The sequence below is a fragment of the uncultured Sphingomonas sp. genome (assembly GCF_964250165.1).
GTDB lineage: Bacteria > Pseudomonadota > Alphaproteobacteria > Sphingomonadales > Sphingomonadaceae > Sphingomonas.
In genome coordinates this window covers 43,267-99,852 of record NZ_CAXUEK010000001.1, presented here as the reverse complement: position 1 = coordinate 99,852, position 56,586 = coordinate 43,267, and the positions used below count along the sequence as shown (strand labels likewise).

Genomic DNA, 56,586 nt, shown 5'->3' with positions numbered 1-56,586 from the left:
AGGACGCGCTGTGGGTGGTCGGCACCGATCATGCCGGCATCGCCACGCAGATGGTCGTCGAGCGCGATCTGGCGCTGGAGCAGAAGAAGCGCACCGACTTCACCCGGGACGCGTTCGTCGAGCGGGTATGGGAATGGAAGGCGAAGTCGGGCGGCGAGATCACGCGCCAGCTGCGCCGGCTGGGCTGTTCGATGGACTGGTCCAACGAGCGGTTCACGATGGACGAGGGCTTTTCGGCCGCGGTGCGCCACGTCTTCGTGCGGCTGCATCGCGAGGGGTTGCTCTACCGCGACAAGCGGCTGGTGAACTGGGACCCGGCGCTCCGCACCGCCGTCTCCGACCTGGAGGTCGAGGCGCGCGAGGTGAGCGGGCATATGTGGCACTTCAAATATCCACTCGCGGGAGGCGAGACCTACACCTATGTCGAGCGCGACGGCGACGGGGCGGTCGTGCTGGAGGAAGAACGCGACTATATCGCGATCGCGACGACGCGGCCCGAGACAATGCTCGGTGACGGCGCGGTCGCGGTCCATCCCGACGACGAACGCTATCGACCGATCGTGGGCAGGCTCTGCGAGATTCCGGTGGGGCCCAAGGAGCACCGCCGTCTGATCCCGATCATCACCGACGACTATCCCGATCCCGCCTTCGGATCGGGCGCGGTGAAGATCACCGGCGCGCATGACGAGAACGACTATGGCGTCGCCCAGCGTCACGGCATCCCGATGTATCGCCTGATGGACGAGGTGGCGGCGCTGCGGACGGATGGGCCGCCCTATGCGGTCGCGGCAGCGCGTGCGCGGCAGATCGCCGCCGGCGCGGAGACGAGCGCGGCGGAGGTCGATGCGCTCAATCTCGTGCCGGACGGCTATCGCGGGCTCGACCGCTATGAGGCACGGGCGCGCGTCGTCGCCGACATCGACGCCGAGGGCCTGATGATCGGGATCGAGGACAAGATCATCATGCAGCCGTTCGGCGATCGCGGCGGCGTCGTGATCGAGCCGATGCTGACCGACCAATGGTATGTCGACGCGAAGACGCTGGCGCAGCCGGCGATCGCGGCGGTGCGCGACGAGCGTATCAGGCTGGTGCCGAAGACGTGGGAGAAGACCTTCTTCAACTGGATGGAGAACATCCAGCCCTGGTGCGTCAGCCGTCAGCTATGGTGGGGGCACCGCATCCCGGCCTGGTATGCCGAGGACGGCCGGGTGATCGTCGCCGAGAGCGAGGCGGCGGCGCAGGCCGAGGCGGGCGAGGGGGTGGCGCTGGTCCGCGACCCGGACGTGCTCGATACGTGGTTCTCCTCAGCGCTGTGGCCGTTTGCGACGCTGGGCTGGCCGGACCAATCCCCCTCGCGCTTGCGGGAGGGGCTAGGGGAGGGCCTGTCCGCCGCCGTGGCGCCAGCCGATCCGACACGCCCTCCCCCGACCCCTCCCGCAAGCGGGAGGGGGGGACAGTTGAACGGCCGCTACCCCAATGACGTGCTCGTCTCGGGCTTCGACATCCTGTTCTTCTGGGATGCCCGCATGATGATGCAGGGACTGCACTTCATGGGGGACGTGCCGTTCCGCACGCTCTACCTCCACGGGCTGGTGCGCGCCGCCGACGGACAGAAGATGTCCAAGTCGAAGGGCAACACCGTCGACCCGCTCGGGCTGATCGACCGCTACGGCGCGGACGCGCTGCGCTTCTTCATGGCGGCGATGGAGAGCCAGGGCCGCGACATCAAGATGGATGAGCGCCGTGTCGAAGGCTATCGCAACTTCGCGACCAAGCTGTGGAACGCGGCGCGTTTCGCGCAGGCGAACGGGATCGGCGGGTCGGACCATCCGGAGCCGCCGCCCGCGACGCTCGCGGTCAACAAATGGATCGTCGCGGAGACGGTGCGGACCGTGCAGGCCGTCGACCTGGCGCTCGCGGACTACCGGTTCGACGCGGCGGCGAACGCGATCTACCATTTCGTCTGGGACCGGTTCTGCGACTGGTATCTGGAGCTCATCAAGGGCGCGATCGACGCCGAGACGAAGGCGGTCGCCGGCTGGGTGCTCGATCAGGTGCTGGTCGTGCTGCACCCCTTCATGCCCTTCATCACCGAGGAGCTTTGGCACGCATTGGCGGAGCGCAATCACGACCTGATCGTGGCGAGCTGGCCGATGGCCGACGCGCGCGCGCTCGATCCGGCGGCGGAGGCGGAAGTCGAGTGGCTGATCCGGCTGGTGGGCGAGGTGCGCACTGCGAGGATGGAGCTGAACGTGCCGCCGGGTGCGCGCCTGCCGTTCGCGGTGCGCGACGCAACTTTGGACACCGAGGCGCGGCTCGCTGCCAATGCCGCCACCATCGCAAGGCTGGCGCGCATCGAGCAGGGGACTGGCGTCGGCGGCGAGGCGCAGCTGGTCGTGGATGAGGCGACCTATACGCTGGCGCTGGGCGACGTGATCGACCTCGCCGCCGAACGCGCACGCCTCACCAAGGCGATCGCGGCGGCGGAGAAAGAGCGCGATAGCCTCGCCGCGCGGCTCGGCAATCCGAGCTTCGCCGAGCGCGCCAAGCCGGAGGCGGTGGATAAGGCGCGCGCCGATCATGCCGAGCGTGCGGCGGAAGCGGAGCGGCTGCGCGCGGCGCTCGGGCGGTTGGGATGAAAGCCTATCCCGTCATCCCTGCGAAAACGGGGACCCATCTCCTCACCGCCGGGTTGGACCAACCGTCGGGAGCTGGATTCCCGCTTTCGCGGGAATGACAGGATAATGGCCCAACCACCGCACCGGCCCGGCCAGCGCGACCTCACCACCGGGCCGATCGCCTCCGCGCTGCTCGCCTTCGCGCTGCCAACGCTCGGGTCCAACGTCCTCCAGTCGATGAACGGCTCGATCAACGCGATCTGGGTCGGCCGCTTCCTCGGCGAGGGCGCGATCGCGGCGACCTCCAACACCAACATCATCATGTTCCTGATGTTCGGCGCGGTGTTCGGCTTCGGCATGGCGGCCACCATCCTGGTCGGGCAGAGCTGGGGCCGGCGCGACGTGGACAGCGCGCGCCGCGCTTTCGGCTCGGCGATCGGCCTCGTCATCGGCACGGCGATCGTCGTCGCCGCGCTCGGCTGGGCGTTCGCGCCCGACATCCTGCGCGCGCTGGCGACGCCGGGGGACGCCCTGCCGCTCGCCCAGACCTATCTGCGCGTCATCTTCCTCGGCCTGCCCGCGTCGATGGTGCTGGTGCTCGTCTTCATGGGCCTGCGCGGCACCGGCGATTCGCTGACGCCGCTCTGGTTCATGGGGCTGTCGGTGGTGCTGGACGCGGGGCTTAACCCGCTGCTGATCGCCGGGCTCGGCCCGTTTCCGCGGATGGGCATCGCCGGATCGGCGACCGCGACGCTGATCGCCAACGTCGTCGCCGTCGCCGCGGTCGCCGCCTACATCCACCTGCGGGACCTGCCGCTGCGGCTCAAAGGGTCGGAGCTTCGCTACCTGCTGCCGGAGCGCGCGCTGGTCCGCACTATCCTGGCCAAGGGCCTGCCGATCGGCGCGCAGATGATCGTCATCTCCGTGGCGGGGCTGACGATGGTCGGTCTGGTGAACCGCCACGGCATCGAGACGGTCGCCGCCTATGGCATCACGCTCCAGCTCTGGGCCTATATCCAGATGCCGGCGCTGGCGATCGGCGCGGCGGTGAGCGCGATGGCGGCGCAGAACATCGGCGCGGCGCGCTGGGATCGCGTCGCGCGGATCACCCGCGCGGGGCTGTTCTACAATGTCGTCATGACGGGCGCGCTGGTCGCCGCCGTGCTGCTGTTCGAGCGGCCGGTGTTCGCGCTGTTCGTCGGCGGCCATAGCCCGGCGCTGCCGATCGCACGGCACATCAGCCTGATCGCGACCTGGAGCTTCATCCTGTTCGGGGCGACCATGGTGCTGTTCGGCGTGGTGCGCGCCAACGGCGCGGTGCTGGGGCCGCTGGTGATCCTGTTCGTGGCGATGTTCCCGGTACGGCTGGGCGTCGCGCTGGCGCTCAAGCCGCTGCTCGGCGTCGACGCATTGTGGTGGAGCTTCCCGGCCGGCTCGGCGGCGAACCTGCTGCTGGCGTCGCTGTTCTATCGCTATGGCGGCTGGCGCAAGGGCGCACTCTATGTGCCCGCGTCGCCCGAGCCCGAACAGGAGGCCGGGACGGTGTTGGAGCCGGTCGGAACGCTGCGGCCGGTGCGGTGATCGGGGACCTTGCGCGCGTCGCCACGGCCGCGCAAACGGGCCCGATGTCGTCCTATCCCGCCGTCCGTCTCCGCCGCACCCGCGTGGCCGCCTGGAGCCGCCGGCTGCATGCCGAGACGGTGCTGACGCCGGCCGACCTGATCTGGCCGTTGTTCATCACCGCGGGCGACGTGGAGGAGCCGATCGCCAGCCTGCCCGGCGTCTCGCGCTGGCCGATCGCGCAGATCGTCGCGCGCGCGCGCGAGGCGCATGCGCTCGGCATCGCCTGCATCGCGCTGTTCCCGAACACCCCGCCCGAACGCAAATCGGCGCGCGGCGAGGAGGCGCTCAACCCCGACAATCTGATGTGCGGGGCGATCCGCGCGCTGAAAGATGCCGTGCCGGACATCGGCGTGCTGACCGACGTCGCGCTGGACCCCTACACCACGCACGGCCATGACGGGCTGGTCGACGACGCCGGCTATGTCGTCAACGACGCGACCGCAGCAATGCTGGTCGACCAGGCGCTGAACCAGGCGGCGGCCGGCGCGGACATCATCGCGCCGTCCGACATGATGGACGGCCGCATCGGCCTGATCCGCGCGGCCCTGGAGGCGGGCGGGTACCCCAACGTCCAGATCATGGCCTATGCCGCCAAATACGCCAGCGCCTTCTACGGTCCATTCCGCGACGCGGTCGGTTCGCGCGGGTTGCTGAAGGGTGACAAGAAGACCTATCAGATGGACGCCGCCAACTCCGAGGAGGCGCTGCGCGAGGTGGCGCTCGACCTGGCCGAGGGTGCCGACAGCGTCATGGTCAAGCCGGGCCTGCCCTATCTCGATATCGTCCGCCGCGTGAAGGAGCGGTTCGCGGTCCCCGTTTTCGCCTATCAGGTTTCCGGCGAGTACGCGATGATCGAGGCGGCCGTCGCCGCCGGCGCGGGCGAGCGCGACGCGCTGGTGCTGGAGACGCTGCTCGCCTTCAAGCGCGCCGGCTGCGCGGGCGTCCTCACCTATCATGCCGCGCACGCCGCGCGGCTGCTGGGCAAGTGATCGAGACGCCGCGCCTGCGGCTGCGCTCCTGGCGCGAGGAGGACAAGCCGGCCTTCGCGGAGATCATCAACACGCCGGCGATGATGGCGCATTTCGGCGGGGTCGCCTCGCGCGAACAGATCGATGCGTTGATGGACGCGCAGATGGCGAACCAAGCTGAATACGGCTTCTCGATGTGGGCAGTCGACGTGCGCGCGACGGGCGAGCTCGCCGGCATCTGCGGGCTGCGCAAGATGCCGTATGCGGAGACGCCGATCACCGGCGAGCTGGAGGCCGGCTGGCGCATCGCCGAGCGGCATTGGGGAACGGGGGTGGCGCGCGAGGCGGCGCAGGCGGCGTTCGACTGGGGCTGGGAGAACACGGATTTCCCGCGCGTCACAGCCTATACCGTCGCGGCCAACGTCAAGAGCTGGGGCCTCATGCTGAAGCTGGGGATGGGGCGCCGCGCCGACCTCGACTTCCGTCATCCGCGCTTCGCGGCCGACGATCCGCTGGGGGCGATGGCGGTGTATGCGCTCGACCGGCCGCGCCTGTGATTTCGGCGTGATCGAGACCGAACGCCTGCTGCTGCGCGTCTGGCGCCCGGACGACGCGAAGGCGCTTGACGCGATTCGGAGCGATCCGCGCGTCGTGGCGACGCTCGGGACGCCGGCCGATCCGCCAGCGACGGTGATCGAACGCCAGACCGCCCGCTTACAGGCGCACGGCTACTGCTTCTGGGCGGCAGAGTTGCGGGTCGATGCCCAGTTGACGGGCTGGTGCGGCATCCAGCCCGGCTTCGCGCCGCTGGCGGGCAAGACGGAGATCGGCTGGATGGTTGCCCCCGATCTATGGGGCCGCGGACTGGCCCGCGAGGCGGCCGCCGCGGTGCTCGCCTGGACGTGGGCGAACACGGCGCTCGACCATGTCGTCGCGATCACCACGCCGGGCAACACCCGCAGCTGGGGGCTGATGGAGCGGCTGGGGATGAGGCGCGTGCCGGGCGGCGAGTTCGATCATCCGGCGCTCGCCGAAGGGCACCCACTGCGGCGGCACTTCACCTATCGGATCGAGCGGCCCCGCTGAACAGCCGGATCAATCGCGCTCAGGGCTGCGGCAGTTTCGCGGTGAGCGCCGTGATGCGCGCCGTCTCGCGATCGCCCTCCGCCTGCGCGCGCGCCACCAGGGCGTCGAGAGCGGGGTAGGGCGCGCCTGCGGTTTCCGTCCGTTCCCGGATCAGCCCGTCCACCTCGGTCGCCAGCGCCGTCACCTGCTCGCGTCGGCCGTCCAGCGCCGCCACCGCCTGCTGCGCCCCGACCCAGCCATCGCTGCCGAGCGTGCGGGCGCCGGGCGCTGCGGCCGCCTTGTCCGCAGTTGCTGCGTCAGCATCGAACGCCTTGGCGGCTACATCCAGGCGGGCGCCCAACGCCGCGAGGCGCGCGTCCAGCGCCGGGTCGGCCGTCGATGCTGCCGGGACGACGGCAGGCTCCTCGAACCCCTGCCGTTCCGCCGCGCGCGGGGCGAGGGAAGGGCCGCCGCCGCCGGAATGCGCGCAGCCCGCGAGCAGCAGGAAGGGAAGGATGACAGCCGGCTTCACCGCCGCGGCCCTATGCGCCCCGGCCGCCGCAAGCAACGCACTTGCGCGCCCCAACCACCCCCGCTATGCGACCACCTCCCACGCGCCCGTAGCTCAGCTGGATAGAGCATCAGACTACGAATCTGAGGGTCGGACGTTCGAATCGTTCCGGGCGCGCCAACTTCCAATGGCTTGGGGGACGACCCCGCCGGGATCGGCCGCCAGGCAACATCCCAGGTAACACGCTGCCTTTACCAGACCTGCTTGGGAGCGGGATGTTGCGCTGCTTGGTCAAGAACCCTCCCGGTCGCGTCCTGACGCGCGGCCTTTTGTCCGGGTGATCTACATCACGGCAGAGTGGCTCGGGTTACGGTGCGAGCAGACGTTCGGGTCAAGTTGGCAAGGCCGGAGGCTGCTCGTTTCATGTGGCCCTCTGGTGGGCGCTTCACTAGGAGCGTGCACCACCCGTTTGAGGCGGCAGCATGAAGCCTGAAGTATTCATCGGAAACAGCGAGATGGCCTCGCTCATGCGCCGCACCGATTGGGCGCAAACAGGTCTCGGGCCGGTCGACCGCTGGCCGGAGGCGCTCAAGGTTGCGGTCCGGATCCTGCTCACGAGCCGCTTCGATATGTGGCTCGGCTGGGGTTCTGACGTCTCGTTCCTGTATAACGACGCCTACACTCCCACCCTCGGCGCCAAGCATCCCGCCTCGCTGGCGACGCCGACCCGCGAGCTGTGGGCGGAGATCTGGCCGGAGATCGAGCCGCTGATCCGCCAGGTGTATGAGGAAGGCGAGGCGACGTGGAGCGAGGCCTTGCTGCTGATGCTCGAACGTCACGGCTATGCCGAGGAGACCTACCACACCTTCTCGTACAGCCCCGTCTTCGATGACGACGGCAAGGTGGGGGGCCTCCTCTGCGCCGTCGTCGAGGAGACCGACAGGGTGATCACCGGACGGCGACTGGAGTCGCTGCGTCTGCTTGCGACGGAGTTGACCTCGGCCGACGCGCCGCACGCCGTGTTTGCCGCCGCCCATGCTGCGTTGGCCGGTAATGCCAAAGACGTGCCATTCAGCGTCACCTATCTGTTCGAGGGCAGCCACGCTCATGTAATCGACCGGACGGGCCTGGACGGGCCTCATTCAGGCATTCCGGAGACGATCGGGCTGAACGATGAGGCGCAATGGCCCCTCGGAACCGCCGGCGCCATCATCGACCTCTCCCAGGTACGCGGGCTTCCCCCAGGGCCATGGAAGCAGCCTCCGAGCCGCGCGATCGTCATGCCGCTCGAAGGGCAGGGCGGCGAGGAGGCGCGCGGCGCGATCGTCGTCGGGCTCAATCCGCATCTGCTCCTGGACGACGATTATCGCGGATATCTCAACCTCCTCGCCGGGCAGATCAGCTCCGGTCTTCAAGCTGCAGAGGCCAGCGATGCTGCGCGGCAACGGGCGGCCGATCTCGCCGAGGCTGCGCGTATGCGTGCCGAGGCGGCGGAAGCGCTGAGCAGGGTCAACGAACGGCTTTCCTCGGAGGTCGAAGCCCGGACCGGCGAGCGCGACCGGCTGCGTACCCTGTTCCAGAGAGCACCCGGCTTCATGTGCGTTCTGCGGGGGACGAACCACGTCTTCGAGTTCATGAACGAGGCCTATCTCCAGCTTGTCGGGCACCGGGATCTGGTCGGACTGCCCGCGCGCGCAGCGCTCCCGGAGATCGAGGGCCAGGGCTTCTTCGAGCTGCTCGACGAGGTCTACCGGACAGGACAGCCATTTGTCGGGCGGAAAATGCCGGTCGACCTACAGCGCGCGCCCGGAAGTCCGCTGGAAAAGCGTTTTCTGAATCTCGTGTATCAGCCCATCCTCGAGGCCGATGGCACGGTCACGGGCATCTTTGCCGAAGGGCACGACGTCACCGATCATGTTCAAAGCGAAGAGGCGTTGCGGGCCCTGAACGCAGACCTCGAGCGGCAGGTCATCGAGCGGACCCAGGCGCGCGGCCTTACCTGGCAGGTCAGCCCCGACCTCCTTGGTGCTCTGAACCCGCAGGGCTATTTCGAGACCTCCAATCCTGCCTGGAAGACGATGCTCGGCTGGAGCGAGGCCGAGGTCGCCGGCATGTCGATCTTCGACCTGCTTCACCCGGATGACGTCGAGCGCACCCGGGCGGGCTTCGCGCTTGCCCGGATCGGCCGGCCCGCCATCCGCTTCCCGAACCGCTACCGCTGCAAGGACGGCACCTACAAGTGGATATCCTGGACGGGAGTGGCCGAGGAAGGGATGGTCTATTGCAACGGGCGCGACATCACCGAGGAGGTCGCGGCGAGGGAACAGCGCGACCGGCTCTGGGCGCTGTCGGAGGATCTGCTCGCGCGTGCCGATTATGAAGGCAACCTGCTCGCGATAAATCCCGCGTGGACCAAGCTGCTCGGCTGGTCGGAGGAGAAGCTGCTCACCGAGCCTTACGCCGACATCATCCATCCGGAGAACGTCCCGACCGTCGTCGCCGCGCTGAACGCGATGGCCCAGACGGGCGAACCGACCCGCTTCGAGAACCGTATCCGCTCCGCCGAGGGCGAGTGGATGCCCATCGGATGGACGGTCTCGCCCGAGCCGGGTGGTGTTCACTTCATTGCGGTCGGCCGCGATCTCACCGAGGATAAGGCTCGTCAGCAGGAACTCGCCAGCGCGCAGGAAGCGCTTCGGCAGTCGCAGAAGATGGAGGCTGTCGGGCAGCTCACCGGCGGTATCGCCCACGACTTCAACAATCTGCTCGCCGGCATCACGGGAAATCTCGAGTTGCTCGAGCTTCGCCTCGGACAGGGGCGCACGGTTGGTCTGGACCGCTACATCGGGAGCGCGCAGGAGGCAGCGAAGCGGGCCGCGGCGCTGACGCAGCGGCTCCTCGCCTTCGCCCGGCGCCAGACCCTCGACCCCAAGCCCACGGACGTGAATGCGCTGGTCGCGGGCATGGAGGACCTCATCCGCCGAACCGTCGGTCCCAGCATCGAAGTGGAAGTCGTGGGCGCCGGCGGCCTGTGGCTGACCAGGGTCGATCCGTCGCAGCTCGAGAACGCGCTCCTCAACCTCTCGATCAACGCACGCGATGCCATGTCCGGTGCGGGCCGGATCACGATCGAGACGGCGAACCGCTGGCTGGACGACCGCGCGGCTAAAGAGCGCGACCTGTCACCCGGGCAATATGTCTCGCTGTGTGTCACCGACACGGGGACGGGCATGACTCCTGACGTCATCGCCCAGGCATTCGATCCGTTCTTCACGACGAAGCCGCTGGGCCAGGGAACCGGCCTCGGCCTGTCGATGATCCACGGCTTCGTCCGGCAGTCCGGTGGTCAGGTCCGGATCTATTCGGAGGTGGGGAAGGGGACGACGATGTGCCTCTACCTACCACGCTTCGCAGGCAAGCTCGACGGCGCCAACCACGAGGACGAGGCAGCTGCGGTGCCGGAAGGCCATGGCGAAACGATCCTGGTGATCGATGACGAGGCCGCCATACGGTCGCTCGTCGTCGAGGTGCTGGAGGAGGCGGGCTATCTCGTCCTGCAGGCGGAGGACGGTCCGAGCGGACTGGGCGTTCTGCGCTCGTCGCGGTCGATCGACCTGCTCATCACCGACGTGGGCCTGCCGGGAGGCGTGAACGGCCGGCAAGTGGCAGATGCGGCGCGAGTGACCCGGCCCGATCTGCGGGTGCTCTTCATCACCGGCTATGCCGAGAACGCTGCAGTCGGCAACGGTCTGTTGGCGACGGGGATGGAAGTCATCACCAAGCCGTTCTCCGTTGCGGCCATGACCAACAAGGTCCGGGACATGCTCGACCGATGATACAAGCAGCGTCCAAGCGGCTGGGCTTCCAGCTGGCGAATACATTTCTGTTCGCAGCCACTTCCCGCTGATACCGCCTGACAAATGGAATCTGCGCGCCCTGAAGGGCGAGCTTCAGTGCTGTCCCGTGCACGACGCCACGCTACCGCGATGCGCCGCCGTCGGAACCAAGTCCGGCGAACCGCGGCTCCGCCCTAAGCCGCAGTCGCCCGCTGGCGGTGGTTTCGGCTCAGGACGTCGTGGATTGCGGTTACCACCTGCTCCGGCACGGCATAATGGAGAAGGTGGCCCTGGCCGGGGATCACCCGGAGATCCGCAGCCGCCACCTCCTGCGCCAGCCGGTCAGCGTGCCTGGCCTTGTGGACGATGAGGTCTCCGTCGCCTGCCATGATAACCACCGGCACGGACAGCTCCGCGTATCGGCGGCTTAGCATAACCGCGGCTGGCACCATCATGGCCGTGTCCGCCGCGGTCGCACGGATCTGCGAGGGCCGGAGCGTCATCGCGACCGGAAACGCCGAGAACTTGTCCGGGATGGGTGCCGGTGCGAAGCTGGCCTTGATGCCGAGCGGGCCAGTGATCCGCGCCAGTAGCGGCGAGACCGTCGCGGCGAGCAGGTCGCCGAGAAGGGGAATGGCTGGAGTGGACGCGGGAACCACGTCCGGCCGCGCGGTACCGTAATAGTAGCCGGAGATCAGGACGAGGCCGCCGATGAGGTCCGGGTGGTCGAGCGCCATCGCGAGCGCAACCATCGTTCCCCAGCTATGGCCGACGAACACCGCGCGTTCGACCCCGAGTTGCTGGAGCGCGCGCGCAAGCAGGGCAGCCTGCGCCGAGGGCGTCCAGACAGTGGAGCGCGGCCGGTCGCTGTGGCCGAAGCCGGGGCGATCGAACGCCAGCACGCGGTGCCTCGCGGCGGCCAGGTCCAGCACGCCGCTGACCTCGAAATCCTGTAGCATGACGCCGTTGCCGTGCAGCAGCACGACCACCGGCCCTTCGCCGCGTTCGACATAGTGAAGCCTCACGCCGTCCACTTCGACGAACGCACCGGCCGGCGGCGTTTCAGCCTCGGCGCGTCGGGTGCTCGCGCGATTGAACACGGCCGCTGCCGTCGCGAACAGGCCGCCGACGCCGGCTGCGGCACCCCAGCGCCAGGGGCGAACGGGCGGGCGCGGCCCTGCGGCAGGAGCGAGGTTCGCCGCCGAATGGGCGTGCGCAGACTTTTCGGGCTTCTGTATCATGGGCCGTGAACCATTGTGCAGTGCACAAAGTTCATTGTCGGGAAGACGCGCGGGCGACTGATTGGCGCGACGGTTGCGCTAGCAAGCCGGACGGTGCCTGCCGGTTACCCCGCCAGCCGTTTGCGATCGATGTGCAACGTGACGATCAGGCCACCACTGGACCAGTCGTGTTCGATCGTGCCGCCCAGCTGCCCCGACACGCTGCGCTGGATCAGCTTGCTTCCGAAGCCTCCCGGCCCCTCCGGCTTCTCCACCATGGGGCCGCCGCGCTCCAGCCAGGTGAGGCGGATCGTGTCGCCACCACTGGTGCTGGAGACGTCCAGCGTGCCCGCGGGCTCGGACAGCGCGCCATATTTCATCGAGTTGGTGGCTAGCTCATGGATCACCAGCGCGAGCGCTGTCGCCGCCTGCTCTCCGACCCCGGTCCGCTCGACAGCAACCCGGACACGCCCGCGGAAAGCGCCGAGATCATCGTAGGGTGCGAGCAGCACGGTCAGGAGGTCCCCCAGCAGTGCGGCCTCACCCTGGCCGCCCGGCAACGGCCTGACCAGGTCATGTGCTCTTCCGAGCGCGGACAGCCGTCCGGTGAGCTCGTGCGCCATGTCCTGGGTGGTTTCGGTAGCGCGCGAAGCGATCATCGTCAGGCTGGTCGCGATGGCGAGCAGATTCTTGACGCGATGGCTCATCTCGCCCGCGAGCAGCTCGTGACCCTCCTCCGCCTGCTTGCGACCGGTGACATCGAGGAAGATGCCGAACATCGTGCGTCCGACGATGCCGACGTCCTGCCCCTGACCGCGAGCCGACACCCACCGGACCTCGTCGTCGACCATGATGCGGAAGTCGGTCTCGTAGGGGCCCAGCACCGCACGGGTCGCCGCGAAGCCGGCGCGGACCCGATCGCGGTCGGCCGGGTGGATGTGCACCGACAGCTCCTCGAAGGTAACGGCCGCGCTCCACGCTATGCCCCACAGCTCGAACCCGCGCTCGTCCATCGTGAACCGGTCGTCGTCGACGTTCCAGGCCCAGAGCGACACGCCTGCGGCTTCGACGGCGAGCCGGAGGTTCTCGGGCCGCCAGGCATGTGGTTCGGGAGCTGCAGATGTCACGCGCGCTGACGCCCTCCGGCTGCTGGCGGCGCCACGATGTGAACGGCCGGCCACGTCTGTGCCCCATCGCCGCCGCGCGCTCAACCACTTGACGAGACCGGCTTCCCGCTCGACCGGAGCCTGCCGCAACCAAGTGAGGAAAGAGCTCAGCTGTTGATGCACACTTGGCCCTGGCTTAGTGGTCGGCTCACAACGCCCTCTGACCTCCGGAACATGGCAAGGATTTGCGGGACGTTTCTCGAATACGCTATGATACCTTTACAATCCGAGGGTCGGACGTCCGGATCGTTCCCGGCGCGTCGGATCTTCGACTGACGTGCGCGGACAGCAATGGCCGATCATGCCGGCCAGCCGATCGCGTGACCCGAGCAAAGGAGAGCAGGATGAAGGCGTTGCTGTCGACTGCGGTGGGCGGGCCGGACACGCTGGCGCTGACCGAGCTACCCGATCCCGCCCCCGCGCCGGGCCAGGTGGTGATCGCGGTCAAGGCATGCGCGATCAACTATCCCGACGTGCTCATCATCGAGGACAAGTATCAGACCCGGCCACCGCGCCCGTTCGCGCCCGGCGGCGAGATCGCCGGCATCGTCGAGAGCGTCGGCGAGGGCGTGAGCGACTGGCAGCCCGGCGACCGCATCATGGGCACGATCGGCCATGGCGGGCTCGCGGAGAAGATCGCCGTCGATCCCTCGCGCCTGTATCGCCTCCCTCCCGAGCGCAGCTTCGTCGAGGGTGCGGCGCTGATCCTGACCTATGGCACCACCATCCACGCGCTGCTCGACCGCGGACACCTGAAGGCCGGCGAGACCTTGCTCGTGCTGGGCGCGGCGGGCGGCGTCGGGCTCGCGGCGGTCGAGCTCGGCAAGGCGTTCGGCGCGCGCGTGGTCGCGGCGGTGTCGTCGGAGGAGAAGGCGCAGGCGTGCCGCGAGGCGGGTGCCGACGCGGTGCTGATCTATCCGCGCGCGCCGTTCGACAAGGATCAGTCCAAGGCGCTGGCCGATCAGTTCAAGGCAGCCGGGGGCAAGAGCGGCTATGACGTCATCTACGATCCGGTCGGCGGCGATTATGCCGAGCCGGCGCTCCGCTCGATCGGCTGGGAAGGGCGCTATCTCGTGGTCGGCTTTCCGGCCGGCATCCCGCGGCTGCCGCTCAACCTGACGCTGCTCAAGAGCTGCGACGTGTGCGGCGTGTTCTGGGGCGCGTTCGCGGCGCGCGACCCGTCGGCGAACGACGCGCATGTCGCGCACCTCTTCCGGCTGTGGGACGAGGGCAAGATCGCGCCGCGCGTCACCGAGACGTTCCCGTTCGCCCGCGGTGGCGACGCGATCGCCAAGATGGCGGCGCGCGGCGCGATCGGAAAGCTGGTGGTCACCGTCAGCGACTGAACGGCGATGCTCGGGCGGCAATGACGTGCCGGCTCGGTATCGCTAGGGACCGCTGATGCGCCCCGACCAGCATCTCGTGATCGTCGGTGCCGGCTTTTCCGGCACGCTGCTCGCGATCAACCTGCTCCGCTTCGGCGGGTCGCCCGCGACGCTGGTGGAGCGTCGCGGCGGGCAGATGGGCCGCGGCGTCGCGTACAGCGCTACCGATCCCGGGCAGCTGCTCAACGTCCGCGCGAGCGGAATGAGCGCCTTCCCCGACGATCCGGGCCATTTCGCGCGCTGGGTGGAGGCGCGCGGCTGCGGCGGCGCGACCGACTTCGTGCCGCGCGAGCTTTACGGCGCGTATCTGGCCGAGACGCTGGCGGCGGAGCGGCAGGGCCGGGAGGGTCGGCTGCGGCTGATCGAGGCGGAGGCGACCGACATCTTCGATGAAGGCGATCAGCTGCGCGTGACGCTGGCGGCGGCGGACGCTCTGAGGGCCGACGTTGTGGTGCTGGCCACCGGCAACATGCCGCCTCATCCGCCGCCCGGCATCGATCCAGCCCGCCTGCCGGCGGAGCGCTACATCGCCGATCCCTGGCGGGCCGATCTCGCCCGCGATCTGGGCGAGGGGCACACCGTCGTGCTGCTCGGCACCGGCCTGACCGCGATCGACGCGGCGCTGCAGCTCGACGCGGCCGGGTTCGATGGCGAGGTGCTCGCGCTCTCGCGCCGGGGCCTGCGGCCGCGCGCGCACATCGTCGGCCAGACGGCCGGGCCGGGGCTCGCCGATCCGCCCGCCGCGCCGCTCTCGTCGCTGGTGCAGGAGTTTCGGCAGCGGTCGGAGGAACTGGGCTGGCGCGCTGCGGTCGACGCCTATCGTCCCGTCACGCAGCGGTTGTGGGGCATCAGCGACGCGACCAAGCGCGCGCGCTTCCTGCGGCATCTGCGGCCATTCTGGGACGTGCACCGGCACCGGCTCGCCCCCGCCGTCGCGGCGCGGATCGACGGCATGGTCACGGCCGGCCGGCTGCGCTTCGCGGCGGGCAAGATTGCAGCCAGCGGGCCGGCGCCCGGCGGCATCCGTCTCTCCTGGCGGCCGCGAGGGCAGGATCGAGCGGTCGAGACGCTTGCCGCGCGCGTCGTCAATTGCACGGGGCCGCAGGGCGACCTGACGCGCACGGACGAGCCGTTGCTGTGCGCGCTCATCGCGCGCGGCGCGATCCGGCCCGACCCGTTGCGCCTCGGGCTGGAGGTCGACGCGCAGAGCCAGGCCGTCCGCGCCGACGGCGCCATCGACGCGCGGCTCTGCTGCATCGGCCCGATGACGCGCGGCGGGTTGTGGGAGGTGGTCGCGGTGCCCGACATCCGCCGCCAGACCTGGGACGTCGCGCGCCGGCTCAGCAATGCGCAATGGGTGGGCGGCGAAGGCTTGTAGGTGGCGCCCGGAGTTGCGCGGCCAGCCACGCTTGCCTATCTTCGGCACGACGTTCCGCCGGGAGACCCGTGTTGACCACCTTCGACGACCGCGAGCACGCCTTCGAAGCCAAGTTCGCGCACGACGAGGAGATGGCGTTCCGGATCACCGCGCGGCGCAACCGCCTGCTCGGGCAGTGGGCGGCGGCCAAGATGGGGCTGACCCCGGCGGAGACCGATGCCTATTGCAAGGCGGTGGTGCAGGCCGAATTCGAGGAGGCGGGCGACGAGGACGTCGTCCGCAAGCTCGTGGGCGATCTGATCGCGGCCGGCGGGGACACCGACGAGGCGGCGGTGCGCAAGGCGCTCGACGAGCAGATGATCGAGGCCCGCCGCCAGCTGCTGGAGCTCAAGTAGCGCCGATGCCGATGGCCGCCGCCGAGATCGCGGACATGATCCGCGCCGCCGTGCCGGGTGCCGAGGTCGAGATCACCGACCTGGCCGGCGACGGCGACCATTACGCCGCGCGCGTCGTCAGCCCGACCTTCGCCGGCCTGTCGCGCGTCAAGCAGCACCAGGCCGTCTATGCCGCGCTCGGCGGCCGCATGGGCGGCGTGCTGCACGCCCTCCAGCTTACGACCGCCGTTCCGAAAGAGTGACACAGCCATGACCGACCTAAGCACCGACGACGCCCAGGCCCGCATCGATGCGCTGGTGAAGCAGAACCCCGTGCTCCTGTTCATGAAGGGCACGCCGCTGTTCCCGCAATGCGGCTTCTCCAGCCGCGCCGTTGCGATCCTCAACCATCTCGGCGTCGCGTTCGAGAGCGTGGACGTGCTGCAGGACCAGGCCGTCCGCCAGGGCATCAAGGCCTATTCGGACTGGCCCACCATCCCCCAGCTCTACGCCCATGGCGAGTTCGTCGGCGGCTCCGACATCATGATGGAGATGTACGAGTCGGGCGAGCTGGCGACCGTGCTGCACCCCGTGAAGGCGGACTGACAGCCGGTCCGTTCGCGTCGAGCCCGTGGCGGGGACGTTTTCTGTAAAGATCGCGGCGGATGCTTCGACACGGTGAGCGAGCCGCAGCGCAGCGTCGGGATCGGCCGCTCACCCTCTGCGACCTGACGCAGAGCTATTCACCGACGGCCGGCGGCGGCATCAGCACCTATCTGCGCGAGAAACGCGACTACATCCTGGCCCGCACCCCGCATCACCTGGTGCAGATCGTGCCGGGGCCGGCCGATCGCGTGACGGGGAGCGGTCGCCATACCCTGATCGAGGTCGCCGCCGACATGGTGCGCGGCAGCCCCGATTACCGCTTCATCCTGCGCGTCGGCGCCGTGCGCGCCATCCTCGCCGAGCATCGGCCGGACCTGATCGAGTCGCTCTGCCCATGGGTGCTGCCCTGGGCGGCGATTCATCACCGCCGGCGCTTTCCGGGCACGGCGCTGGTTGCCGGCTATCGCACCGATTTCCCCAACGCGCATGTGAAGCGGGTCGCGTTCGGCTTGTTCGGCCCCGTGATCGGGCGCGGCTTCCACTGGCTCAGCCTCGGCTACGCGCGGGCCACCTACCAGGCGTTCGACTGGGTCTATACCCTGGGCGAGGACGCGCGAACGGCGCTGGCGCGGCTGGGCATCGCCCGCACCAGCGTCCTGCCGCTCGGCGTCGATACCGAGCTCTTTTCGCCGGCCAGACGCGATCCGGCGTGGCGCGCCGAGCTGGGGCTGCCGGGGAACGGCCCGCTGCTGGTCTATGCCGGTCGCATCGACAACGAGAAGAGCGCGGACCGGCTGGTCAGCATGTTCCGCCGCCTGCCGCCCGGGCTCGGCGCGGCGATGGTAATGGTCGGGGACGGCAAGCTGCGCGCGCCGCTGATCGTGGCGGCGCGTGACCTGCCGATCGCCTTCCCCGGCTTCGAGCCGGAGCGGACGCGCCTGGCGCGGGCGCTGGCATCGGGCGACATCTATGTCTCGGCGATGGCCAACGAGACGTTCGGCATTTCGGTGCTGGAGGCGCAGGCGGCGGGGCTGCCGGTGGTCGGCGTCGCCTCGGGCGCGATGCCCGCGCGCGTGCCGGCGGGATTGGGCCTGCTGAGCCCGGTCGATGACGTGGACGCGATGGCGGGGAACGTCGCGGCGGTCTGGCGCGGCGATCCGCGGGCGATGGGGGGCGCCGCCCGCGCGCATGTCGAGCACGGCTTCAGCTGGCGGCGAACCTTCGAGCGCCTGTTCGTCGAGGTGTATCCGCCGGCGCTGGCCCGCGCGGCAGCGCGCGCGCCGGGAGGCCGGGTGCGGGTGGACCGGCGCGAGATCGCCGAAGCGGCCGGTCCACCCGTCTGAAGCGCGGCTCGTCCGCGTTCGGTTCTCACGACGATGCAGGCGCCGTGCCAGCATGTGCCGAGGGCTGATGTCCTGCACTTCGATAGTTAACGAATGGTAGCGGCTGCGGCCGGATGTAAGCCGGTCCGACATTTTACCGCCGCGCCCAGCCGCAGGAGCTAAGAGTTGACTACGACCGTAGTCAAGGTGATTACGTGCGTAGTCAGCAGGAGCGAGTCGTGGCCGATCGGATCAGCGATGCCGAGCATGCGGTGATGGAAGTGCTGTGGGAGGAGAGCCCGCTCACCGCGCAGGGCGTGGCGGAGCGCGTCGATCCCGCGCGCGGCTGGAGCGCCAACACGGTCAAGACGCTGCTCGGCCGCCTGCTCGCCAAGGGTGCGATTGCGCACGAGGAAGACGGGCGGCGCTACCTCTATCGCCCCCTCGTCGCGCGCGGCGATTACGTGGAGGGCGAGTCGCGCAGGTTGATCGACCGGCTGTTCGGCGGCCGGCTGACCCCGCTCGTCGCCCATCTCGCCGCGCGCGACGCGCTGACCGCCGAGGACGTCGCCGAGATCGAGGCTCTGCTGAAGGAGCTGAAGGATGACCGCCGCTAGCGTCATGTCCTGGGCGATCGATGCCCTGATCGCGTCCGCGCTGCTGATCGCAGTCGTGCTGCTCGTGCGCGGGCGCGTCCGTCGCGCCTTCGGGCCGCAGGTCGCCTATGCGCTGTGGGCGCTGCCGCTGTTCCGTTTCTTTCTGCCCGCGCTGCCCGCCGGCTGGTGGCGACATGCCGCCGCCACGCCGATCACCCGCGCGGGCGAGACCGTCACGGTGCTGATCGTCGCACCCGCCCGCGCCGTGGCGGCCGCGCCCGCGGCCTTTCCCGGGGGCCAAGCCCTGGTCCTTTTCTGGGCGGCGGGCGCGGCGGCGTTCCTCGGCTGGCACGCGCTGCGGCACCGACATTTCTGCCGGCGCGTATTGACGGACGCCCAGCGGATCGGGGATTTTGATGGAGTCTCTGTCCTAACCAGCGCCGCTGCGCCGGGGCCGCTCGCCTTCGGGATCTGGCGGCGCTACATCGCCTTCCCGCCCGATTTCGCCGAGCGCTACGACGCCGACGAGCGTTCGCTGGCGCTGGCGCACGAACTGGGCCATCACGCCCGGCACGACCTTCACGCCAATTGGGCGGCGCTGGTGGTGCTGGCCCTGCACTGGTTCAATCCGCTCGCCTGGCGCGCCTTCCATGCGTTCCGCGCCGATCAGGAGCTGGCCAACGACGCCCGCGTGCTCGCCGGCCGCGGACCGGAAACGCGCCATGCGTACGGCCGCGCGATCGTCAAGGCGGCGCACGGCGGCGCGGTGTCCGCCGCCTGCCACCTCCACACCATATCCGACCTGAAAGGGAGATTGCGTATGTTGACCACCTCGCGCGCCTCGCGTCGCCGCCTCGCGGCCGGTTCCGCCGCCGTGACGCTGCTGATCGCGGGCGGCCTTGGCCTCACCGCGTCGAGCAGCGCCGCCGCCGAGGCGATCAAGGACAGCGTCGGCGACGTGCTCCAGACCACGCCCGTCGAGCCGGTCCCGCCCGTCCCGCCGGTCCCGCCCGTGCCGGTCGTGCCGGTCGTGCGATCGACCCCAACGATGTCGAGCGACGCGCCGACGCGGGTCGACAAGAAGCGCGTCGTCATCGTCAGGGACGGCAAGACCACGACCTATGAGGGCACGGACGCCGACAAATATATTGCTGAGCACGACCTGCCGCTCCCCCCAACGCCTCCGGCGGTCGCGGGGAAGCCGGGCGATGTGCGGGTGATGATCCGCAGCGTCCGTACCGAAAACGGCAAGGACGGCCTGACCCGGGCGTGGGTGGTGAACATGCCCGAGATCAGCAGCATCAGCAGCATCAATTGCCCGGGCGACGCCACGGGCCCGGTGGTCGAGAACTCGGTCAAGGGCGGCAAGCAGCGCATTGTGGTCTGCACCAACCGCATCGAGCCGATGACCAAGGATGCCGAGCGTATCGCCGCAGACGGCGGCGACATTGAGCGCAGCGCGCGCATGACCGCCCGCTCCAGCCTCGGCGTCGCGCGCGCCGCGATCGAGCGCGACCGGAACCTCAGCGACAACCAGCGCCGCGAGGCCCTCACCAGCATCGCCGACGCGGAAGCCGAGCTGAAGGACGACGCGAAGGACTAAGATCCTCCCCGGGACGGGGAGGGGGACCGCCGGCCCACTAGGGCTGGTGGTGGAGAGGGCCCAAAGCCAGGTTCGCCGCCCAGATTGGAGCCCCCCTCCGTCACGCGCTACGCGCGCCACCTCCCCGTCCCGGGGAGGATTTAGGAAGTTGCCATCGCCCGCGGCAACCGCCATCTCCCGCCCCATGCCACAGGCCGCCCCCGGGACGCTCGTCCAGCTCGAGCCGCTGGTCGCGCGCGTCCTCGCGCCCAACCCGTCGCCCTTCACCTATACCGGCACCCAGACGCATATCGTCGGGACGACCGACCTCGCAGTGGTCGACCCCGGCCCCGACGAGCCCGCGCACATCGAGGCGCTGCGCGCCGCCGTCGCCGGGCGACCCGTGACCGCGATCGTCATCACCCACCACCATCGCGATCACAGCCCCGGGTCACGCCCGCTCGCCGCGGCGACGGGCGCGCCCATCGTCGGCGCCGCACCCGTCTTCGTCGGCGATGACGGGCCTCGCGCCGACGCCGCGTTCGATCTCGATTACGCCCCCGCAAGGGTGCTGGCCGAAGGCGACACGGTGGCGGGAGAAGGCTGGACACTAGGAGCGATCACCACGCCCGGCCACACCTCCAACCACCTCGCGTTTGCGCTCGCGGAAACCGGCGCGCTGTTCTCGGGCGATCACGTCATGGGCTGGTCGACCAGCGTCGTCTCGCCCCCCGACGGCGACATGACCGACTATATGGCGAGCCTCGACAAGCTGCTCGGCCGCGAGGACCGCGTCTATTATCCCGGCCATGGCGACCTGATCGACAATCCGCGCCGGCTGGTCCGCGGCCTGCTCGGTCACCGCAAGCAGCGCGAGGGGCAGATCCTGCGGCTCCTCGAAGACGGTCCGCAGGCGATCCCGGCGATGACGGTGCGCATGTATGCCGGGCTCGATCCGCGCCTGCTTCCCGCCGCCGAGCGCTCGGTGCTGGCGCATCTGATCGACCTGCGCGGGCGCGGGCTCGTCGGCGAGGCGGGGGAGGGCCGGTGGGCAAGCACGGCTGGCGCGTAGCCGCCATCCTGGTCCTGGCGCTCTTGGCGGTGGGACTGTTGCAGCAGCGCCGCCTGACCCAGGAAAGGCGGCGGCGCGAGCAGGCCGAACTGGACGCCGGTCTCGCCGCCTCGCGCGTGCTGAGCGCAAGGTTCGAGGCTACCGGTGAGCTCCGAGCCGCGCGGCTGAGCGGCCAAGTCGTGTCGCGAGGCGATTGCACCAGTGCCTACCTGTTCGGGAGCCAGCAGAAGACGGTGGCGCCTTACTCGATCAACTATATGGTCGACCTGAGCAGGGTCGATCGCGCCAGCTTCCGCTGGGACGCCAGAGATCGGATCATGTTCGTCGAAGTGCCCGGCGTGACGGTGGAGCCGCCCGCGATTGACATGAGCCGGGCGCGGAGCGCGCAGTCCGGCCTGTTCATCTCGCGCAAGTGCGGCCTCGCCATGCAGCAGCAGGTCTCCAGCCGCCTGAGCGCGGCCGCACAGGAGCGTGGGCGGCGCGCCGCCTATCTCGTCCGGGCCGGTGCCTCGGCCCGGACGGAGGTGACCGCGCTGATCCGCACGACGCTCGCTGCCGCCGGATTGAACGGCGTGCAGGTGCGGGTGCGTCTCGCTACCGATCCGCGGCCGGCCGACGATCGCGCCTGGGATCGGTCCCGCTCGATTGAAGAGGTGCTCGCCGATCCTACGTTGTCACGATGACCGCGCAACCGCTCAATCTCACCGGCCTCGACCTCCGCACCGAGATCGATCGCCTGCGCCGCGAGCGCAACGCGGTGATCCTGGCGCATTATTACCAGAAGCCCGAGCTGCAGGACCTGGCCGACTTCGTCGGCGACAGCCTCGACCTGTCGCGCCGCGCGGCGGAGACCGACGCGGACGTGATCGCCTTTTGCGGCGTCCGCTTCATGGCCGAGACCGCCAAGATCCTGTCGCCCGACAAGATCGTCGTGCTGCCCGACATGGACGCCGGCTGCTCGCTGGAGGACAGCTGCCCGCCCGCGCAGTTCGCCGCCTTCCGCGCCGCGCACCCGGACCATATCGCGCTCACCTACATCAACTGCTCGGCCGAGGTGAAAGGGCTGTCGGACATCATCGTCACCTCGTCGTCGGCGGAGACGATCCTCGCGCAGCTTCCCGCCGACCAGAAGATCATCTTCGGCCCCGACCGCAACCTCGGCGGCTATCTCGTCCGCAAGACGGGGCGCGAGATGCTGCTGTGGCCGGGCGTGTGCATCGTCCACGAGGCGTTCAGCGAGACCGAGCTGCTCAAGCTGCGCGCCGCGCATCCGGGCGCGCCGGTGGCGGCGCATCCGGAATGTCCGGCGGTGATCCTCGACCATGCCGACTATGTCGGCTCGACGCGCGGGATCCTGGAGTTCGCCAAGAGCTTTCCCGGCGACACGCTGATCGTCGCCACCGAGCCGCATATCATTCACCAGATGCAGAAGGCGCTGCCGGGCAAGACATTCATCGGCGCGCCCGGCGCGGACGGCAACTGCAACTGCAATATCTGTCCGTACATGGCGCTCAACACGATCGAGAAGCTCTATGTCGCGCTCCGTGACCTGGCGCCGCGCGTCGAGATCGAGGAAGGGCTACGCCTGCGCGCGAAGAAGAGCCTCGACGCGATGCTGTCGATGGCGAGCGCTACGGTGGGGCGGGGCGATCTGGGGCCCGCACGCGTGACGGGAGACTGAGGCCGGTCGGGCTGCGCGTCGCGCCGAGCTGTGCTTCCTTGATCGAAGCGCGGAGCGGGGACGGCACAGGCAGTAGCGAAGTGGGCGGGACAGGCCCTTGTCAGCCATCACCTGCCCTCGCACAGCGACGCGATGGATTTACCCGGCTTCGACCTCGACCGCTTCGTCCGAAGCACGCTCGCCGAGGACCTGGGCGACGCGGGCGACATCACCTCCGCCGCGGTGATCCCGGCCGATGCACGCTTCACCGGCGTGATGGACAGTCGGGATGCGATCGTCGTTGCCGGACTGCCGATCGCCGAGGCGTTCTTCCGTGTGCTCGATCCCGCCGCCCGCATCGAGGCGCTGGCGGAAGATGGTGCGCGGGTGGCGGCGGGCGCGGACCTGCTGCGGCTGGAGGGCGACGCGCGCGCGCTGCTGACGGCCGAACGCTCGGCGCTCAACACGGTCCAGCACCTGTCCGGCATCGCGACGCTTACCCGCGCCTATGCCGACAAGCTGCTCGGCACCGGCGCGACGCTGCTCGACACGCGCAAGACGTTGCCCGGCCTGCGGGTGCTGGAGAAATACGCCACGCGGATGGGCGGCGCGCAGAACCACCGCATGGGGCTGTGGGATGCGGCGATGATCAAGGACAATCACGTGGCGGTGGCCGGCGGCGTCGGCGAGGCGGTGCGGCGCGCGGCCGCGGCCGGGATCACGCGCATCATCGTCGAGGTCGACCAGGTAGACCAGATCGAGCCGGCGCTCGCCGCCGGGGCGACCTGGCTGCTGCTCGACAATATGGACCCGACGACGCTCCGGGGCGCGGTGACGCTGGTCGGCGGCCGCGTGCCGACCGAGGCGTCGGGCGGCGTTACGCTGGAGACGATCCGTGCGATCGGCGAAACCGGCGTGAGCTATGTCAGCGTCGGCCGGCTCACCCAATCGGCGCCGGCCGCGGATATCGGGCTGGACTTCACGTTGCGCTGACGTGTGAATGGCGGTTAGGTTGCGGCACGAGGGAGGGGCGATGATGGCGCGACCACGGGTCATAAGGGTGTTCGAGCTGCTGTTCCTGGGATCGCTGGCGCTGACCCTGGCGGGGGCGGTGCTCGTCTGGCCCGCGATGGTCGAGCAGGCCGCCACGAAGTCCGGAGCGAGCGGGCTCAGCGCGACCGCCCTCAACGCCATCGTGGCGGCCGGAGTGGCGATTGCCGCCCTGGTCACGCTGGTGCTGTGGTTCTTCATCGCCCGCCGGGGCTCCGCCGTGGCGAAATGGCTGCTGGTGCTGTTCACCGTCTACAATGTGTACGCGACAGCCACCTCGATGCAGGGGGGCGCGACATGGGGCAGCCTGAGCGGTGGCCTGTCCCTGGCGGCGCTGGCGCTGCAGGTCGCCGCAGTAGCGATGCTGTTCACGCCGGGCGCCATCGCCTGGTTCGCCGGCGCGCCGGAGGAAGTCGCGTGAGGGCACTGCTCGCCGCCGCCGCGCTGCTGGCGCCCACCGCCGCCGCGGCGCAGGCCATCCGCTGTTCGGTGCCGGGGCAGGTCGAGCGGCCCCATCCCGATCTCGCCAGCGCGGACCAGCCGCAGCGGCTGCTGCCGATCGGCGGCTACACGCTGGCGCTCACCTGGTCGCCCGAATACTGCCATGCCCATGTGCGCGACCAGGGCGCGCGGCTGGAGTGCGGCGGCGGCAATCGGTTCGGCTTCACGCTGCACGGGCTCTGGCCCGACGGCATCGGCAAGGACTGGCCGCAATACTGCCGGACGACCCCGTTGCTGCCCGAGCCGGTGATCCGCGGCGCGCTGTGCGCGACGCCGTCCGCGCAGCTGCTCCAGCATGAATGGGCCAAGCACGGTACCTGCGTGACGGGCGCCACGCCGGCGAGCTACTTCGCGCGGTCGACGGGGCTGTTCCGCCAATTGCGCTTCCCCGACATGGCGGTGCTGGGGCGAGACCGCATCAGCGCGGGCAGCCTCTCGCGGGCCTTGGCCGATGCCAATCCGGGGCTACCGGCAGAGGCCGTGCGCGTGACGGTGAACCGGCGCGGCTGGCTGGACGAGCTGTGGCTCTGCCTCGACACCCGTTTCCGCTACACGCGGTGCCGGGCCGGCAGCGGCGGTGTGAGCCCGACGACGGCGGTCAGGATCGAGACGGGCGCGCGTTACCGCTGATCGACCAGCGCGGTCGCGGGGTGGTGCTTGTCCAGGTGCCGCTTGATCATCTTCAGATTGCGCGTGTTGGAGCGGAAGAAGAAGTCCGGGATCGCGCCGACGAACGGAATGAGTCCGAGCAGCCAGTCGATGCCGACGTTGCCGAACATGCGCGCGACCTGCACCTTCGACATGCCGAGATTGCGCGCTTCCCACGCCATCCACGCGCCCAGCGCGGCGGCGACCGTATCGCCCGCGACCGGCAGCAGATCGAGGATGACGTCCAGCCCGACGCGCCGGTTGATGCCGGGGATGGTGAACAGCCCCTCCAGCAGGTGCTCCATCGCCTCGATCCGGCGGCGCACCGCGGCGGGATCGCGCCCGACCGGCAGGCGATCGAGCAGGCTCGGGTGGATGCGCGTGGTGTCTGCCATGCCGGTCAAGTGGGATCGGCGCGCAACCGGTTCAACGGGTGCCAGGCACGGGTGTTCGGCTGCCACGCCTTCAGGCGCGGGGCGACCAGTGACCAGCGCAGCGGCCGCGCGAGCGGGATGAACGGCGTGTCGGCGGCGACCGCCGCATCCGCTTCGGCGATCCGCTGCGCCCGCTCGGCCACGCTCGACGCATCGCGGGCGGCGAGCACGGCCGCGAGCGCAGCCGCGCCGCAGGGCTGGCAGGCCGAAGCGAGATACCAGCGCGCGCTGTCGTAGGGCGCGACGGCGTCGAGCAGCCGCAGGTCGGCCGGGACGGCGATCGGGACGCGGACAGGCATGACACCCAGGCCGCGCAGCACGCCGGCGAGCTGGCCCCACAGCTCGGTCGCGCCCGGCCCGGCGGGAAGCGCGAGGCGCAGCGTCACCGGGCGGCCCCACGCAGCGACCTGCGCCCGCGCCGCGGCCCGCCGCTGGTCGAGCGGCAGCGCCGCCCAGGCAGGCGAAACCGGCGGGGCAACCGAGTCGAGTTGCTCCGGCAGCAGCCGCTCGGTCGCCGGCCAACCCGGCACGGCGGCGGTGATCGCGCCGCGGTCGAAGGCCTGGGCCACCGCTGCCCGGTTGGCCGGATCGGCGAGGAAGCCATCGCGGCTGACGATCGACAGGCCGAACAGCCCGGCCGCCGGATCGATGCGGAGCGCGCCGGCGGCCAGCTGCGCGCGCACCGCGAGCGGCCAGTCGGCGAAGCTGCCGCCGGCCACCAAATCCGTCTGCCCCGCCGCGAACCGCGCAACCGCGAGCGCGGCGCGCTCGCCGGTCAACCGCACCTGGTCCTCCGGCCCGACGACTTGCGGACTGTCGGGATCGGGCAGGGGACGCAGCAGCAGCGTACGGGCGTCCTCGCGCAGCTCCAGAGGGCCGCTGCCGCTGCCGCGGCGGAGCAGCGCGAGCTCGGGCTGGGCGAACAGCTTGAGCAGGTCGGGCCGGGGCCGCTTGAGTTGCACCTCCACCACCTGCGGCGTCATCGCGACGACCTGGTCGACCGCGGTGAGGAACGGGGCGAGCGGGTTGCGCGCGCCCGGCGCGAGCTGGCGTTGCAGTCGGTCGGCGACCTGCTCGGCGGTGACGGATGTGCCGTCCGCCCAGCGCGCCTCGCGCAGGCGGAAGATGTAGCTCATGCCGCCGTCCGTCACGATCCAGCGCTCCGCCAGGCCGGGCTCGATCTGGCCCGCTGCGTCGAAACGAACCAACCCCTGCGCGACCGCGTCGATCAGCAGGCGCGAAGGCAGGCCGAGCGCGCCCTTGCCGGTGTCCGTCAAAACCGGACGGCCACCGATCGCGCTGACCCGAACCGGGCCGACGTCCGAACTTCGCTGGCAACCGGCAAGCGCGAGCGCGAAGAGCGTGGTGCGGACGGCGGGACTCGAACCCGCATTCCAGAGGAAGCCGATTTTAAGTCGGCAGCGTCTACCGATTTCGCCACGTCCGCCCACGACGGCGGACAAGCCGCAAGCCATCCGACAAATCAAGCGTCAGACGTTGAGCCGGGCGCGCATTTCCTTGCCGGGTTTGAAATAGGGGACGCGCTTGGCGTCGACGGCGACGGCGTCGCCGGTGCGCGGGTTGCGGCCGTCGCGTGCGTCGCGAGGACGGGTGGAGAAGGCACCGAAGCCGCGCAGCTCGACACGGCCGTTCTCGGCAAGCCGGCGCGTGATCGAATCGAAGAAGGTGGCGACGATCGCCTCCACCTCGCGCGGAGACAGCCCTTCATTCTGCTCGCCCAACTTCTGCACCAGTTCGGATCGGATCATCCTGCCCCCGCTCAGATCATTCCCGTTGATACGAACGCTACTCCCTGCGGAATAGCAAGCATGCGACATGGCCCAAGCCGGGACGCCGCCGCGCGCGACGTCCCGGCCCGGTTGTTCACTCTCCCGAGCGCGCCTTCAGCGCCGCGCCGAGGATGTCGCCCAGCGACGCGCCCGAGTCGGACGATCCATACTGCGCCACGGCCTGCTTCTCCTCGGAGATCTGCATCGCCTTGATCGAGAAGGTCGGCTTCTTGGACCGGTCAAAGCCCGTCACCATCGCGTCGAACTTCTGCCCGACCTGGTAGCGCTCCGGCCGCTGCTCGTCGCGGTCGCGGCCGAGATCGCTGCGCTTGATGAAGCCGGATGCGCCGTCGTCGCCGGCCTGCACCTCCAGCCCACTGTCGCGCACCTCCAGCACCGTCACCGTGATGACCTGGTTCTTGCCCAGGCGATCGCCGGCCGCGGCCGTACCGCCCGCCACGGGACCGCCGCGCTCCAGCTGCTTCATGCCGAGCGAGATGCGCTCCTTCTCCGGGTCGACGTCGAGCACGACGGCCTGCACCGTCTCGCCCTTGCGGTGGAGCGCCAGCGCGTCCTCGCCCGCCACGCCCCAGGCGATGTCGGACATGTGCACCATCCCGTCGACATCGTTGTCCAGCCCGATGAACAGCCCGAACTCGGTCGCGTTCTTGACTTCGCCCTCGACGGTCGAGCCGACCGGGTGCGCGGCGGCGAACGCCTCCCACGGATTGGACTGTGCCTGCTTGAGGCCGAGGCTGATGCGGCGCTTGTCCTCGTCGACCTCCAGCACCATCACGTCGACCTCCTGCGAGGTGGAGACGATCTTGCCGGGGTGGACGTTCTTCTTGGTCCAGCTCATCTCGGAGACGTGGACCAGGCCCTCGATGCCCGCCTCCAGCTCGACGAAGGCGCCATATTCGGTGATGTTGGTGACGCGGCCCGACAGCTTGGCGCCGATCGGGTATTTGGCCGAGGCGCCGTCCCACGGATCGCTCTCCAGCTGCTTCATGCCCAGCGAGATGCGCTGCGTGTCCTTGTTGATGCGGATGATCTGCACCTTCACGGTGTCGCCGATGTTCAGCACCTCCGACGGGTGATTGACCCGCTTGTAGCTGAGGTCGGTAACGTGCAGCAGGCCGTCGATCCCGCCCAGGTCGACGAAGGCGCCGTAATCGGTGATGTTCTTGACCACGCCGTCGATGATCTGCCCCTCGTGCAGCGACTGGATCAGGCCGGTGCGCTGCTCGGCGCGCGTCTCCTCCAGCACCGCGCGGCGCGAGACGACGATGTTGCCGCGCTTGCGGTCCATCTTCAGGATCTGGAAGGGCTGCGGGATGTCCATCAGCGGCGTCACGTCGCGGACCGGGCGGATGTCCACCTGCGAGCCGGGCAGGAAGGCCACCGCGCCCGACAGGTCGACGGTGAAGCCGCCCTTGACGCGGCCGAAGATCACGCCCTCGACGCGGGTCTGCTTGGCGAACTCGGTCTCCAGCTTGTCCCACGCCGCCTCGCGCCGCGCGCGGTCACGGCTGAGCATCGCCTCGCCGTGCATGTTCTCGACGCGATCGACATAGACCTCGACCTCGTCGCCGACCTTCAGCTCGGCCTTCTGGCCGGGCGCGGCGAACTCGCGCAGCGGCACGCGACCTTCTGATTTCAGGCCGACGTCGATCACGGCCAGGTCGTTCTCGATCGCTGTCACGGTGCCGTGCACCACGCGACCCTCGAAGCTGTCGGCGCCGCCGAACATCTCGTCCAGCATGGCGGCGAAATCGTCGCGGGTGGGAAGGGCTTGGGTAGCCATAGAGTTCAGGTAATCCTCGTGTCGTCGTTTCCGGCCGGCCGGTTGGTTCCAGCGGTCTTCAAGCCGATGCCGCCGCGGTCGCCCCATGCGGACGCGGCATCCGGGCGGACAGGGCTCGGGAGGAAGGATTGCGCCAATGCGAAAACGGCGCGACAGGGCAAGCCTCCGCGCCTTCCTCCGCAAGCATCGCCCGCCGGACGCATTGCTGATAGCGGATCGAGGACAGGTGAGCAAGGTGGGCGCGCGCGATCGCCATCGCTGCCGGCCGCCCGTTTCGCGGGCAACCTGACTCGTTCCGACGCGAGCCGGATCGCCGCTGAGCGACGCCCTCGTGTCCGAAGCGCGCCGCGGACCGCGCCTCAGCTCACCGTCCATCTACAATTCAGCTGTTCAACGCTCCACATGATTGCATAGGCGGCAGCCTTGCCGCGAGTCGGCGGGGCGGGTCGAGTTTCAGGAGCGTACATGAGCCGACTTCGCCTGACCGCCGCGGCACTCGCGGTGCTGACCCTGCTGGTCAGTGGCCTTTTCTGGATGAACGCCGACATCAACGCGGGCATCCCGGCGGGAACGTCGGCGGCCGCACTCTCCCTGGCGGTCGTCCTGCCGTTCGGGGCAAACGACCCGCGGGGGCGCAAGCGCGTCTTCGCCGCCCTCGTCGCATTCCTCGTCGCCGTCGCCTTGTCGCTCTGGATCGCACTGCAGACAATGGCCGGGTATGGAGCAATGGGCGTGCTCGCCGGCTTGCTGGGGGCGGGGATGGTCTTGGCGGTTTGGTCGTTCAGGACGCGCAACCGGCGGCGGCGCTCCGCCTGGGCCGACTATTACGATGCTGCGGGGTGAGACCCGCCCGAGCCGCGCCGACCCGGCGCCGGTTAAGCCTGAGCCTCTCCCGTTCCGCGGCCGACCCGCCCATCTACCATGGCGATCGCCTTCTGCACGCTCGCCTCGATGGACAGGAAACTCGTGTCGAGCAGCATTGCATCGACCGCCATCACCAGCGGCGCCACGTCGCGGCGCATGTCGCGCCGGTCGCGGGCGCGAATGTCCGCGAGGACCCTGTCGTAGCTCATCGACGCGCCGTGCGCCTGGAGCTCGGCGTAGCGGCGACGCGCGCGCGTCGCGGGGGTCGCCTTCACGAACAGCTTGGCGTCGGCGTCGGGCGCGATGACCGTGCCGATGTCGCGGCCGTCCAGCACCGCGCCGCGCGGCTGGCGGGCGAAGCGCTGCTGACGACGGAGCAGCGCGGCGCGGACCAGCGGGTGGGCCGAAACGATCGAGGCGAGCTGGCCGATCTCGTCGGTGCGCAGCGCCGGATCGGCGAGCGTCAGGTCGTCGAAATCGCAGGCCGCCACCGCGTCCGCCTCGCGTGCCGGATCGAGCTCCAGCCGCCGCACGGCGGCGGCGACGGCGCGGTAGAGCAGGCCGGTATCGAGATGGGGCAGGTCGTAATGACGTGCCAGCGCCCTCGCGACCGTGCCCTTGCCCGACGCCGCGGGGCCGTCGACCGCGATGATCATGCGTTCAGCCAGGTGGGAGATGCGCCTAGCCGCGCCATCGTCGCCAAGAACGTCGGATAGCTGGTGGCGATCGGTACCGCGTCGTCGATCGCTATCGGGCGGCGCGAATGGAGGCCGGCGATCGCCATGCTCATCGCGATACGGTGATCCAGTCGCGTGGCGACACGGCCGCCGCCGGGCAGCGGCTCGCCGCCCGTGCCATCGATGGTGAGGCCGTCCTCATGCTCCTCCACCGCGACGCCCGCCGTGCCGAGCGCTGCGGCCATCGCAGCGATCCGGTCCGATTCCTTGACGCGCAACTCATGGGCGCCGCGCGCGACGGTGCGGCCCTGCGCGAAGGCAGCGGCGACGAACAGCGCGGGATATTCGTCGATCATGCTGGGCGCGAGCTCGGGCGGAACCTCAATGCCGGTCAGCGCGGAGTGGCGCACGCGCAGGTCGCCGACGCGCTCGCCGCCGGTCTCGCGCTCGTTCACGATCGCGATGTCACCGCCCATCAGGCGGAGCGCGCGATAGATGCCGTCGCGGGTCGGATTGAGGAGCACGTTCGGGAGCAGCAGGTCCGAGCCCGGCACGACCAGCGCGGCGACCGTCCAGAACGCCGCGGACGACGGGTCGCCCGGCACGATGATATGCTGCGGCACCAACTCCGCCTCGCCGCGCACACCGATGACCCTGCCTTCGCCGGTTTCCTCCACGGTCAGCTCGGCGCCGAAGCCGCGCAGCATGCGCTCGGAATGGTCGCGCGTGGCGACCGGCTCCACCACCGTCGTGATCCCGGGCGTGTTGAGGCCGGCGAGCAGCACCGCCGATTTGACCTGCGCCGAGGCGACCGGGAGCGTGTAGCGGATCGGTATCGCGGGCAAGAGGCCGCGCACCATCAGCGGCAGGCGGCCCGCGGGGCTGGCGATGATGTCGGCGCCCATCCGCGCCAGCGGCTCGATGACGCGCGCCATCGGCCGGCGCGAGAGGCTGGCATCGCCGGTGAACGTCGCCGTGATCGGATGCGACGCGACAAGCCCCATCAGGAGGCGCGTCGAGGTACCGGAGTTGCCCATCGCCAGCGCCGCCTCGGGCTGGAGCAGCCCGCCGACGCCGACACCGTGGATGCGCCACGCGCCATCCGCGCCACGCTCGATCGTCGCGCCCATGGCGCGAAGGGCCGCCGCGGTGGCGAGCACGTCCTCGCCTTCCAGCAGCCCCTCCACCCGGCTCTCGCCGACGGCGAGGCTCGCCAGCATCACCGCGCGATGGCTGATCGACTTGTCGCCCGGCACGGCCACGCAGCCGATGAGCGGCCCGGACGCGGCGACGGCGAAGGGGCGGGGAGCGGCGGCCGACATCGGGCGGCGGCTTTGACAGGGGGGTTGCGCCATGGCAAGGCGCGCCCGATTTTCGAGGCGACAGACCTCGAACACCCAACATGAAAGGCCATGCACGGCATGATCCAGCCGGAATGGGGCACGAAGCGCCAGTGCCCGAAATGCTCCACGCGTTTCTATGATCTCCACAAGGATGAACCGGTCGCCTGCATCAACTGCGGCTATGCGTGGAATCCCGAGCCGATCCTGAAATCGAAGCAGCCGCTCGCGTTCGAGCAGGTCAAGGCGGTCGCCAAGGCGCCCGACAGCGATCTGGAAGGGGAGGACGCGGAACTGGAGGCGATCGCGGCGGGTGACGAGGGCGAGCCCTCGGCCGATGACGAGGTCGATCTGGGCGGCGACGACGACCTGGGTGTCGAGACCGTGACGGAAGACGACGAGCATTGAGGAAAAGCGCAGGCGCCTCGCCCGGGGGCCGCTTGCCAGCCCGGTGTGCGGCCGCTAGGGCGCACTTTCCCGGACCGGATGGGGCCGTAGCTCAGCTGGGAGAGCGTCGCAATGGCATTGCGAAGGTCAGGGGTTCGATCCCCCTCGGCTCCACCATCCCGCCGGCGTGAAGTATTCACAGCGAGCAACGATCTGACCGGCCCGGCGGCGTTCGGGCGCTTGCGCCGGAGCCCGATCGTTCGACGGCGGTCGTAAAAGGTCGCGGCCGTTGCGACCCAGCGACGAAGCACGACGATTGGCGGGCCATGCCCGATGAAGATGAGCACTATGTCTACGCTGTAGCACTATGATAGCAACGAACCGTTCTGATCCTACCGAGACATTGAGCATCATTTCCACATCAGGTCGTTCGCTTCCGCGCAGGATATGGCGGTCATAAGCAGTGTTTTGATGGGCATTACCCTCCTCTCAAGCACCTGCGACACGCACGCGGATTGGGGTATTTGAGGCCATCGCATTGCTCTCGACATAGTTGCGTAGGGATTTGATTGACGGTTCTGGGGAATCAGAAAAGCTGCAGGGACTGCGAGCAGGGCATGAGGGCGTTTTGTGGCCGAGGATGATGCAGCCTCGGGACCAGCTTGCGTCGCGGCCGTAGTGGAACTGGATGGCGGTTCTGTGCGGTACGTTTGCGAGTTCGAGCCGCCACGCCCTGTCCTGCAGTACCGCGCCTGCGTTGAGTTCGTTGCCGCTCCACATCCACCTCTTGGTAGCGTCCGTGCGTACGCTGGCGCTGTAGGTGGCTTCGGGGATGGATGAGGGGCGGCCACTGTCGGGCTCATAGCTCAGTTCGACCGTGTCGGTGATGAACGTGAGCAAGCCCGTGGCCTGTTCGGCGGTATCCAGGTTGATGTTGCTTGGCACTCCGTAGAGCTTGCCGGCCACGCACGGCAGACATTTGGTGTCATAACTGTGTTCGCGGACGAGGAGGAGCTTCACAGGGCCGCCCTGCGCTCGCGCCACCATCCACGGTGCCGGGATGGTCGCTAAGCCGAGCGCGCCGGTGATGAACGTCCTGCGATCCATGTTGCCCTCCTAGAAGCGCCAATTGGCTGGGTTGAGTGCATTTGCGGCATTCTCGATCGCCTTGCCCGTCTCGCGTGCGATGTTGCCGGGCGCATCCGCCAGCGCCTTGAGCGGCGTCGTCCGAACCTTTTCCATCTCGTGGTTGAAGCCCTCGATCGTGTTCTTGCCGCCCTTGGAGAGCTCGTTGAGAGCGTGACCGACCCCGGCGATCGCCGAGTTGGCGACCTGGATATGGGCGATCACGATCTGACCGACTACCGAGTCCTTCGAGACTGTGTCGCCGGTGATAAATTTGGCAAGCTTCTGAAACTCGTTGCCCTCGCCAAAGCAGCCCGACTGCCCAAACTCAGCGGTCCGGCAGCCTTGCAGTTCGTTGAGCGTGAACCTGCCAACGATGCAGGCGGCCGTCGTCACCGGCACGCCGCCGCCCGAGGCCGCGCATTGCAGGATGATTTGCTGGCCCGGATTAAGCTTCAGCAGCGGCGCGGCGACGCACACGCCGGCCGCCATCGGGTCACCGCCCGATTCCGCTGCGCATTTGACCACCGCCGCCTGCTCCGGAGGCAGCGCGCCACCGATTGCGCACACCGCCATGCCCGCTTCGGTCGTCGAGGAGGTGTAACAAGCGACGGCCTGCTGAACGGGTGCTGGAATCTGGTCGCCGCCCATGCAGACGATTCGCGCTGCGGTGTCGCTTTGCTGGTTAAGGCATTGCGCGATCCGCGCTCCGTCGCCGCCTATATTTCCCGCGAGGCACTGCAGGTCCGCAGCGGACTGTGCGCCCGCGACGCATGCCCATTCGGGCGGCAGCGCCGCCTCGATCGCGCAGCCCTTAGCCTTCCGCTCGACGCAATTCTGCATCTGCTGCAGCGCCTGCGCCGCCTTGCCGTCCGGGACCAGGCAGCGGATCCGGTCGGTGCCGCCATTGTCGAGCAAGCAGTTCGCTTGGGTCGCGATTTCGGGGGGCACCGATTTTCTCGCGAGGCACGCAGCTGCTGCGCTCGCGTCGCCTTCGGCGGTGCAGGCCTTGTAGATATCGACCATCGTGCCGAACGACCCGACCGCGTCCGAATATGGCCTCGGCACGAACGCGTCTAGTCCGAGGTCGCTGATCCGGCGCCGGGCCGATTGCAGCACTGCACCGGCGTCGGCCACCGCCGCCAGCTGGGGCATGCAGGGGCCGCCGTTCAGGCATTCGAGCATCGCCGGATTGTCGATCTCGTAGCCGGCGCATTGTGCCACCGCCGCCACGTCAGCGAGGCCACGATACACCTTGCATTCGGTCAGCCGGATGCGGGCGACCTCGTCCTGTAGGTTCGCGAGCTTGAGTTCCGCAGCGTCGACCCCGAGATCCCACGCATCTTGCGGATTGCGGAAGGCAAGCGCGGTGCGGAGCACCGTGCTCCTGGGGAGACCGATCTGCGCGGTCACGACCGACGAAAGCGGCGGCAGGTTCGGGTTGGCGACGATACGGGCGACGCCGCGCTCGAAAAGCGCCTGGACCTTGTCGGTGGCGAGCTGTTCGGGCCAGCTCAACCCCGGCCTCGTCTCGACCACTTTCGGTGCCAGCCCGCCCGTATCCGAATATTCCAGCATCAGCGGCTGGTTCAGCGGCATGTCAAAGCCCTTCTTCAGCGACCAATAATAGATCGCCTCGAACACGCGCTCGCGCCGTTCGCCTTCGGAAATCGTGCCGTCGGCGGCTGCACTTCGGGACACGTCGAGCTTTGGACAGAGCTTGGCGGTGCATTCGCGCTTCACCAGCGCGAGCCGCGTCCCGTCGACATAGGTGCGCAGCGGGTCGGTCTGACCGATCGCAGAGCAGCGCTGAACGACGGCCTGCTTGTAGACGCCGCGCGCGGTGATCAGCGCGTTCTGCGTGCGCGCGATCTGGGCATCGGAATAGATCGCCTCGACAATCGGCACGAACAGCCGCGCCTCGCCGTCGAGCGCGGTCATGAAGGATTGACCGGCATCCTGCACCGCGATTTTGAGGCAGTTGCCATATTCCTTGTTGGCAGTGGCGGGCCGCGGTCCGACCGCCGCCATGTAGAATCCATAGGCGAGCGTCGCCTCGGTCTGGCCGCCATTCTGCTGTGCCGCCACCGCGACATGGCCGACTCGTTGCTCGAACCAGATCGAGTTTTGCGGCGCCGGTGCCGCCACCGGTGCCGGCGCTTGCGCCTGAACAGAATGACTTAGCGATGCGAAAATGATCGCTAAAAAGCCGAGCAAGAGCCCCCGCATGCCCACTCCCCTCTTGTTGCGAATATGGTTATTATCACATGGTCATTTGCGAGTCTCGGGGGGCGATCATGAAATGCACCAAGTTGAATGCGAGTGGAGGACTTGTCGCGGTAGTTCTGCTGCTATCCACTCCAGTGCAGGCGCAAGTCACGCCGGGGACCAAGTTGCAGGCCGACATCGTCACCGCGGTCGCGCAGGCGCTGGGAGCCGTTCCGGACCAGCTTCCTGACTATAATGCCGAACTCCAGACCGCCCGGCACGAAGCCGACGTTGCGACGATCTGCGGTGGAGCGGGCAAGCCGCGCTTCCTCAACCCGACCGTTGCCAACAAGGTCGTCGCCCGTGCGCTCGATCTCGTGAAGCAGAGCAACGCCGCCGTCGCCGAAAGGCCTCAATATGTAACTGACCTCATCATCGCGAGCGCCGTCTCATTCGAAGCTGGACGCTTGGCAGGATCCACGCCCGAATACCGTGCGGCCCTTTGCGCTCCGCCGGCGCCGCCTCCTCTGCCTCAACCGGCACCAAATCCGCAGCAGCAATAGGTGATCACGGCAGGGAATCAGACCGAGAGTAGAGCCGGCGGCTTAAGAGTAAGAAACGGCGGCAAACGGCGGCAGTCGGCGAAATGGCGGGCCACGCCAGATGATGACGGCACTATGTTTACGCTATAGCACTCTAAGGCCGCACGCGATCAATGCGGCCTGCTATTTCAGTTACTCCTTGATTCTCATAGCAGAATCCCGCTCGAAGAAGTGTCGAACTGAGACGACGGCTGCGCGATCGACGCCTTTAGGTAGGGTCCGAAAGCGCGCCATAGTGTTCCGTAGTGTTCCAAAACGCGCTTGACGACTCGGTCATGAGCGCGTAAACAGATGTGGAACAGTCAGGAACAATCAGATATGTCCGATGCTCGTTACACCGCTTCCAAGGTTCGTGCGAAAGAAGGCGCGACCTGGGTTCTAACATTTCGCCACCCCCTCAAGACTGACCAGCGGGGCAAGCCCGGCCGGAAGATGCGCCGCAGCGCCGGCACGAACGACGACACCCAGGCCGAGGCGTTGCGCCAGCAGCTGAGCGCGCTGCTTTCTGACGATACTTGGTTCTCCGCTGATCGTCAGGCTGCCGCTTCCGAGGTCTTCGACGATGTCGTCGTGCGAGCCTTCTACGAGGACCTCACGACCCCCACGACCCGATCCTTCGACGTGCGCGGCCAAAAGATCGACCTGCCAAGCAAGGACGACGGCTATTGCCGCGTCCTGCTGGTTGGTCCCACGGGCGTGGGCAAGACCTCGCTCCTGCGCCAGATGATCGGATCGCACCCCGAGCGTGATCGTTTCCCGTCGACCTCGGCCTCTCGGACAACAATCTCCGACATTGAGGTCATTACCGCGCCGGGTGAGGGCTATGCCTGTGTGGCGACATTCTTCAACGAATGGACCGTCCAGACGCTGGTCCACGAATGCGTAGCCGACGCTGGGGCGATCCTCTGGGACGATCAGCCAGACGCCAAGATCGCCGAACGCCTGCTGCAGCATCGCGACATGCGCTTCCGGCTTAGCTACGTTCTCGGATCTTGGGGGCAAGGTGTCCAAGCCCAGATCGTGGATGAAGACGGCTTCGAGGATGGGCCGGTCGCGTTCGAGGCAGATGGAGAGGAAGTCCCCACGGTCGAGGAAATCGCGGGCATGCAGGCGACATTGCTGGGCTATGTGGCGCGCATCCGAGTGCTGGCGGCTAAGGCCAAGGCCGATCTTGGAGTAGAGATCACGAGCCTCATCAAGGAAGACCGCGACGCCGCGCAGGACCTCTTCGAGGAAGGGATCCAGACCCAGACAGATTTCGACGAACTGGTCGGCGACATCATGGACGAGCTGCGCAAACGCTTCGATCGGCTCGATGAGGGCTTGACCCGGCGCCCCGGTGGCTGGCCGGAGTCGTGGGTCTTCACCTCTGATGATCGTGACGAGTTCATCCGCACCATCCGCCGCCTGTCGAGCAACTGGGCACCGTCGTTCGGAACCATGCTAACCCCGCTGGTGGACGGCATTCGCATCCGTGGCCCGTTCGAGCCCCGTTTCGGCGACGGTGACCGCAGGCTTGTTCTGCTTGATGGCGAAGGTCTAGGTCACGCCAAGGATTCGGCGACTGGCGTGACCTCTCACATCACCAGCCGCTTCGACCAAGTCGATGTCATCTTGCTCGTCGACACGGCCAAAACGCCAATGCTCGATGGTGCCACCTCGGTCGTGCGAGCCGTGGCCGCCAGCGGCCACCACGACAAGCTGGCAATCGCCTTCACGAGTTTCGACCTGCTCAAGCGCCAGGCCAATCTTCCCACTCTGGGCGACCAGCGCGCCCATGTGATGGCCACGGTCACACAGGCGTTAGCGAGCCTGAGGGACGTGGTCGGCGCGCCCGTGATCCGGGCCATCAGCCGGAACATCGATGACCGGTGTTTCATGCTGGGCTATCTTGATCGCCCGATCACCGACAAGAACCCCGCGCCGGCCGCCGAGCTTCTGCGCCTGCTCGACTATTTCAAGACGGTCGGCCTGGCCAACGCCGCCTCGGTGCAGGTCAAGCCGGTCTACGAGTTAGCCCGGCTGTTGTTCTCGATCCAAGGCGCCGTCGCGGAATTCCATAGTCGCTGGGACGCGATCCTTCGCCTGGGCGGCGCGCCAAACGCGCGGCGCGCGCACTGGGCAGAGGTAAAGGCGCTAAACCGCCGGGTGGCGCTGCGTATCGACAACTACGAGTATCAGGACCTGATGCCCGTTACCGACCTAGTCAGCCGCCTCTCGGAATGGATCACTCGCTACCTGGACACCCCGCTGCGCTGGGAGGGCAAGCAACCGTCTGAGGAAGAGGCCGAGGCCGCTTTGGGCCTTGTCCAGCGGGAGGTCTACAAGCGCTTGGCGCCTCTGGCCCATCAGAGGCTTATCGAGGCCGGGTACGGCCGGTGGACGCGAGCCTTCAACCTGTCGGGGCGCGGCTCGACTTTTGACCGGGCGCGGACGGTCCAATCCGTCTATGTTGAAAATGTTCCTGTACCGGGCCCGACATTGGACCATCGCTCGACCGATCTGCTTCGCGAGATGCAGGCTCTGGTCGGTGAGGCCATCGAGGCTGCGGGGGGCACGTTGATCGGTGAAGCGCTCGGCTGATCCGAGGCGGCTAAAGCGGCCGATGATCCAACCCAGCTTGCTGCTCGCCAGCATAACTAGCTTGCCACCGGGGTCCAGCAGCCGGGCGATGAAGAGAGTGGTCGACTACGATGTAGCAGTCTTTCCCATGGTGGCGCAGACTCGGCGGTGATCGCGAGGCATGGCCGAGGAAGATGATGACTTCGTCTGCGCCATGGCGCTATGGCCAGCGGACAAATTAAAGCATCATATGAGAGGGTCTCTAACGATACTTCTTGGCACGGGCGTCCGTCGCTGCTATTGCGCCGGTTATGGTCAAGCTTTCGGACACGGCGGTTATTCTCAGCGGGGTCAATCCCGAGCCCTCGACCAACGATGGTTGCCGATTCTTGCAAATTCGCAATCTCAGCACGGATGACAGTGACCATATTGTTGGTCGTCGTCCGACCGCCGGGAGGGCGGTTCCGATCCAAGGCGGCGACGTCCTTCTCGCTGCACGGGGAGAGCGCGCATCGGCGGTCCAAGCCAGGGCCTCTCAGTTCGGGGCCTATGTCGCGCTCGATATCTACCTGATCCGTCCAGACCTGACCCGCCTCGATTCGGATTACCTCGTCGCCTTCTTGATGCGCCCCGCTACCGGTGTGCTACTTCGTAAAAGCACCGCTGGTGCGAGCCTGCCCCGCATCCCCAAAGACGCTATTGCGGACCTTGAGCTCCCGCTGCCGCCCCTCGGTCGTCAGAAGCTAATCGGGGGGGTGGCATCCTGTATCCGCCGCCGCCGTGAACTCGCTGACCGGCTAATCGCCGTCGAGTCTATGCTCGCTGAAGCATCACTTGAGCGCGTATTCGCGCAGTTGAGTTAGGAATATATATATGGCTACCCCCTCGCGTCCCGAAGATATCAGAAACGCCGTTTGGGCAGCTTGCGATACGTTTCGTGGGGCCGTCGACGCCGATCAGTACAAGAACTATGTACTGGCATTCCTCTTTCTCAAATACATCTCAGATGTGTGGAAGTCCCATGCAGTGCAGCACCGCCAGCGCTTAAAGGACACACCGGCCGAGACACGAGAGCTACGCGTGACCCGCATGATGGAGCGGGAGCGTTTCAAGCTCAAACAGTTCGAGCAGCGCAACCGTGCGGGCGAGGTCGTCGATACGTTCCTGGGCGATTTTTACAGCCTCCACGAGCGCCGCGCCGCCGACAACATCGGCGAGTTGGTCAACGAGGTATTGGAATCGATTGAGGAGGCGAACGATCCCAAGCTGAAGGGCGTCTTCCGCAACATCGATTTCAATTCCGAATCGAACCTCGGCCAGACCAAGGACCGTAATCGCCGGCTGAAAACCCTTCTGGAGGATTTCGCCAAGCTGGATCTCAGCGCAGTGCGAGAGGAGGTTATTGGTGACGCCTACATCTTCCTGATCGAACGCTTCGCGTCGGAAGCGGGGAAAAAGGCCGGAGAGTTCTTCACCCCGCGCAAGGTGTCCGAGCTGGTCGCGAAGCTTGCCGGACCGAAATCTGGAGACCGCATTTGCGATCCAGCCTGCGGCTCCGGCTCACTCCTTATCCGGGCGGGCGAGGAGGTCACCGGCGACAATTTTCGGCTCTACGGCCAGGAGTCGAACGGCCAGACTCGCGCCCTCGCGCGCATGAACATGTTCCTGCACGGGCTCGACGCCGCGGACATCAAGTGGGGCGACACGCTGAACGGGCCGCAGTTGATCGAGGGCGATCATCTCATGCGGTTCGATGTGGTCGTCGCCAACCCTCCGTTCAGCCTCGATAAATGGGGTGCCGAGAACGCTGCGGCCGATCCTTATCGGCGCTTCACGCGTGGCGTACCGCCCAAGAGTAAAGGCGATTATGCCTTCATCCTCCACATGCTTGCTACAGCCCGGCCTGGCGAAGGCCGTGTATCAGTGGTCGCCCCCCACGGGGTGCTATTTCGCGGAGGGGCGGAGGGCCGCGTTCGTGAATCGATCGTCCGCGAAAATCTGCTCGACGTCGTGGTCGGCTTGCCGGCCCAGCTCTTTCCGACCACCGGCATCCCCGTGTGCATCATGGTGTTCGACCGCGCGCGTGAAAGCGGCGGAAAGCGCGATCATGAGCGCGATGTCCTGTTCATCGACGCAAGCCGCAGTTTCGAGCCGGGCAAAAAACAGAACTATCTTCGCGACAGCGACATCGCCGAGATCATGCGCGTCCGCGAAGGACGGCTGGAGGTCGAGCGTTTCTCGCATCGCGGGTCGCTTGAAGAAATTGAGGAGAATGGCTTCAACCTCAACATCCCCCGCTACGTCGACACGTTCGAGCCAGAACCCGAAATCGATATCCAGGCGGTGCAGAACGAAATCCGAGACCTGGAGCTCCAGCTCGCCGAGAACCGAGAGCAGATGAACCGCTATCTCAAGGAGCTCGGCATAGATGTCTGACCCCTTCGCCAAATCGCCTGCGCGGCGCGGCCGAACGCTTAAGCTTTACCTGGTCGATGGCTCGCCGTCGGGCGTCATCACTGCTGAACTTGGCGTTTCGTCCGTCCGGGCCGCAGTGGCGACGCGCACTGCGCTCCCGGATTTGATCCGACGCGAGGAAGCGACCCGGACCGGTATCTACCTCCTAGTCGGCCCGGACCCTGATCTGCCGGGGCGTCAGCTCGTCTATGTCGGCGAGGGAGATCAAGTCCGCACTCGCCTAGCCGCGCATGATTCCGACGAGTCCAAGGACTTCTTCACCCGCGCAGTGCTGATCGTCTCCAAGGATGAAAACCTCACCAAGGCACATGGCCGCTACCTGGAGAGCCGTGTCATCGCCGCCATTCGCGGTGCCGGTCGCGCCAAGCTGGTGAACGGCACTGAGCCGCCATTCAAAGGGCTACCCGAGCCCGAAATAGCCGACATGGAGCGCGTTCTCGACGAGATCGAGGTGCTGCTGCCGGTGCTCGGCTTCGACATCTTACGGCCCGCCGGCCAGGAAGCCGGAGCGGCATCCGCCCCCCCGCCGAAGGCCGAGCCAGGCAAGCCGGTCACGGTGAGCGTAGGAGGCCCGATCTTCACCTTCACGGAATCCGGCGCCGACGCAAAGGCGCGGGAGGCGAATGGCGAGTTTGTTATCCTGGCGGGGTCGCTCGCGAAGCGGCAGGAGGTGCCAAGCTGCGCTGAACCGTTGAAGCGCCGCCGGGCGGAAATGATCGCCGAGGGCGCGTTGGAAATCACGCCCGATGGCAAATTCCTACGCTTCGCCGCTGACACCGCATTTGACTCGCCCTCGGGCGCATCGCGCGTCGTCTATGGCGGCAATGTCAGCGGGCCACGCTACTGGAAGCACGCAGCGACTGGCCAGACCTATGGTGACTGGCGCAAGAGCCAGATCGGCGATGGGGTTGCCGCATGATGCGCCGCCCTCGCCTTGGTGACTACTTCGAGAACCGGCAGGAATCGGGGCGCGAGGGATTGCCCACATTGTCAGTGACGATGAACGACGGCCTCGTCCATCGCGACAAGATTGAGCGCCGCACCGAGACGACGCTTTTCGCCGACCAGCACTTGCTCGTCCGGCGTGGCGACATCGCCTACAACATGATGCGGATGTGGCAGGGAGCGTGCGGCTTGGCCGACGCCGATGGCCTTGTAAGCCCGGCATATGTCGCGCTAGCACCAAGGAAGAACATCGATAGCCGTTTCGCCTATCACTGGTTCAAGTCGGACCGGATGACCTATCTGTTCTGGGCTTACTCCCACGGGCTGACCGAGGATCGCCTTCGTCTGTATTTTGACGATTTTGCAGAGATTCCGATTGCACCGCCTGGCCTGGAACAACAACGGCGCATAGTCACCGTGCTCGACGCCTGGGACCGCGCCGTCATCCAGACGGAGCGCCTGATCGCTGCGAAGCGGCGTCGGAAGGCCGGCCTTGTCCAGCATCTGTTCTTGAACCTTCCGAGGCGACCCTTCTTAGGGGCCGCTGATGTATGGTTTAGCGGCGTTGATAAGAAATCCCGCGATAACGAAGTGTCTGTATTACTGTGCAACTACATGGACGTTTTTCACAATGCGCGCATCACCGCGCATATCGAATTCATGCAGGCCACGGCGTCAAAACGACAGATCGCCGACAATAGCCTGCGTAAGCATGATGTCGTATTCACCAAAGATTCCGAGACGGCAGACGAGATCGCGGAACCGGCCCTCGTCGCCGAAGACATCCCGAACCTTGTCTGCGGCTATCATCTTGCCGTTGCTCGACCCCGCGAAGGCCTCGGATACGGGCCATTCCTAGCGCAGGCGATGCGCCATCAGGCCATGCGTTGGCAGTTCACCCGCCTGGCAAACGGGGTAGTGCGCTTCGGGCTTACGCTCGACGCATTGGAACAGGCGGAGATATTCCTGCCGCCACTGCCGGTGCAACAGCGGATCGCTGCCATCCTGGACGCGGAAGATACCGCGATCGAAGGTTTGGCAAAGCAGGCCGAAACCCTGCGCACCCAAAAACGTGGCCTCATGCAGAAGCTGGTGGGTCGCGAATGGCAGCTCGATAACCGGTTCGACCTTGTGCCGCCGCCACCCTCTATTCTGGCAGGAGCGGCGGAATGACCAAGAAATCTCAGACCGTTTCCATTCGCTTGCTCCGCGATGGCAAACAGCCGGCTGACAGTGTCCGGGCGGGCGTCGAGTTGTCGACCTGGAATAAGCTTGAAGGTGCACAGATCGCGCTCGATACGATTGGTGGCGGCGCGCCGAAGTGGTCCAAGTTCCTCGACTTGTCCGATGCTGAGAAGGCCAAGCTCACGAACCTGACCGCCTATGGTCTGGTCTTCATTCCGGCGAGCGGTCGCTGGTTCGCGGTTTCGTTCGGGCTAGGCCATGTGAAACTCGACCCAGACGCCTTCGAACAGGATTTTGGGCTGCGCGTGGTTTTGAATACAGTCGATCCCGACAAGCTGCGCAGCGCCGACATCCGCACCCCAGATGAAAATACGACATCCCGCCGTACACAGACGGCTCGACGCTCCGACCAAACGGCTTTCAGCATCGACATCGAGCGGGACATTGTGCGCGGGCTGGCGGGCGAGCCCAAGGTAACTACGTTCGCATCACGCGTCGCGGGCAGCGATGGGCTGACACTGACCAAGGAGATGGACGTCGCCGGCCTGCCAAAGGTTTGCGCTGATGCCTTCGCTGCCTTCGGCAAGGACGACTACAAGGCGAACTTCGCCTGGATCGACCAGATCAAACATGTTCGCGACAAAGCGACGATTGAGTTGCTCGACGCCGCCCTGGTCGCGGCGCTGGGCGGCTGCCTGACGGGCGTGATCCCCGATACGCTGCATCTCGCTTATCCAGTCATCTATGATCCCGAAAAAGCGCGGCACATCCGCTTCAAGGGATTCAATTGCTCCAACGTCCACACCGATTTGGAAATCGGGGGGTACGTTGCAGACATGCGGGAGAAGGCACTGCTCGCCTATGAAGCGGGACATCTCTCCGGGCACAAAGTTTACGAGTGCAACGCCGAGGGCAAGGATGACGGCCAGAGCTGGCGCATCAAGGAATGCCTTGTCTTCGAGATTGACCTGAACGGCGAGAAATATGTTCTCTCCGCAGACCGTTGGTATCGGATCGATACCAACCTGGCGAACGAGGTCACCACCTTCTTCGCCGGGGTCACTGCCCATGCCATGCCGGACGCCCTCGCCGACGAAAACGAGGAGAAATACAATGGCCGGGTCGCGATCGGTGGCCACAACATGCTTTGCCTTGACCGCAAATTGGTGAAGCCGACCGGCGCTTCATATTCGATCGAAGCCTGTGACTTCCTCGAAAACACCGGGGCCATGATTCATGTGAAGGATCAGACGTCATCGTCACGGCTCAGCCACCTTTTCAATCAGGGAACCGTGTCGGCGCGTGTGATGAAGATGGACGGCCCGTTTCGTGATCTTCTGAGAACACGGATTGTCGATCAGGAGACCGCCCTTGGCCTCACCGGCTATCAGGCGCTCGTCGCCCCCTCCGGAACCCCCTACAGTGAAGCGGCACATCTTGTCGTTTATGCAGTGATTTGCTCCGGCGTGGGTGCCGGCACAAACCGACTTCCGTTCTTCAGCCTTGTTACTTTCCGGCAGGCCGCGAATGAGCTGCGGGCGCTGGGATACAAATGCGCCTTCGCCTGGATCGCCAAGCCGGCCTCAACGACGACCAAGGCCAAGCGCAAGCCGAAGACCACTCCGGTCGCTGTCGCCGCATGAGCGGCTCCCCGGAGTTTACCCTGTCCGAAGCCGGCGGGGCGCAGCTTCAGGCGTTGCAAACACTGTCGGCGCTGGGCTGGCGGTATGTCACGCGCGCCGAGGCGGAGCGCCAGAGAGGGCATCGCCGGTCCACGGTGTTGCTAGAAGACATCCTATCCGCGCAGCTGTCACGTCTGAACCACATCCGACGGGGCAATCGTTCGCACCCGTTTTCCGAGACCAACATCATAACGGCGATCGACCGGCTGCGTTATGTCCGTTTCGATGGCTTGCTCCGCACGAACGAGACTGTCACTGACCTGCTTCAGCTAGGCATCGCGTTGCCGCAGACCATCGACGGCCAGGTCCGTGAAAGCCAGCTGCGATACATCGATTGGGCGGACTGGCGCGCCAACGCGTTCCACATGACCGCCGAATTCCCGGTCCAGTGGCCGGGCGGTGCGGCGATCAGGCCGGACATCGTGCTGTTCGTGAACGGCATCCCGTTCGCGGTGATCGAGGTGAAGCGCAGCCAGGAAGATGCCATGCAGGGCATCAGTCAGCAGCTCCGCAATCAGAAGCCGGATGTCGGCGCGCCCAATCTGTTCTTCTCGGCGCAGCTACTCATCGCCGCCAGCCCCCACCGCCCGCGCTACGCTACAGTCGGCACTCCGGCGAAATTCTGGGCGGCGTGGAAAGAGCTGGAGGATACGCTAGACGATATCGCCAAGGTGATGTCGCGCGAAATGGACGAGATCGAGGAGCGGTCGATCTTCGCCGACTTCGTCATTCACAGGACCAGGCACGGTCACCTGATGGAGGCCGGCTCGCGCTTTGCGACGCCGCTCGACTCGATCCTGATCAGCCTTGCCCGTCCCGAACGGTTGCTGGACATGGCGCGGCGTTTCACCTTGTTCGACGGCCCGGTGAAGAAGGTCGCTCGGCATCAGCAGATGTTCGCGGTGAACGACCTGCTTCGCCGCGTGCAGACGCGCGATGAGTCCGGCAGGCGTGAAGGCGGGGTGGTCTGGCATACCCAGGGGTCGGGCAAGTCGCTGACGATGGTCATGCTGGCCAAGGCGCTCGTCATGGCCTCGCCGAGCGCGCGGCTGGTGATGGTGACGGACCGGACCGACCTCGATAAGCAGATCGCCGATACCTTCCGCGCGACCGGGCTGTCGCCCGTCAGGGCTAAGACGGGCGAGCACCTTATCGAGCTGATCGAAAGCAAGGCGCCCGTTGTCACCACCGTCGTCAACAAGTTCAAGGCCGGGTTGAATAAGCGTCGGGTGGCGGACGACAGCGCCGACATCTTCGTCCTGGTCGATGAAAGCCATCGCAGTCAGTACGGCGACCTGGATAGCCTACACGCCCGGATGCGGGAGGTTTTCCCGAACGCCTGCCTGATCGGATTCACAGGCACACCGATCGCGAAGAAGGAGCGGAATACCTTCCTCAAGTTCGGCACGCTGGCGCGACCGGTCTATTCGATGAAGGACGCGGTCGAGGACGGTGCGGTCGTCCCGCTCTTGTACGAGGGGCGCCACGTTGAGGAGGATATCGACGAAGCAGCCGTAGATGCCTGGTTCGATCGCGTCACCCGTGGACTGTCAGATGCGCAGAAGGGAGATCTCAAGCGTAAGATGAGCCGGCCGCGGGCGTTGATGGGCGTGTCTGCTCGGCTCCGCTGCATCGCCTTCGATGTAAGTCAGCATTTCGCCGACAGTTTCAAAGGCACCGGCTTGAAAGGGCAGCTCGTTGCGCCGTCGAAGCGCGACGCCATCACGCTGAAAAAGCTGTTGGACGAGTTTGGCGACGTCAGCTCGGAAGTTGTGATTTCAGCGCCGGAACTGCGTGAGGGCGAGACCGCCCTCGACGAGGAAAATGTCGATGAGGTGGTGACCTTCTGGCGCCGGATGATGGAGCGTTGGCAGGGCGAAGAGAACTACAACCGGTCGATCGTGGAGAGCTTCAAAGGCTCCGGTGACCCCGACATCCTTATCGTCGTCGATAAACTTCTGACCGGATTTGATGCTCCCCGGAACACGGTCCTTTACATGGCGCGCCCTCTCCGCGAGCATGCCCTGCTGCAGGCCATTGCCCGTGTGAATCGTGTGTTCGATGACGACGGCGCTCCGGAAAAGCCATTCGGATATGTCATCGACTACTGTGGCGTTTTGCAGGACCTCGGCGAGGCGCTGACGGCAAACGACGCACTAAAGGACTTCAATGAAAGTGACCTCAATCACGCGGCGACCCAAGTCGCCGATGAGGCCCGATCTCTTCCCGAGAAGCACGCCACCTTGCTTGACTTGTTTGCCGGCGTTTCCAACAAGTATGATGAAGAAGCCTATGCGCGTTCGTTATCGGACGAGAGCCTGAGAGACGAATTCTACAAGGCGTTGTCGGCGTTCTCTCGCACGCTGACCGTGGCCGTGGCTTCACGGACCTTTGTCGAGGAAACGCCGCCCGAACGGATGTCGCGATGGCGTTCTGACGAGAAGCGGTTCATCGCCCTGCGCGCCCATGTGAAGACCCGATACGCCGACGCTATCGATTGGTTCGATTATGAAAAGCGCGTCCGCGCACTTCTAGACAACCATGTGACCGCTCACGAGGTGATCACCGTCGTGGAGCCGCTGGCCGTTTTCGATGATGCGGCCATCGACGCGGCACGGTCGAAAAAGAACCGCTCGGACGCATCAATCGCCGACGAGATCGCTCACCGCACGCTTCGCGCGATCGACGAAAAATGGGATGAGGACCCCGTCTTCTTCGAGAAGTTTTCCAAGCTCATCCGAGACACGATCGCGGCGTTCAGAGATCGCCGGCTCGAAGAGAAAGCCTATCTCGATCAGATGCGATCACTTCGCGACCGCATCGATACGCGCGAGGACAGCGAAGATCCGACGCCGCCCTCGATCAGGGGGAAAGGCAATGAAACGGCGTTCTGGGGTATCGCGCGCCGGGAACTCAAGAAGGTTGGATTGGACGCCGATGGCCCCGCCACGGACATCGCCATCGCGGTCACCGACATCATTGAGCGCAACCGAACTGTCGGCTGGCAGCATGATCGGGACCTTCAAAACCGCATTCGTAACTCGATCGATGACTTCTTTTTTGACCAAGTTCTGTCGTCTGGTGCAGTCAACATTGGCCCCGACGTCATCGACATGATTGTCGATGACGTGCTGGCGTCAGCACGTGTGCGAATGGCCGACGATGGCAGAATCCGCTGAGCTTGTCGCCCGCTGGGGTGAGATGGTCTTGCCGTTTTCCGTGAAGCGATCGGACCGGCGCACGTTGCGAATCGTCGTCTCTCCCGACGGAAGCGTTGCTGCCTACGCACCGGATCGAGCCACGGACGACGAAATCGTCACGCGCGTTTCAAGGCGTGGCGGCTGGATAAAGCGCGAGTTGCTTCGATGCGAAAGATGGCGCCCCCGAACTCCAGCCCGCCAATATGTGAGCGGTGAAACCCACCTTTTTCTTGGAAAGCAGTATCGCCTCGTCGTGACAGGTGAAGGCGCGCCGAACGTCCGCCTGGACGGCGACAGGATCATTCTCGCCGTGCGGGAAAACAGCAATTATGTGCATCGAAGAACACTTCTGAGGCATTGGTATGGACTGCAAAGCCACCGGATATTTCCGGTACGCCTCGACGTAGCCGCACTGCCGTTTTTGCGTATGGGCGTGGTCAAACCCCGTCTCATAATTCGGCTGATGTCTCAACGCTGGGGAAGCTTCACGGCGAAGGGAAACCTGGTGCTGAATAGCGAACTGGCACAGGCATCACCGCACCTAATCGACTATGTTATTGCCCACGAGCTTGCCCACGCGCTGCACCCTGATCACGGTCCGAATTGGCAAGGATTGCTTACTCAGACAATGCCTGATTGGCGAAAACGAAAAGACGATCTCGAGCACCAGCTTCTCTGAAAATCGTGGAGAAGGCGTCGGGGCGCAAAGTGGGTTTGCTGTCCTTTGCAGTAAGGAAGTTGACGGCAAGATAAAGCGAAGTTCCTCGCTGCCGGGGCATTGCCCCTAAGTATCTGGCTGCACATCGTTTTTTGGCGCTCTGCGACCGGAGCGGCAAGGTGCATGGGTGGCGCGAAAGGCGCTTTCTCGTTTGTTATCAGCACTTTTGGCGGCACCGGCCGCAAGGTGTAATGATCGGCAAACCGCCGTTTTCCGCCGCCGGCAAGTCGTTGCGCGCGACAGCCCTACGACCTGATCCGCACTCTTGCACCGGCGATTCCGGCCTTCAATCGTCGGCGTCATGGCGACCGATGAAGACCACTTCCGCATCCGTCCCGGAAAGATTCGCGACCGTGGCACGCCTCGCACGCCGAGGGCCGTGCGGCAGCGGTCGAAGACCTTTGTCGGCGACGTGCATCAGGCCATCCGCCGGGCGGGCGGCAATCCCAACCGCTTGGCCGGGACGGGGAAGGCGAGCGGGCGGTGCAACGCGCGCGGACGGGGCGCGCAGGTGGCGGCCAGATTGAAGGGCCGGAACGGGTGGAGCCGGGATGCGAACGGCGTCCGCACCCGGTCGCGCCGGGTGGCGGTGAAGGCGCGGATCGTGAAACTCAACCCGCAGCGCGGCGGTACGCGAACGCGGGCGCACGTGAGCGGCAAGGCAGTGGACGCCCACCTGCGCTACCTGGAGCGCGACGGCGTGACCCGTGACGGCGAGAAGGGCCAAGTCTATTCCGCCGACAAGGATGTCGCCGATGGTCCCGCCTTCCTCGACCGGGGCCGCGAGGATCGCCACCAGTTTCGATTCATCGTCTCCGCCGAGGAAGGCGTCGAGCTATCAGATCTGCGGCAGACCACGCGCGACCTCATGGCTCAGATGGAAGCCGATCTCGGCACGAAACTCGATTGGATCGCGGTCGATCACCATAACACCGGCCATCCGCACACCCACGTTCTACTTCGTGGGGTCACCGACGATGGCAAGCGGCTCGACATCGCCGGCGACTACATCGCCCACGGCATCCGCGAGCGGGCGAGCGACGTCGTCACGCTGGAGCTGGGCAGGCAAACCGAGCAGGAAGTCAGCCGCCAGCTTGAGCGGGCGGTGGACGCCGAGCGATTCACCCGGCTCGACCGGATGCTGCTCGCCGAGCAGGCGGCCAGCAACGAGTTCGCCGACCTTCGCCCGGACAAGGACTTGGCCGAGACCATGCGACAGAATCGGGCGCTGCTGATCGACCGCGCGCGCAAGCTGGAGCGGATGGGGCTGGCGACCGAGCATACGCCGGGCGTCTGGACGATATCCGCCCGCGCCGAGCCGATGCTTCGCGAGCTGGGCACGCGCGGCGACATCATCAAGACGATGCACCAGGCGCTGGACCGCGAGGGGGTGGCCGAGCAACGCGCCTATGCGGGCTACGTTGTTCATCGCGCCCTTCCGGCCGAGCGGATCGTCGGCCGGGTTATCGGCAAGGGCCTGGGCGGTGACGAACTGGGCGAGCGGATCGGCCTGCCCATCGACGGTATGGACGGGCGGGTGCACCACCTGGAGGTTCCGGCCGCCAAGGTGGAAGCCATCCGGCGTGGGAGTATCGTCGCGATCGAGCCGCCGCCGAGCGCGCTGCGCATGGCAGACAGAAACATTCTGGCGGCGACGAACGAACAAGGCGTCTACAGCCCTGCGGCGCATCGCGAACAGGCGGTTGCACGCCTTGGGAGCAATGACGCCGACGCCTATGTCCGCAGCCACGTCAGAAGGCTGGAGGCATTGCGCCGCGCGGGCATCGTCGAGCGCGTCCACGCGGAACACTGGACCATTCCCGCCGACTTGCCCGAGCGCGGTCTCGCGCATGACCGTCAGCGGTTCGGCAGCGGCCCCCGTGTCGATGAGCTGTCCCACCTGCCGCTCGATCGTCAGATACGTCACGAGGGTGCGACCTGGCTCGACCGCACCATGATAGGAGACGGTCGCGAAGCCGTGCCCCATTCAGGTTTTGGCGGCGACGTCCGCACCGCGTGGGAAAGTCGCAAGCGAGCGCTTGCGGAAATGGGCTATGTTCGCGACCAGGGCGGCGGGAAGTTTCGCGCGCCGACAGACCTGATCGCCCAACTGGAAAACGCCGAGATCAGCCGGGTAGGCAAGGCATTCGCCGCCGAGCGCGGCCTCGACTGGCAACCGAACCTAACGGGCGAGCGTGTGTCCGGGAAGCTCGTCGGCCAGGCGCAACTCGCCAGTGGCCGGTTCGCCATGATCGACAACGGTTTGGGCTTCCAGCTCGTCCCGTGGAACGACACCCTCGCCAAACGCCTCGGCCAGCAGGTTGACGGACTTTCCATGCCGGGCGGCGGGATCGACTGGACGCTCGGTCGAAGTCGAGGGCTGGGGCTTTGACCGACGCTCGATCGCCCGGCCCCGCCAGCATCGGCGGACAGGCGACGGCCCTCAAGGCCAAGCCCTTCGGGCGGCGCGGTTCGCGCCGGCCTTGACCGCCGCCGCCTCTCCGCCGCGTGGAAAGGGTGCGCCGGGACGGAGGAACGCTGCCGCGCCGAACCGAAGAACGTTGAAAAAGCGTGGTTCAGCCCGAGCCATTCCGCCGGGACACGCCGTAGGCCGCCGTTCACCTGTATCCGCGCGCAGGAGTGCGAGGCGTAGCCTAGCGTAGAGATGCGTGGTTCCGCGTCGCCGCGATATCGCCGACTCTGGCGCGATGCCCCGCGCTTCGCGCCCAGATCAGCAGACAGCCTCCGAGCAGCTTGAAGCGCTGCTCGGCGAGCCGTGGCCGTTCCCCGGCCGTCCGCCCAGGCATGACGTGCCGACCTGGCGCGTCACCGATGACTGGCCCGAGAAAGTGCCGGTCACGGACGCCGAGATCGCCATATTCGAGGCATGGTTCGGCGACCTGTTCGACGAACTGTTCGGGCCGCAATGAGTAACCGACGACAGATCAGCGCGGTTGACTAACGCCGCGATCATGCTATATCTGGCATAAGGAGCAGGCGCGTGTCTAATGAGACAATCGGCAAACCTGTCAGGTGGATCGGCAGTAGTCGCGATGATCTTCGAGAGTTCCCCGAGCCCGTGCGACTGCGTGTTGGCGGGGCGTTGTGGGAGGCCCAGACCGGCGGCAAGGCGGGATGGGCCAAGCCGCTCAAAGGCTTCGGCGGGGCGGGCGTGCTGGAGGTGGTCGATGACTATGACGGCGACACTTACCGCGCCGTCTACACCGTGCGCTTCGCGGGCGTCGTTTATGTGCTCCACGCCTTCCAGAAGAAGTCGAAGCACGGGATCGCGACGCCGAAACACGAGATCGCGCTGATCGAACAGAGATTGAAGCGAGCCCAAGAGGACCACGAACAATGGCGAGCAAGCAGGACGACATGAAGGTGACGGAAGGCTCCGGTAACGTGTTCGCCGACCTTGGCGTCGCCGAGCCCGAGGAGGAGCTGGCGAAGGCGCAACTCGCCAGCCACATCCGCGAGGCGATCAAGCGTCGGCGGCTGACTCAGGCGGCGGCGGCCGAGCTGGTCGGGCTCGATCAGCCTAAGGTGTCGGCCCTGATCAACGGCCGGCTGACCGGCTTCTCCAGCGACCGGCTGCTGCGCTGCCTGACCGCGCTCGGTCAGGACGTGGACATCGTGGTCAAGTCGCCGCCCAAGAGCCGCCAGCGCGGGCGGCTGCGTGTGGTGGAGCACGCAGCGTGACCGCCGTCGTCCCGCTGCGCGCTGCGCTCTATCTGCGCGTCTCGACCGCGCGGCAGGCCGAGCATGACGTGTCGATTCCCGACCAGCGCAAGCAGGGCGAAGCCTATTGCGCCGCCCGTGGCTACCAGCTCGTCGAGACCTTCGTGGACGCGGGCGCATCCGCCACCAACGACCGCCGCCCCGAGTTCCAGCAGATGATCGAGGCCGGGACGGCCAAGCCCGCGCCGTTCGAGGTGGTGGTCGTTCACTCGTTCAGTCGCTTCTTCCGCGATCACTTCGAGCTGGAGTTCTACGTCCGCAAGCTGGCGAAGAACGGCGTCCGCCTGTTGTCGATCACGCAGGAGATGGGCGACGACCCGATGCACGTCATGATGCGCCAGATCATGGCGCTGTTTGACGAGTACCAGTCCAAGGAAAACGCCAAGCATGTCCTTCGGGCGTTGAAGGAGAATGCGCGGCAGGGCTTCTGGAACGGGTCGCTGCCCCCGATCGGCTACCGCGTCGTCGCCGCCGAGCAGCGCGGGGCCAAGACAAAGAAGAAGCTGGAGGTCGACCCGCTTCATGCCGAGACCGTGCGGTTGGCGTTCCGGCTCGCGCTGGAGGGTGACGGCACGTCCGGCCCGATGGGCGTCAAGTCGATCACCAAGCACCTGAATGAGCGCCGCATCTTCACCCGCGACGGCGGACGTTGGGGCATCGGCACCGTTCACCGGATGCTGACCCGCCAGACCTATGTCGGTCGCCACGAGTTCAACCGGCGCACCAAGAACGGCGAGAACAAACCGGATGAGGAGGTCATCTCCGTCGCGGTTCCGCCAATCATTGATCAGGCAGTGTTCGACGCCGTTCAGGCCCGCATGAAGGCGCGGAACCCAAAGGTGACGCCGCCGCAGATCGTTGGCGGCCCCACGCTCCTTACCGGTCTGATCCATTGCGCCAAGTGCGGCGGAGCCATGACGATCCGCACCGGCAAAGGCGGACGCTATCGCTACTACACCTGTTCGACCAAGGCGCGGCAAGGGCCGACCGCCTGCACCGGCATGACCGTTCCCATGGAGAAGCTGGACGCGCTGGTCGCCGGGCATCTGGAGGACCGGCTGCTCGACCCGGCGCGGTTGGAGGAGGTGCTGGCGACGGTCCTCGACCGGCGGCAGGAGCGCACCGAGCGGCGTCGCTACCACATCGCCGAGTTGAACAAGCGGGCGACGGAGACCGACCTGCGCCTCAAGCGCCTTTACGACGCCATCGAGAGCGGCGTCGCCGATCTGGACGATCCCGACCTGAAGGACCGCATCGCCAGCCTCAAGGCCATCCGGGACCAGTCGCGGGTCGATGCCGACCGGGCATCAGCGATGATGGAAAGCTCAGGCCAGAAGGCAATTACCGCGCCGATGCTCGCCAAGTTCGCGCAAACAGCGCGCCAGCGGATGCGTCTGCCGGGTGGCGGCTACCGCCGTGACCACCTTCGCGCACTCGCGCAACGCGTCGAGGTTGCCGAAGGCGAAGTCCGCATCATGGGATCGAAGTCCGACCTGTTGCGGACGCTTGCCGCCGCAGGCGGTTCCGGAACACTGCCGGGAGCAGTGCCCAGCTTTGTTCCGAAGTGGCGGAGAGGGTGGGATTCGAACCCACGGTGAGGTTGCCCCCACGGCGGTTTTCAAGACCGCTGCCTTAAACCGCTCGGCCACCTCTCCGCGGAGCGCCGGCGCGTTTAGGGGCATCGCGTCCGATCGTGCAAGGCCCGCGACCGGCAGGGGTTCCGGCGGCGGCGGCCCCGTGTCAAAGCGGTATTCATGGGGTGGCGCACGAGCATGCGGGGCTTGGCGACGGCGGCGATGCTGCTGGTCGGCGGCGCCTCCCGCGCGCAGGACGATGCCGGGTTCCAGGCGTATCTGCCCGAGCTGCGAGCGCAGGCGATCGCCGCGGGCGTACGGCCGGAAACCGCCGACGCCGCGCTGGGGACGCTGACGCTCGATCCGCGCGTCGTCCGGCTCGACCAGGCGCAGCCCGGCCCGCCTGCCGACCAGCCCACGGGCTTCTCGCCCTTCGCGCCCTATCGCATCGCCCATGTCGACGCCGCACGGATCGGCCGCGGCCGGCAAGCCTATGCCGCCGAGCGGCCACGCCTCGCCGCGATCGAGCGGCAGACGGGCGTGCCCGAGGCGATCGCGGTGGCGATCTGGGGGCACGAGACGGACTATGGGCACGTCATGGGCAATTACGACCTGCTCCGCAGCCTCGCCAGCCTCGCCTATGACGGCCGACGGCGGCCGCTGTTCGCGGGCGAGTTCGTGGCGGCCCTCAGGATGATCGACCGGGGCGTGCCGCGCGAGAAGCTGAAGGGCAGCTGGGCCGGCGCGTTCGGCGGGCCGCAGTTCCTGCCCTCCGTGTACCTGCGCCTCGCGCGCGACGCCGACGGGGACGGGCTGGCGGACGTGTGGACCAGCAACGCCGACACGCTCGCGTCGATCGGCGCCTATCTGCAGGACGCCGGCTGGCGCGCCGGCCAGCCCTGGGGCTTGGCGGTGAGTGTTCCCCCGGCCTTCGACCGTGGCGCGCTCCGGACCCGGCTCCTGTCGCCGCGCTGTCCGCGCGTCTTCTTCCGCCACAGCGCCTGGCGCTCCATCGCCGAGTGGCGCGCGCTCGGCGTGCAGCCGCAGTCCGGTCCTTGGCCGGCCGACGGCGTGCAGGCGACGCTGATCGAGCCGGACGGGGAGGGGCAGACCGCCTATCTCGTCACCGGCAACTACCGCGTCATCCTCGACTATAACTGCGCCAACTTCTACGCGCTGTCGGTCGGCCTGCTCGCCGACGCGGTGGCGCAATAGCCCGGCCACGGAGACCATAGCCGCTCATGTTGAGAACCACGCTGTCCAAGATTGCCGCCGCCCCGCTCGCGCTCCTCGCGCTGACGGTGCCGTCCACCGCCGCCGCGCCGCAATTCGGCGGCACGGCGCCGATCGCGTTCATGGAGGATCTGTCGACGGGCGCGATCCTCTATCAGCGCGACGCAGACCGGCGGATGCCGCCGGCCTCGATGGCGAAGATGATGACGGTCTATGTCGCGTTCGACATGATCAAGCGCGGCGACCTGAAGCTCGACCGCACCTTCACCGTCCGGCCCGAGACCTGGCAGAAATGGCACGGCAGTGCGGCGGGATCGACCATGTTCCTGTCGGTCAACGAGAATGTCAGCGTCGACAATCTGTTGAAGGGCATCGTCACGCTGTCGGGCAACGATGCCTGCGTGGTGCTGGCGGAGGGCGTCTCGGGCACCGAGCAGTCCTTTACCGACCGGATGAACGAGGCGGCGAAGAAGCTGGGGCTGACCAACAGCCATTTCGGCACGTCGAACGGCTGGCCGGACGCGGGCGTCACCTATGTCACCGCGCGCGATCTGGCGACGCTGGCGGCGGCGACGATCCGCGACTTTCCCGACCTCTACAAGCGGTTCTATTCGCTGCGCGAGTTCACCTGGGGCAAGACCCTGGGCGCGGGCAACGATATCACCCAGGCCAATCGCGACCCGCTGCTCGGTCATGTCGCGGGGGCGGACGGCCTGAAGACGGGGCATACCGACGAGGCCGGCTACGGCTTCACCGGCTCCGCCGAGCAGAACGGGCGGCGGCTGGTGATGGTCGTCGCGGGGCTGCCGACCTATAACGGCCGCGCCGAGGAGTCCGTGCGCTTCATGCAATGGGGCTT

The 56,586-nt window shown here is 67.1% G+C and carries 48 protein-coding genes, 4 tRNA genes and 1 pseudogene (1 of these 53 only partly in view); 40 read left to right on the top strand and 13 right to left on the bottom strand.

Translation table 11 applies throughout. The features are described 5' to 3' along the window. The 5 genes from ACFE64_RS00470 to ACFE64_RS00450 all read left to right on the top strand — a co-directional run. Nucleotides 1-2,639 (top strand): valine--tRNA ligase (locus tag ACFE64_RS00470; protein ID WP_375390471.1); only part of this gene is annotated, 2,639 nt, incomplete at its 5' end. Between the two features lie 105 nt (nt 2,640-2,744). Beyond that, nucleotides 2,745-4,199, top strand: a complete 1,455-nt coding sequence (locus tag ACFE64_RS00465) for an MATE family efflux transporter (protein ID WP_375390470.1) — start codon at nt 2,745-2,747, stop codon at nt 4,197-4,199. A gap of 44 nt (nt 4,200-4,243) precedes the next feature. Then, the gene (gene hemB / locus ACFE64_RS00460) at nt 4,244-5,230 is read left to right on the top strand and encodes a porphobilinogen synthase (RefSeq protein WP_375390469.1); all 987 of its coding nucleotides are present in this window, start codon (nt 4,244-4,246) and stop codon (nt 5,228-5,230) included. Beyond that, the gene (locus tag ACFE64_RS00455) at nt 5,227-5,766 is read left to right on the top strand and encodes a GNAT family N-acetyltransferase (protein ID WP_375390468.1); all 540 of its coding nucleotides are present in this window, start codon (nt 5,227-5,229) and stop codon (nt 5,764-5,766) included. The genes hemB and ACFE64_RS00455 overlap by 4 nt, the downstream gene beginning before the upstream one ends. Next, nucleotides 5,741-6,295: a GNAT family N-acetyltransferase gene (locus ACFE64_RS00450; protein WP_375390467.1), complete on the top strand. Its 555-nt coding sequence runs from the start codon at nt 5,741-5,743 to the stop codon at nt 6,293-6,295. Before ACFE64_RS00455 ends, ACFE64_RS00450 begins: the two co-directional genes overlap by 26 nt. Nucleotides 6,296-6,314: 19 nt before the next feature. Here the strand turns inward: ACFE64_RS00450 and ACFE64_RS00445 are convergent, their stop codons facing one another. Continuing rightward, complete coding sequence (locus tag ACFE64_RS00445; RefSeq protein ID WP_375390466.1) at nt 6,315-6,806, bottom strand: hypothetical protein; 492 nt, start codon at nt 6,804-6,806, stop codon at nt 6,315-6,317. Between the two features lie 82 nt (nt 6,807-6,888). Between ACFE64_RS00445 and ACFE64_RS00440 the strand changes: the two genes are divergently transcribed. Next, nucleotides 6,889-6,965 (top strand) — tRNA-Arg (locus tag ACFE64_RS00440). 302 nt (nt 6,966-7,267) lie between these two features. Then, nucleotides 7,268-10,621 carry a PAS domain S-box protein gene (locus tag ACFE64_RS00435; protein WP_375390465.1) on the top strand — a complete coding sequence of 1,118 codons (3,354 nt, stop codon included), beginning with the start codon at nt 7,268-7,270 and terminating at the stop codon, nt 10,619-10,621. 194 nt (nt 10,622-10,815) lie between these two features. Here the strand turns inward: ACFE64_RS00435 and ACFE64_RS00430 are convergent, their stop codons facing one another. Continuing rightward, nucleotides 10,816-11,862, bottom strand: coding sequence for an alpha/beta fold hydrolase (locus ACFE64_RS00430; protein WP_375390464.1), 1,047 nt, complete (start codon nt 11,860-11,862; stop codon nt 10,816-10,818). Between the two features lie 104 nt (nt 11,863-11,966). Then, a complete protein-coding gene (locus ACFE64_RS00425) occupies nt 11,967-13,097 on the bottom strand; it encodes a sensor histidine kinase (RefSeq protein ID WP_375390463.1) in 1,131 nt (376 codons plus the stop codon). 254 nt (nt 13,098-13,351) lie between these two features. Here ACFE64_RS00425 and ACFE64_RS00420 point away from each other — a divergent pair, with 254 nt between their 5' ends. The 14 genes from ACFE64_RS00420 to ACFE64_RS00355 all read left to right on the top strand — a co-directional run bounded on the left by ACFE64_RS00420 (nt 13,352) and on the right by ACFE64_RS00355 (nt 25,163). Continuing rightward, nucleotides 13,352-14,353 (top strand): NADPH:quinone oxidoreductase family protein, encoded by a 1,002-nt coding sequence (locus ACFE64_RS00420; protein WP_375390462.1) that lies wholly within the window; start codon nt 13,352-13,354, stop codon nt 14,351-14,353. A gap of 55 nt (nt 14,354-14,408) precedes the next feature. Beyond that, a complete protein-coding gene (locus tag ACFE64_RS00415) occupies nt 14,409-15,770 on the top strand; it encodes an FAD/NAD(P)-binding protein (RefSeq protein WP_375390461.1) in 1,362 nt (453 codons plus the stop codon). A gap of 71 nt (nt 15,771-15,841) precedes the next feature. Then, the gene (locus ACFE64_RS00410) at nt 15,842-16,165 is read left to right on the top strand and encodes a DUF1476 domain-containing protein (RefSeq protein ID WP_375390460.1); all 324 of its coding nucleotides are present in this window, start codon (nt 15,842-15,844) and stop codon (nt 16,163-16,165) included. Between the two features lie 5 nt (nt 16,166-16,170). Next, a complete protein-coding gene (locus tag ACFE64_RS00405; RefSeq protein ID WP_375390459.1) occupies nt 16,171-16,407 on the top strand; it encodes a BolA family protein in 237 nt (78 codons plus the stop codon). Nucleotides 16,408-16,414: 7 nt separating this feature from the next. Beyond that, nucleotides 16,415-16,750 (top strand): Grx4 family monothiol glutaredoxin, encoded by a 336-nt coding sequence (gene grxD, locus ACFE64_RS00400; protein ID WP_375390458.1) that lies wholly within the window; start codon nt 16,415-16,417, stop codon nt 16,748-16,750. 59 nt (nt 16,751-16,809) lie between these two features. Continuing rightward, nucleotides 16,810-18,093: a glycosyltransferase gene (locus ACFE64_RS00395; RefSeq protein ID WP_375390457.1), complete on the top strand. Its 1,284-nt coding sequence runs from the start codon at nt 16,810-16,812 to the stop codon at nt 18,091-18,093. Between the two features lie 218 nt (nt 18,094-18,311). Continuing rightward, the gene (locus ACFE64_RS00390; RefSeq protein WP_375390456.1) at nt 18,312-18,689 is read left to right on the top strand and encodes a BlaI/MecI/CopY family transcriptional regulator; all 378 of its coding nucleotides are present in this window, start codon (nt 18,312-18,314) and stop codon (nt 18,687-18,689) included. Continuing rightward, nucleotides 18,676-20,271 (top strand): M56 family metallopeptidase, encoded by a 1,596-nt coding sequence (locus ACFE64_RS00385; protein ID WP_375390455.1) that lies wholly within the window; start codon nt 18,676-18,678, stop codon nt 20,269-20,271. Before ACFE64_RS00390 ends, ACFE64_RS00385 begins: the two co-directional genes overlap by 14 nt. Before the next feature lie 184 nt (nt 20,272-20,455). Further along, the gene (locus tag ACFE64_RS00380; RefSeq protein ID WP_375390454.1) at nt 20,456-21,322 is read left to right on the top strand and encodes an MBL fold metallo-hydrolase; all 867 of its coding nucleotides are present in this window, start codon (nt 20,456-20,458) and stop codon (nt 21,320-21,322) included. Next, nucleotides 21,298-22,005 (top strand): hypothetical protein, encoded by a 708-nt coding sequence (locus tag ACFE64_RS00375; protein ID WP_375390453.1) that lies wholly within the window; start codon nt 21,298-21,300, stop codon nt 22,003-22,005. The genes ACFE64_RS00380 and ACFE64_RS00375 overlap by 25 nt, the downstream gene beginning before the upstream one ends. Beyond that, the gene (nadA, locus tag ACFE64_RS00370; protein ID WP_375390452.1) at nt 22,002-23,003 is read left to right on the top strand and encodes a quinolinate synthase NadA; all 1,002 of its coding nucleotides are present in this window, start codon (nt 22,002-22,004) and stop codon (nt 23,001-23,003) included. The genes ACFE64_RS00375 and nadA overlap by 4 nt, the downstream gene beginning before the upstream one ends. Nucleotides 23,004-23,135: 132 nt before the next feature. Further along, entirely contained in the window at nt 23,136-23,975 is an 840-nt protein-coding gene (nadC, locus tag ACFE64_RS00365; protein ID WP_375390451.1) for a carboxylating nicotinate-nucleotide diphosphorylase, read from the top strand. Between the two features lie 43 nt (nt 23,976-24,018). Continuing rightward, on the top strand, nt 24,019-24,453 hold the full coding sequence (locus ACFE64_RS00360; protein ID WP_375390450.1) for a hypothetical protein: 435 nt from the start codon (nt 24,019-24,021) through the stop codon (nt 24,451-24,453). Continuing rightward, complete coding sequence (locus ACFE64_RS00355) at nt 24,450-25,163, top strand: ribonuclease T (protein ID WP_375390449.1); 714 nt, start codon at nt 24,450-24,452, stop codon at nt 25,161-25,163. Before ACFE64_RS00360 ends, ACFE64_RS00355 begins: the two co-directional genes overlap by 4 nt. Here ACFE64_RS00355 and ACFE64_RS00350 read toward each other — a convergent pair. The 5 genes from ACFE64_RS00350 to rpsA form a co-directional block, all read right to left on the bottom strand. Further along, nucleotides 25,154-25,576, bottom strand: a complete 423-nt coding sequence (locus ACFE64_RS00350) for a DUF4112 domain-containing protein (RefSeq protein ID WP_375390448.1) — start codon at nt 25,574-25,576, stop codon at nt 25,154-25,156. The two genes, ACFE64_RS00355 and ACFE64_RS00350, sit on opposite strands and share 10 nt — an antisense overlap. Nucleotides 25,577-25,581: 5 nt before the next feature. Continuing rightward, a complete protein-coding gene (locus ACFE64_RS00345) occupies nt 25,582-26,892 on the bottom strand; it encodes an ABC transporter substrate-binding protein (RefSeq protein WP_375390447.1) in 1,311 nt (436 codons plus the stop codon). Nucleotides 26,893-26,978: 86 nt separating this feature from the next. Further along, nucleotides 26,979-27,062 (bottom strand) — tRNA-Leu (locus tag ACFE64_RS00340). A gap of 43 nt (nt 27,063-27,105) precedes the next feature. Next, nucleotides 27,106-27,384, bottom strand: a complete 279-nt coding sequence (locus ACFE64_RS00335; protein ID WP_375390446.1) for an integration host factor subunit beta — start codon at nt 27,382-27,384, stop codon at nt 27,106-27,108. A gap of 115 nt (nt 27,385-27,499) precedes the next feature. Beyond that, complete coding sequence (gene rpsA / locus ACFE64_RS00330) at nt 27,500-29,209, bottom strand: 30S ribosomal protein S1 (protein WP_375390445.1); 1,710 nt, start codon at nt 29,207-29,209, stop codon at nt 27,500-27,502. A gap of 465 nt (nt 29,210-29,674) precedes the next feature. Here rpsA and ACFE64_RS00325 point away from each other — a divergent pair, with 465 nt between their 5' ends. Beyond that, a complete protein-coding gene (locus tag ACFE64_RS00325) occupies nt 29,675-30,052 on the top strand; it encodes a hypothetical protein (protein WP_375390444.1) in 378 nt (125 codons plus the stop codon). A 32-nt stretch (nt 30,053-30,084) separates the two neighbouring features. Here ACFE64_RS00325 and cmk read toward each other — a convergent pair whose 3' ends face one another. Beyond that, complete coding sequence (gene cmk, locus ACFE64_RS00320) at nt 30,085-30,729, bottom strand: (d)CMP kinase (RefSeq protein WP_375390443.1); 645 nt, start codon at nt 30,727-30,729, stop codon at nt 30,085-30,087. Next, nucleotides 30,726-32,072 (bottom strand): 3-phosphoshikimate 1-carboxyvinyltransferase, encoded by a 1,347-nt coding sequence (aroA, locus tag ACFE64_RS00315; protein ID WP_375390442.1) that lies wholly within the window; start codon nt 32,070-32,072, stop codon nt 30,726-30,728. Before aroA ends, cmk begins: the two co-directional genes overlap by 4 nt. 99 nt (nt 32,073-32,171) lie before the next feature. On the opposite strand from aroA, the gene ACFE64_RS00310 reads away from it, so the two are divergent. Continuing rightward, entirely contained in the window at nt 32,172-32,498 is a 327-nt protein-coding gene (locus ACFE64_RS00310; RefSeq protein ID WP_375390476.1) for a TIGR02300 family protein, read from the top strand. An 80-nt stretch (nt 32,499-32,578) separates the two neighbouring features. Next, a tRNA-Ala gene (locus tag ACFE64_RS00305) sits at nt 32,579-32,654 on the top strand. A gap of 312 nt (nt 32,655-32,966) precedes the next feature. On the opposite strand, the gene ACFE64_RS00300 is transcribed toward ACFE64_RS00305, so the two are convergent. Both ACFE64_RS00300 and ACFE64_RS00295 read right to left on the bottom strand, forming a co-directional pair. Further along, nucleotides 32,967-33,584, bottom strand: a complete 618-nt coding sequence (locus tag ACFE64_RS00300; protein ID WP_375390441.1) for a DUF5675 family protein — start codon at nt 33,582-33,584, stop codon at nt 32,967-32,969. 9 nt (nt 33,585-33,593) lie between these two features. Then, on the bottom strand, nt 33,594-35,831 hold the full coding sequence (locus ACFE64_RS00295; RefSeq protein WP_375390440.1) for a hypothetical protein: 2,238 nt from the start codon (nt 35,829-35,831) through the stop codon (nt 33,594-33,596). A gap of 134 nt (nt 35,832-35,965) precedes the next feature. Here ACFE64_RS00295 and ACFE64_RS00290 point away from each other — a divergent pair, with 134 nt between their 5' ends. The 14 genes from ACFE64_RS00290 to ACFE64_RS00225 all read left to right on the top strand — a co-directional run bounded on the left by ACFE64_RS00290 (nt 35,966) and on the right by ACFE64_RS00225 (nt 54,518). Continuing rightward, nucleotides 35,966-36,373: a hypothetical protein gene (locus ACFE64_RS00290; RefSeq protein WP_375390439.1), complete on the top strand. Its 408-nt coding sequence runs from the start codon at nt 35,966-35,968 to the stop codon at nt 36,371-36,373. A 330-nt stretch (nt 36,374-36,703) separates the two neighbouring features. Further along, on the top strand, nt 36,704-38,995 hold the full coding sequence (locus tag ACFE64_RS00285) for a hypothetical protein (protein WP_375390438.1): 2,292 nt from the start codon (nt 36,704-36,706) through the stop codon (nt 38,993-38,995). A gap of 290 nt (nt 38,996-39,285) precedes the next feature. Next, nucleotides 39,286-39,837 (top strand): hypothetical protein, encoded by a 552-nt coding sequence (locus ACFE64_RS00280; protein WP_375390437.1) that lies wholly within the window; start codon nt 39,286-39,288, stop codon nt 39,835-39,837. 10 nt (nt 39,838-39,847) lie between these two features. Further along, on the top strand, nt 39,848-41,410 hold the full coding sequence (locus ACFE64_RS00275) for a type I restriction-modification system subunit M (RefSeq protein WP_375390436.1): 1,563 nt from the start codon (nt 39,848-39,850) through the stop codon (nt 41,408-41,410). Further along, nucleotides 41,403-42,368, top strand: coding sequence for a GIY-YIG nuclease family protein (locus tag ACFE64_RS00270; protein WP_375390435.1), 966 nt, complete (start codon nt 41,403-41,405; stop codon nt 42,366-42,368). Before ACFE64_RS00275 ends, ACFE64_RS00270 begins: the two co-directional genes overlap by 8 nt. Before the next feature lie 80 nt (nt 42,369-42,448). Further along, on the top strand, nt 42,449-43,567 hold the full coding sequence (locus tag ACFE64_RS00265) for a restriction endonuclease subunit S (RefSeq protein ID WP_375390434.1): 1,119 nt from the start codon (nt 42,449-42,451) through the stop codon (nt 43,565-43,567). Continuing rightward, the gene (locus ACFE64_RS00260) at nt 43,564-45,222 is read left to right on the top strand and encodes a DUF6119 family protein (protein WP_375390433.1); all 1,659 of its coding nucleotides are present in this window, start codon (nt 43,564-43,566) and stop codon (nt 45,220-45,222) included. The genes ACFE64_RS00265 and ACFE64_RS00260 overlap by 4 nt, the downstream gene beginning before the upstream one ends. Beyond that, a complete protein-coding gene (locus tag ACFE64_RS00255) occupies nt 45,132-48,440 on the top strand; it encodes a type I restriction endonuclease subunit R (RefSeq protein WP_375390432.1) in 3,309 nt (1,102 codons plus the stop codon). The genes ACFE64_RS00260 and ACFE64_RS00255 overlap by 91 nt, the downstream gene beginning before the upstream one ends. After that, nucleotides 48,424-49,140 carry a M48 family metallopeptidase gene (locus ACFE64_RS00250; protein ID WP_375390431.1) on the top strand — a complete coding sequence of 239 codons (717 nt, stop codon included), beginning with the start codon at nt 48,424-48,426 and terminating at the stop codon, nt 49,138-49,140. The genes ACFE64_RS00255 and ACFE64_RS00250 overlap by 17 nt, the downstream gene beginning before the upstream one ends. 340 nt (nt 49,141-49,480) lie before the next feature. Next, nucleotides 49,481-51,571, top strand: coding sequence for a DUF3363 domain-containing protein (locus ACFE64_RS00245; protein ID WP_375390430.1), 2,091 nt, complete (start codon nt 49,481-49,483; stop codon nt 51,569-51,571). Between the two features lie 277 nt (nt 51,572-51,848). Beyond that, nucleotides 51,849-52,109 carry a hypothetical protein gene (locus ACFE64_RS00240; protein WP_375390429.1) on the top strand — a complete coding sequence of 87 codons (261 nt, stop codon included), beginning with the start codon at nt 51,849-51,851 and terminating at the stop codon, nt 52,107-52,109. A 71-nt stretch (nt 52,110-52,180) separates the two neighbouring features. After that, a complete protein-coding gene (locus ACFE64_RS00235) occupies nt 52,181-52,561 on the top strand; it encodes a type II toxin-antitoxin system RelE/ParE family toxin (protein ID WP_375390428.1) in 381 nt (126 codons plus the stop codon). After that, complete coding sequence (locus ACFE64_RS00230) at nt 52,537-52,881, top strand: helix-turn-helix domain-containing protein (protein ID WP_375390427.1); 345 nt, start codon at nt 52,537-52,539, stop codon at nt 52,879-52,881. Before ACFE64_RS00235 ends, ACFE64_RS00230 begins: the two co-directional genes overlap by 25 nt. Beyond that, nucleotides 52,878-54,518 carry a recombinase family protein gene (locus ACFE64_RS00225; RefSeq protein WP_375390426.1) on the top strand — a complete coding sequence of 547 codons (1,641 nt, stop codon included), beginning with the start codon at nt 52,878-52,880 and terminating at the stop codon, nt 54,516-54,518. The genes ACFE64_RS00230 and ACFE64_RS00225 overlap by 4 nt, the downstream gene beginning before the upstream one ends. Here the strand turns inward: ACFE64_RS00225 and ACFE64_RS00220 are convergent. Then, nucleotides 54,486-54,575, bottom strand: a tRNA-Ser gene (locus ACFE64_RS00220). The two genes, ACFE64_RS00225 and ACFE64_RS00220, sit on opposite strands and share 33 nt — an antisense overlap. Nucleotides 54,576-54,692: 117 nt before the next feature. On the opposite strand from ACFE64_RS00220, the gene ACFE64_RS00215 reads away from it, so the two are divergent. Both ACFE64_RS00215 and ACFE64_RS00210 read left to right on the top strand, forming a co-directional pair. Further along, a complete protein-coding gene (locus ACFE64_RS00215) occupies nt 54,693-55,709 on the top strand; it encodes a lytic transglycosylase domain-containing protein (protein WP_375390425.1) in 1,017 nt (338 codons plus the stop codon). A 26-nt stretch (nt 55,710-55,735) separates the two neighbouring features. Beyond that, a pseudogene (locus tag ACFE64_RS00210) lies at nt 55,736-56,586 on the top strand (D-alanyl-D-alanine carboxypeptidase family protein); it runs 318 nt beyond the window's last position.

Bases quoted from the DNA above. Each gene is read 5' to 3' on its own strand.
- ACFE64_RS00255 (WP_375390432.1), top strand. From the start codon at position 45,132: ATGCGCCTTCGCCTGGATCGCCAAGCCGGCCTCAACGACGACCAAGGC.
- nadC (WP_375390451.1), top strand. From the start codon at position 23,136: ATGGATTTACCCGGCTTCGACCTCGACCGCTTCGTCCGAAGCACGCTC.
- ACFE64_RS00245 (WP_375390430.1), top strand. From the start codon at position 49,481: ATGGCGACCGATGAAGACCACTTCCGCATCCGTCCCGGAAAGATTCGC.
- ACFE64_RS00405 (WP_375390459.1), top strand. From the start codon at position 16,171: ATGCCGATGGCCGCCGCCGAGATCGCGGACATGATCCGCGCCGCCGTG.
- cmk (WP_375390443.1), bottom strand. From the start codon at position 30,729: ATGATCATCGCGGTCGACGGCCCCGCGGCGTCGGGCAAGGGCACGGTC.
- ACFE64_RS00280 (WP_375390437.1), top strand. From the start codon at position 39,286: ATGGTCAAGCTTTCGGACACGGCGGTTATTCTCAGCGGGGTCAATCCC.
- nadA (WP_375390452.1), top strand. From the start codon at position 22,002: ATGACCGCGCAACCGCTCAATCTCACCGGCCTCGACCTCCGCACCGAG.
- rpsA (WP_375390445.1), bottom strand. From the start codon at position 29,209: ATGGCTACCCAAGCCCTTCCCACCCGCGACGATTTCGCCGCCATGCTG.
- grxD (WP_375390458.1), top strand. From the start codon at position 16,415: ATGACCGACCTAAGCACCGACGACGCCCAGGCCCGCATCGATGCGCTG.
- ACFE64_RS00435 (WP_375390465.1), top strand. From the start codon at position 7,268: ATGAAGCCTGAAGTATTCATCGGAAACAGCGAGATGGCCTCGCTCATG.
- ACFE64_RS00465 (WP_375390470.1), top strand. From the start codon at position 2,745: ATGGCCCAACCACCGCACCGGCCCGGCCAGCGCGACCTCACCACCGGG.
- ACFE64_RS00275 (WP_375390436.1), top strand. From the start codon at position 39,848: ATGGCTACCCCCTCGCGTCCCGAAGATATCAGAAACGCCGTTTGGGCA.
- ACFE64_RS00230 (WP_375390427.1), top strand. From the start codon at position 52,537: ATGGCGAGCAAGCAGGACGACATGAAGGTGACGGAAGGCTCCGGTAAC.
- ACFE64_RS00380 (WP_375390454.1), top strand. From the start codon at position 20,456: ATGCCACAGGCCGCCCCCGGGACGCTCGTCCAGCTCGAGCCGCTGGTC.
- ACFE64_RS00300 (WP_375390441.1), bottom strand. From the start codon at position 33,584: ATGGATCGCAGGACGTTCATCACCGGCGCGCTCGGCTTAGCGACCATC.
- ACFE64_RS00335 (WP_375390446.1), bottom strand. From the start codon at position 27,384: ATGATCCGATCCGAACTGGTGCAGAAGTTGGGCGAGCAGAATGAAGGG.
- ACFE64_RS00395 (WP_375390457.1), top strand. From the start codon at position 16,810: ATGCTTCGACACGGTGAGCGAGCCGCAGCGCAGCGTCGGGATCGGCCG.
- ACFE64_RS00350 (WP_375390448.1), bottom strand. From the start codon at position 25,576: ATGGCAGACACCACGCGCATCCACCCGAGCCTGCTCGATCGCCTGCCG.
- ACFE64_RS00360 (WP_375390450.1), top strand. From the start codon at position 24,019: ATGGCGCGACCACGGGTCATAAGGGTGTTCGAGCTGCTGTTCCTGGGA.
- ACFE64_RS00260 (WP_375390433.1), top strand. From the start codon at position 43,564: ATGACCAAGAAATCTCAGACCGTTTCCATTCGCTTGCTCCGCGATGGC.
- ACFE64_RS00450 (WP_375390467.1), top strand. From the start codon at position 5,741: ATGCGCTCGACCGGCCGCGCCTGTGATTTCGGCGTGATCGAGACCGAA.
- hemB (WP_375390469.1), top strand. From the start codon at position 4,244: ATGTCGTCCTATCCCGCCGTCCGTCTCCGCCGCACCCGCGTGGCCGCC.
- ACFE64_RS00415 (WP_375390461.1), top strand. From the start codon at position 14,409: ATGCGCCCCGACCAGCATCTCGTGATCGTCGGTGCCGGCTTTTCCGGC.
- ACFE64_RS00295 (WP_375390440.1), bottom strand. From the start codon at position 35,831: ATGCGGGGGCTCTTGCTCGGCTTTTTAGCGATCATTTTCGCATCGCTA.
- ACFE64_RS00270 (WP_375390435.1), top strand. From the start codon at position 41,403: ATGTCTGACCCCTTCGCCAAATCGCCTGCGCGGCGCGGCCGAACGCTT.
- aroA (WP_375390442.1), bottom strand. From the start codon at position 32,072: ATGTCGGCCGCCGCTCCCCGCCCCTTCGCCGTCGCCGCGTCCGGGCCG.
- ACFE64_RS00265 (WP_375390434.1), top strand. From the start codon at position 42,449: ATGAACGACGGCCTCGTCCATCGCGACAAGATTGAGCGCCGCACCGAG.
- ACFE64_RS00215 (WP_375390425.1), top strand. From the start codon at position 54,693: ATGCGGGGCTTGGCGACGGCGGCGATGCTGCTGGTCGGCGGCGCCTCC.
- ACFE64_RS00325 (WP_375390444.1), top strand. From the start codon at position 29,675: ATGAGCCGACTTCGCCTGACCGCCGCGGCACTCGCGGTGCTGACCCTG.
- ACFE64_RS00385 (WP_375390455.1), top strand. From the start codon at position 18,676: ATGACCGCCGCTAGCGTCATGTCCTGGGCGATCGATGCCCTGATCGCG.
- ACFE64_RS00430 (WP_375390464.1), bottom strand. From the start codon at position 11,862: ATGATACAGAAGCCCGAAAAGTCTGCGCACGCCCATTCGGCGGCGAAC.
- ACFE64_RS00250 (WP_375390431.1), top strand. From the start codon at position 48,424: ATGGCAGAATCCGCTGAGCTTGTCGCCCGCTGGGGTGAGATGGTCTTG.
- ACFE64_RS00285 (WP_375390438.1), top strand. From the start codon at position 36,704: ATGTGGAACAGTCAGGAACAATCAGATATGTCCGATGCTCGTTACACC.
- ACFE64_RS00310 (WP_375390476.1), top strand. From the start codon at position 32,172: ATGATCCAGCCGGAATGGGGCACGAAGCGCCAGTGCCCGAAATGCTCC.
- ACFE64_RS00420 (WP_375390462.1), top strand. From the start codon at position 13,352: ATGAAGGCGTTGCTGTCGACTGCGGTGGGCGGGCCGGACACGCTGGCG.